The following is a 54,989-nucleotide window of genomic DNA, read 5'->3' as shown; positions in this document are numbered from 1 at the left end:
CTGCTTGGCCGCAGCCGCGAGCTTGAGCATCTCCTCGGCGTGCGCCACCGAGAGTTTGGTGACCTCTTCGCCGGCCAGCATCCGCGCGATCTCCTGCACCCGCCCGGCGTGGTCCAGCTTAGTCACGCTGGTGGTCGTCCGCCCAGCCGCCACGCGCTTTTGAATCAGAAACTCGTGGTCGGATATCGCGGCGACCTGCGGCAAGTGGCTGATGCACAGCACCTGGGAGTGCCGGGCGATCGCCGAGATCTTGTTGGCGATGGCCTGAGCGACCCGCCCGGAGACGCCGGTGTCGACTTCATCGAAGATAATGGCGGTCACGCCGTCGGTTTCGGCAAAAATCGTCTTCAGCGCCAGCATGATCCGCGACAACTCGCCGCCACTGGCGATCTTCGCGAGCGGCTTGGCCGCCTCGCCGGGATTGGTCTGAATGTAGAACTCGACGCTGTCGATACCGTCTGGCCGCAGCGTCTCCGCCGGCAGCTGGCTGAAGCGCACCGAGAACACCGTTTTCTCCATATAAAGCGCCTTGAGCTGGCCATGGATTGCGTCCACCAGCTGCCCTGCCGCGTGCTTGCGCGCCGTGCGCAGCTGGGCGCCCAGCTTGAGCAGCGCCTGATGCTCGGTGGCCACGCGCTTTTCTAGGCCCTCCTCGTCGGCGTCGGTGGCGGTCATCGAATCCAGCTCGGCTTCGGCCTTGGCCCCGTAGGCAATGACGGCGGGCAGGTCGACGCCGTACTTGCGCTCAAGCTGGGAGATCAACTCCAGGCGCTTTTCGACTTCGTCCAGGCGGCCGTCGTCGTATTCGAGCAGGTCCACTTGCCGGGACAGGTCGCCCTGAACGTCCTGCAGGCCGTAGTAGACGGACTGGATCGCATCGGCCAGCTTGGTGTAGGCCGGATCCAGGTCCGCAATGCTTTGCAGGTTACCCATGATCTCACCGATCTGATCCAGCGGACTGACCTCGGATTCGGTCAGCAGCTCGTAGCTTTGCGTCAAGGCGTCGGAGATCCGCTGAAAATTCGCCAGGCGGTCGCGCTCGGCGATCAGCTCGTCTTCTTCCGTCGGCTTGAGCTGGGCCGTTTGGATCTCGTTGACCTGAAACTTGAGCATGTCAAGGCGCTGCGCCCATTCCCGCTCGTTTTGGTGCTTTTTGGCCAGTGCCGTTTGGTCCTTTTGAAAGGCCGCGTACTGCGTCTGGTAAGCGGCAAGCACGGTCTGCACCTTCGCCCCGGCAAACTGGTCAAGCAGGCCCAGGTGCGTTTCGGGGTGCACCAGCTGCTGGTGCTCGTTTTGGCCGTGAATATCGACCAGCGTCTCGCCGATCTCGCGCAGCGTCGCCGTGTTGACCAGCACCCCGTTGACGCGGCAGAGGTTGCGGCCCGTGGCGTAAAGCTCGCGCTGAAGCAGCACCATCCCGTCGTCCGGGGCCAGGCCGAACTTGGCCATGACCGCCGGCGTGCGCGGGTTGGACGTCGCGTCAAACAGGCCTTGCAGCGTCGCTTTCGTCGCGCCGGTGCGCACGAAATCCGCAGAGCCGCGGCTGCCGGCAAGCAGGCCGACCGCGTCGATGATGATCGACTTGCCGGCCCCGGTCTCCCCGGTTAGCGTGGTCATCCCGGCCGCAAAGCTCAGCTCCAGGTCTTCAATGATGGCAAAATCATGAATCACTAATTCTTGCAGCATTTGCTCACACCATTTCATCCAGCATTTTAAGGACGGCCTTCGCCTCCGCCCCACCGCGGCAAACCAGGAGGATCGACGCATCGCCGGCGATCGTCGCAAAAATGCGCGGATCCATCAGCTGCTCGATCAGGTTGCCGACCGCTGGCGCAGTGCCGGGCGACATCACGAGGTAAACAAACTGATCCATGACATCCCCGCGCAGGTAGGCCGCCTGAAGCGTGCGGCGCAGTTTGTCCAGGGGGGCAAGCTGCCGTTCTGGGGGCAGCGAGTACCGATAATGCCCATTGGTCATTGGCACCTTGACCAGCTGCATATCCTTGATGTCCCGCGAGATCGTGGCCTGCGTCACCGCAATGCCGCGCGCGGCCAGGGCCGCCACGAAGTCGCCTTGCCGCTCAATCGGCGTGCTTTCGACTAACGCCCGGATCTGAGCTTGACGTTCACTTTTTTGCATCTGCTCACCCGCTTTCGCCCTCAATTATAGAGCATCATGCATAAAGTGTGCAAACAAATGAATAGATATTCACTAATGGCCGGGCCGCAGCTCAGTATAGGCCGCGGCCAGGGTCTGGGCCACGTCGACGTCTGGTGCCTTCGTGCCCGGCGCCGCGGCGTTTTGTAAGTGGATCAAAAATTCGATGTTGCCTTCCCCACCGGTGATGGGGCTGAAGTCTAGCCCCAGCACGTTGTAGCCGGCCGCAAGTGCAAAATCGACAATGGTCTGCAGCACCGCCTGGTGGACCGCCGGGTCGCGGACGATGCCCTTCTTGCCGACATGCTCGCGGCCCGCCTCAAACTGCGGCTTGATCAGGGCGACGGCGTGTGCGCCCGGCTGCAGGATCGCGTGCAGCGGCGGCAGGATCAGCTTGAGCGAAATGAACGACACGTCGGTCATGGCAAACTCGACGGCGCCCTGCGTGAAGTCTTCCGGCTTGCTGTAGCGGAAATTGGTCTGCTCCATCACGACCACCCGCGGGTCCTCGCGAATCTTCCAGGCCAGCTGGTTGGTGCCCACGTCCAGCGCGTACACCAGCTTGGCGCCGTTGTGCAGCGCCACGTCGGTGAAGCCGCCGGTGGACGAACCGATGTCAAGCGCCGTGAGCCCGTTCAGGTCCAGGTCAAAAACCTTCAGCGCCTTGGCCAGCTTCAGCCCGCCGCGGCTGACGTAGGGCATTTTCTTGCCCTTCACACGCAGCACGGAATCGCTGGGGATCTTAACGCCCGGCTTGTCCTGGCGCTCATTGTTTTGGTCAAACACCTCACCGGCCATCACGGCCCGCTTGGCCTGCTCGCGGGACTCAAACAGCCCCTGCGAAACTAGCAGCACATCCACTCGCTCTTTGCTCATTTGCTCTCCCTAAAATAATCTAACAGTGCCAGCAGCTGCGGCGCCGGCACACTGACCTTCGCCACGGCCTGGCGCGCCGAATTGACCGCGGCGCGCAGGGCTTCTTGCGCGCCTGCCAGCCCCAGCAAGCTTGGGTAGGTCGCTTTGCCTTCCGCCACGTCCTTATTCGGGGTCTTGCCAAGCTGGGCGGCGGTTTCCGTCACGTCGTTGATGTCGTCTTGGATCTGAAAGGCCCGGCCGAACGCCGCGGCAAAGTCGTGCACCGCACGTGCGTCTGCAGGCATGGCCCCTGCAAGCTGAGCGCCCATATCGGCGGCCGCCGTCAGCAGCGCCCCGGTCTTCCCCGCCTGCAGCTGCTGCAGCTGCGGCAAAGTGAGCGGCTTTCCCTGGGCGTCCATGTCCATCACCTGCCCTGCCACCATCCCGAATGGCCCAATCGCCCGGGCGAACAACTGGACTAGCGTGACCAGAGTGGCCGGCGGCGTCTGGGTTTGGGCCAGCAGCTCAAAGCCCGCGCTTTGCAAGGCGTCGCCGGCGAGGATCGCCGTAGCCTCATCGAACTGCTTGTGGCTGGTGGGCTTGCCGCGCCGCAGGTCATCGTTGTCCATCGCCGGCAGGTCGTCGTGGATCAGGGAATACGTGTGGACCAGCTCCAGCGCCGCGGCCGCCGGCAGGGCCCGCTCACCGTCGCCGCCAAAGGTCGTCACGGTCGCCAGCAGCAGCAGCGGCCGCAGCCGCTTGCCCCCGGCGTCGACCGAATAGGTCATCGCGGCGCGCAGGTGCGCATTTTCAACCGTGGCCAAATACCGGTCCAGCGTGTGCTGCACCGGCTCTAACCACCGCGCCGTCTCTTCAAGCATGTGCGTTCGCCTTGGGGTCAAAGTCGGCGACGGTGCCGTCGGCTTTGACCATCTGCGTCACCGTCTGCTCGGCGTTCTTCAGGGTCGCCTCCAGCTCGGAGGAGAGCTTAATGCCCGCCTTGTACTGCTTCAGCGCCTCTTCAAGCGGCACTTGGCCCTGCTCGAGCTGGCTGACGATGGTTTCCAGCTGCTGGAGTTTCTCTTCAAAAGTTGGTTCACTTGCTTCCGCCATTGGAATGCTTCCTTTCTTCTACGACTACCGGCACGATGCCGTCTTCAACGTGGATCAGCGCCTTGGCCCCGGGAGTGAAATCCTTCACCCGCGTGAGCGCCTTGCCGCGCGGCCCGGTGACGTAGCTGTACCCGCGGCCGAGGATCTGATCGGGCCCCAGGTGATCCAGCGCCTCATTGGCCAGCGTGAACGCCTGGCGCTTGGCCGCCACGACCGCGGCCGCGGCCCTTTGCAGGCGCCTTAAGTCATTGGCCACCGTCTGCTGGGTGTTGGCCAGCCGCACGGCCAGCTGGCGCGGGTTCAAGCTGGTCTGCGCCAGTTTGACTCGCTGGTGCAGCGCGATGATCTGCGTCTGCGCCGCGCCTTGCAGCCGCGTCGTTAGCTGGTCGACCTGCTGCAGGTACTGGTCGTACAGCCGCGTCGGCTGGGTCAAGACGACGCTGTTGGTTGCGCGCGCCAGCCGGTCTTGAGCCGCCTGGATGCGGGTGATCATCGCCTGCCGGATCCGCAGCTGGTCCTCCTGGATCCGGGTGATGCCATCCGTCAGCGGCACGGGCGTCACCAGTTCGGCCGCCGCGGTCGGCGTGGCCGCGCGCTGATCGGCGACGAAATCAGTGATCGTCGTGTCGGTTTCATGGCCGACCGAGCTGACGATCGGCATCGGCATGTCGGCCAACGCGCGCGCGACGCTTTCCTCGTTGAACGGCCACAGGTCTTCGATCGAGCCGCCGCCGCGGCCGATGATCAACGCATCAAAGTCGCCCATTGCTTTGACCCGGCGCAGCTGCGTGACGATCGTCGCCGCGGCCTGGTCGCCTTGGACCTGCGCGGGAAACAGCACGATCTGTAGGATCGGGTAGCGGCGGGCCACGGTGGTCATGATGTCCTGGATCACCGCCCCGCTGGGGCTGGTGATGACGGCGACGCGCTTGGGAAACTGCCGCAGCGGCCGCTGGTTCTTGGCGAACAAGCCCTCGGCCGCCAGCTTAGCTTTGAGCTGCTCGTAGGCCAAGTACAGCTCGCCGACCCCTTCAGGCGCCATCTGCTCGATGACGATCTGGTACTGACCGCTTGCCGGGTACAGCGTGACGCGGCCGGTCACATGGACCTTGTCGCCTTCCTTTGGCTCAAACTTCAGCCGGGCAAAGGCGCTTTTAAACATCACCACGTTGATCTTCGCGTGCTCATCTTTCAAAGAAAAGTACTGATGGCCAGGGCGTTTGCGGAAGTTCGTGATTTCGCCAGCCAAATAGACCTTGCTCAGGTACGGATCAAGGTCAAATTTCCGGCGTAAATACTCGGTCAGCAAACTGACCGTCAGGTACTCAGGTTCAGCCATTGTGATGCCTCTTTGCTAATTCTACCGTCTGGATCATCAGCGCGGCGATGGTCATTGGCCCAACGCCGCCGGGCACCGGCGTGATCGCCGAGGCCACTTTTGCCACACTGTCAAAGTCCACGTCGCCAACCAGTTTGCCGGCCGCGTTGCGGTCCATCCCCACGTCGATCACGACGGCCCCGGGCTTCACGGCCTCCGCCGTGACAAACTGGGCGCGGCCGATCGCCACGACCAGGAGGTCCGCCTCGCGCGTGACCGCAAACAGGTCCGGCGTCTTGCTGTGGGTCATCGTCACCGTCGCGTCCGCGTTCAGCAGCAGCGCCGCCATGGGCCGGCCGACAATGTTGGAGCGGCCGATGATCACCGCCCGCTTGCCGGCAACGGTGATGCCGTAGTGCTTGAGCAGCGCCATGATCCCGTACGGCGTTGACGCGACCACCCCGGGGTTGTTCTCCCACAGCCGGCCGACGTTGTTCGCGTGAAAGCCGTCGACATCCTTGCTTGGCGCGATCGCCGCGATCACGGCGTCGGGATCGACCTGCTCTGGCAGCGGCAACTGCACCAGGATGCCATCGATGGTGTCATCGTGGTTCAGCGCCTCGACCACGGCGAGCACTTCGGCCTGGGTCGCGCTGCTTGGCAGCCGGCGCAGCACCGAGGTGATCCCCAGCTCCTGCGCTCGGCGCTGCTTGTTACGGACGTAAATGGCACTGGCCGGGTCATCGCCGACGAGCACCACCGCCAGCCCCGGCGTGATGCCGCGCGTCTTCATCGCGGCAACTTCAGTCTTCAGGTCTGCCATCAAGGAATTTGCGGTTTGCTTGCCATCAAGAATCATTGTCATGGTCGTTCCCCCTTGTTTGGTTGCACCGAGGCGCATACTTAACGTTCACCATTCTACCTAGATTACGCAAGGGCCGTCCATGATTCTCATTGATTTACTAAAAAAGCCACCGCAAAAGCGGCAGCCAGCCTAGCGTTAGGCCTGCACAAAATGACCCAAGATCCCGTTGATAAACTTCGCGTCCGCATCACTGCTGTACGTCTTCGCCAGCTCAAGTGCTTCGTTGACCGCGACCTTGTCCGGCACGTCAGCCACGTGCTGGATCTCAAACAGGCCCAGCCGCAGCAGGATCAGATCCGGCTTGCTCAGCCGCTGCAGGGTCCAGCCCTTCTTGAGCTTCTCGGTGATCTGCGCGTCAAGCGCGCCCTGATTGGCCAGTACGCCATCGACCAGGGTGGTCAGGTACACCGGTGCTTCTTCGCCCTTCGGCAGGGCCTCTTCGTACACGTCGGCGCGGTCGGCGTCGGGATTGCTCGCTAAAGCGAACAGCGCCTTAAAGGCCGCTGCCCGGGTATCGTGTCTGTCTAGCATTAGTTGTTGTCCTCTGGGCTTTCGTCGTCCTGGTCATCGGCAAATAAATTGTTGGGATCGATCTTTGGGGCCTTTTCCGGGACCACGCCGACCACGTGAACGTTCACTTCGTCCAGCGTCAGGTCGGTCATGTACAGCAGCTGTTCACGCAGCGTTGACTGCATGGCCATGGCCACTTTCGGCACCGAGACGCCGTAGTCAAGGTACACGTAGACGTCAGCGGTCAACCGCTTGCCGTCGACGGTCAGGCTCACGCCCTTGCCGTGATTGGCGCGGCCGAACCAAGAATTGATCGTGCTGGCCATCGTGCCGCGCATTTGATAGACGCCATCCACCGCTACCGCCGCGATTCCTAAGATCACTTCGAGCACCTCGGGTACGATCTCGATCGTGCCTTGCGCGTCCGTTCGGTTTGCCAGAATGATGTTCGCTTCTTCAGCCATGGAATGCCTCCTCAAGATTACGCGCGGGAAATGTAACTCCCGTCCTGCGTGTTGATCGTCAATACGTCGCCTTCGTTAATGAAAAACGGCACCTGAACCACCAGGCCGGTTTCGAGCGTCGCCGGCTTGGAACCGCCAGAACTGGTGTTGCCCCGCACGCCGGGTTCGGTGGCGGTGACCTTCAGATCCACGGTGTTCGGCACTTCAACGCCCAGCGTTTCGTTGCCGTGCATCATGATCTTCACTTCCATGTTTTCCTTCATGTACTTCAGCGCGTCCTGCAGCTCTTCGGCCGGCAAGGTCAGCTGTTCATACGTGGTCGTGTCCATAAAGACGTACGAGTCCCCGTCCGCATACAGGTACTGCATGGTTTTCGTGTCGATCTGGGCCTTCTCAACTTTTTCGGTTGAACGGAAGGTCTTCTCCTGAACGGCACCGGTGCGCAGGTTCTTCAGCGTCGACCGCACAAACGCGGAGCCCTTGCCCGGCTTAACGTGCTGGAACTCAACGATGCGCCAAAGGTCACCGTCAACCTCGATCGTCAGACCGTTTTTAAAATCGTTAACAGAAATCATGTTTATTCTCCACCTATCCTCTTTCGCTAACCTTAACTATATCAATCGCCAAAAGCCCTTGCAAGGAAAAGGCGGGTGCGCCCGCTCGCTTGAAGTAACTAGGCGGTGGCCCGCCTGCCGGTCAGGCGGCCCTGCCGCCGGGGCGCAAGCCCGCCGCAAAGTTTAGGCGAAGCTACTGGCGGACCGGCACGACCAGCAGCGCGCTTGGCGCTGGCGTGGTCAAGTACTTGGCCCCCGTGGCGGTGATCAGCAGGTCGTCTTCGACCCGCACGCCGCCGAGGTCCGGGATGTAGATGCCGGGCTCGTCCGTTTCAACGTTGCCCTCTGCTTGTGGGGTGTCCGCATATGGACCCCACGCGCCAGGTCCTTCGTGAATCGACAGACCAATGCCGTGGCCGGTGCCGTGGCCGAAGTACTGGCCATAGCCGCGGTCTTCAATGAATTGGTGGGCGAACCCGTTGATGGTTTTGCCCAGCACGCCTGGGGCCATCATGGCCGCAGTCGCCTTGTTGCAGTCGTAGACGACCTTGTAAACGGCCTTGAGCTTCTCATCCGGCTCACCGACGGCAAAGGTGCGGGTGATGTCCGAGACGTAGCCCTGATAAACGCAGCCCCAGTCCAGCGTGATCACGTCGCCGACTTCGATCCGCTTCGTCGTGGCCGCCCCGTGCGGCATTGCGGCGCGCTTGCCGGAAGCCACGATGGTCTCAAACGAGGTGCCAGATGCGCCGAGTTTGCGCATGTAAAAGTCCAAATCCGTGGCCACCTGCAGCTCCGTCATGCCGGGCTGAATAGTGTCCAGGACGTGCTGGTAGCCGGCCTCGGCGATCTGGATCGCCTTTTCGATCAGCTTCAGCTCGCCGTTGTCTTTGACCTCACGCAGCGCCGGCACCACGTTGGTCGTCGCCTGCCACGTCGTTTCTGCCGGCAGCGTCTGAAAGGCCGCGTAGGTCATGACATCAGCTTCAAAGCCGACCGTCTTGAGCCCGTGGGCCTTTGCCAAGGCGCCGGCTTCGCCAAGCAAGCCGTGCGTGTGCAGCACCAGCTCGGCATTTTTGACCTGCTCCTTGACCTGCTCGGTGAAACGCGAATCGGTGATGAACCAAGCATGGTCCGTCGCCACCAAAAGCGCGCTTTCATCACCGGTGAAGCCGGTCAAATAAGTAACGTTGACCGGGTCGGTGACCAGCAGTGCGTCGACGTGCAGCGCAGGCAGCGCGGCCTGCAAATTCTCTAAACGAGACATGTGAGATGACCTCCTTGGGAATGCAATAACTTTGATTAAGAGCAAGAATTGGATGGCGAGTGCCCAGTTGGGCCAAGCCTTGCGCGTAATCGGGCTACGGGTTCGCAACGGGGGAACATCTAGCTACGCCTGATGCATCGCCGCTACAAACCAGCGGTAATGCTTCAGGCTACGCTAGCTGTCCCCCTAAGTGCGCGAACCCTGCGCACCTTGCACGTAATCGGGCTACGGGTTCGCAACGGGGGAGCATCCAGCTACGGCCAAGGCCTCGCCGGCAAAGAACGCCGGCAATGCCTTGGGATATGCTCAGCCTGTAGCCATTTATGGCGTACAGGCTGACATGCGTAGCGGCTGGCTGTCCCCCTAGGTGCGCGAACCCTGCGCACCTTGCATAATCAGGCGCCGACGGACAACGCGGGAGTGGCCAGCTACGCTCTCGGCCTCGCCGCTGAAAAACGCGGCAATGCCGAGAACTAGGCTAGCCATCCCGCTAAGTTCGTCCGTCTCTGCACCTTGCATAATCGTGTTCGGAGCGGCAACGCCCGAGCGTCTAGCTACGCCTGATGCATCGCCGCCAAAGTTCAGCGGCAATGCATCAGGCTAGGCTAGCCGTCGGGCTAAGTGCGCCGCTCCGAACAACATACAAAAAAGCGCTCCGTCACCGGAGCGCTCCTGGATTATTCAGCTTTTGCTTCTGCTGGATAAACGGATACTTGCTTCTTGTCGCGGCCAAGGCGTTCGAACTTAACGACGCCATCAGCAGTAGCAAAGAGCGTATCGTCGCCGCCACGGCCAACGTTTACACCTGGGTGGATCTTAGTGCCGCGCTGGCGGTACAAGATGTTCCCAGCCAAAACGAATTGGCCATCAGCGCGCTTGCTGCCAAGGCGCCGACCTGCGGAGTTACGGCCGTTAGAAGTCGAGCCGCCCCCCTTATGGTGAGAGAAGAACTGAAGATTCATTTTCAACATTGTGTACACCTCCGAGTATTGAATTAGGCTGTTTGCGTTGATATCGTGAGGTAATCGCCGTAACTTTCTTCGATGCTTTGCAAGGACAGCAGCAGGTTCTCCAAGAGGATCTGCGCGATGTGCGCCTGCTCTGCATCCACGGGCTGGTCCAGCGTCAGTTCCAAGTGGCCGCCGTTGACCTCATCCGCCTTGACGCTGGGTTCAAACCCCGCCAAGGCTTCGATGCCGTTGACTGCACCAATCGCAACTGCCGAAACCGCCGCACAGACAATGTCATGGCCATACTCCCCTGAATCGGCGTGGCCGCTCAGGTTAAAATGGCTGATGTCGCCATGCTCGTCCCGCTGAAAGCGTGCTTTGATCATGATTTCACCTCATTAGGCGTTGATCGCGTCGATAACAACTTTCGTGTATGGCTGACGGTGACCCTTTTTCTGGTGTTGGTGTTTCTTAGGCTTGTACTTGAAGGTCACGACCTTCTTTTCACGCCCTTGCTTTTCAACCTTACCAGTGACGGTCGCACCGTCGATCGTTGGCGTGCCGATCTTGGCATCGCCTTCGCCGCCGACCAGGATCACCTGGTCAAACGTTACAGTCTGGCCTTCTTCAACATCGAGCTTTTCGACGTAGATTGCTTCCCCGACTTCGGCTTTGTACTGCTTGCCGCCGGTTTTGATAATTGCGTACATCTTGTGCACCTCCTGTTGCCCGTAGGCTTTTTCCCCTGAAGACTCGCCAAGCCAGGTGCTGTGCTTTGAAACCTGACGTTGTGCGGTTGCAGTTGAGGGGTGACAAATACAACGTTACGAGTTTATCAGATTTAACCCGCGAACGCAAGCGCAATCTGCCCGCCCGCGCGGGCAAAAACCTGACCAAAGTTGCCCGCTAGTAATTGTTGCGTGCCGGCCGCTCCGCTATACTGAAGCCAAGGGAGTGAGCGACTTGACAATCGTCCTAAACATCTTGATTTTTCTGATCACCGGCGGCCTGATCGCGACGACCACGGCGCGGCTCAATCGTCCGCTCAACTTCGGCGTGACCGGCCTCGTCTTCATCGTCCTGGCGACCCTCGCCTTCAAACTTTACGGCTTGGGCTGGTTCAGCGTCCTTTATGTGCTTTGGATGGCCGGCGTGTTTGGCGGCCTCTTTTGGCTGCGCGGCTATCTGCGCGGTGAGAAAAAGGCCCGCTAAACTGCGCGGACCTTGCCCCTGCCAAGGAACTATAGTATAGCAGAAACCCGGCTGAGTTAGGACAACAATCGGCGGGGTGCGAGGCGTTTCTAATCGGGCGGCGGGTTCGCAACGCGGGAGCATCTAACTACGCCGTAAACCTCGCCGCCAAAGTTCGGCGGCAATGCTTACGGCTACGTTAGCTGTCCCACTAAATCCGCGAACCCTCTGCACCTTGCCCAATCGGGCGGCGGGTTCGCAACGCGGGAGCATCTAACTACGCTCAAGGCCTCGCCGGTAAAAATCACCGGCAATGCCTTGAGCTACGTTAGCTGTCCCGCTAAATCCGCGAACCCTCTGCACCTTGCCCAATCGGGCGGCGACTTGGCAACGCGGAAGTGATTAGCTACGGCCGCGACTTCACCTGCTGCGCAGGCAAAGCCGCAACCTAGGCTAATCATTCCGCTAAGTGCGCCAAGTCTCTGCACCATAAAAAAGACCCAAGGCATTCGCCCTAGGCCAAGCATCATTAACGGTTAAGCTGCGCAACGGCTTGTTCGATCGTGGCGCCACGGCCAGTTTTGGCCTGGTCGCTAGGGTCGATCACGATGAACTGCTGCGTGGTGGTATCTAATTGGATCCGATATTTCATATGTATTACCTCCATTCGACTCGCACATGAATGGGTTGTTTCAATTGCGATTGAATCTATCCTACTATATTTTTGTAAGCCTGTCAAGCGCTACCATTTGACAGGTGTCAAAATCAGTCTTAAGTCTGAGGCCAAAATCTTTCACATTGACCGCGCCTGAGTCCCATTGTTGTGCGATGATATAATTATCATAACGAAACCGAGGGACATAATGGAAACGAAACGCACTGACAAGAAATTCGTCGACGTTCGCGGCGCCATCATCACCGGGACGGTGGTACTTATTTTTGGCGTGATGCTGATCATCGCCCACCAACCGGTCTGGGGCATTGCCACACTGCTGATCGGCGGCGGGATCACGTGGCGCATCTTGACCCACACCCCGACCAGCACCCAGCATCCCACCACCCGGGCCGAGATCTCGGCGGCGGAAACCGCCAACCACTTCCAGCCGCTGGACTGGGAGCCGATCAAGACGGCCCAGGACGCCGAGGCGCTGGTCACCAAACAATTCGGCGAGCTGGGCTGGCACACGCAAAGCGGCACCGTTGCCGTCAGCGCCCCCATCCAGTTCGTGGTCGCCGCCGTGGACGGCACGACCAAGACGGTGACGGCTGCCGGCGAGATCCTCGATCAGGACTAGACTGCAGGCAAGCGCCCGCCACAAAACCAAACTGGCCGCCACTTCTGTCAAGTGGCGGCCAGTTTTTTTGCTGCGTCAGCCGGGATTCGAACCCGGGACCGATGGTTTAGAAGACCATTGCTCTATCCAACTGAGCTACTGACGCATGAACCTGTTTATTATACGGATGCGCGATTCGCGATGTCAACGTATTGATTGAAGCGCCGGGCTCGACTACACTGAAGCTACTATGAAAAAGAAATGAGGAATCGCTTTGAAACTTAATCAATTCGGCCGGCTTACGGTCGATCAGGCTACCCAGCTTAAGGAACTCACTGCCATCGGCTTTGCGCCAGACCTCACCCAGCCGCTTGCGGCCGCGGCCGCGGCGGCGTACCCGCTGCTGTTCCCGGAGTCGCACAGCGAAACGGCCAAACAGCAGGCCCTCGCCGCCCTCGCGGTAACGGCTGACCAGGACTTGGCGCAGTTTTTGGCCGCGCAGCCGACGCAGATCAGCCGCCCGGCGTTCTACGCGGTGGCGCTGCAGCTGCTCGGCTTTGAGGCGGGCACCGACTACCAGTTGAACGACAGTCTCGCGTTCATGGCCAAGACCGGGCTGCCGACCGTTGACGGCGACCTCGCGACCACCGCCGACTTCTGGGCGGCACTCTACCTGCTTTTGACCACCCGCACCAAGCATCTGGTCACCCTGATCGATGATTTGGCCGTGCGCGGTTTTTACTGTGATTTTCAAACGGGCAAGGCCGTGCCGGCGCACCTGTTTTTCAACGGCAAGGCGCAGGACGTCTTTGACGCGCGCAACCTTCACCGCGAAGTCGTCTGGGTCGAATCCGACCTCGACACGGATCACGACGGCAAGCGCGACATGCTGGAAACGACCATTTTTCGGCCCAAGGAAACGGATGCCGGCACCAAAATGCCGGTGCTTTTCACCGCTAATCCCTACTTCCACGGCACCAACGACGTCGACTGGATCACCCACAAGCCGGATCCCAAGCTGGCCGTGAAGACCCATTCATACACCAAAGACGAGGTCACGTTCCAGCCGCAGCCGGCGGCTCTGCCGCACCAGCCCGTTAACGGGGAAAGCAAAACTGCCGAGGTCTACGGCGACGAGAACGGCATTTACATGCTGAACGACTACATGCTCGGCCGCGGCTTTGTCACCGTGTACTCCGGCGGCGTGGGCACCCGCGGCTCTGACGGCGTGCGGTCGACTGGCGGCACCGGTGAGACTGACTCGGCCGTCGCCGTCATTGAGTGGCTGACCGGCAAGCGGCGTGCGTTCACCAACCGCACCGACGGCATCGAGATCAAGGCCTGGTGGTGCAATGGCAAGGTCGCGATGACCGGCAAGTCCTACCTCGGCACGCTGTCCATCGCGGCGGCGACCAGCGGCGTGGCCGGCCTCAAGACCGTGATCGCCGAATCCGCCATTTCCAGCTGGTACGACTACTACCGCGAAAACGGCTTGGTCGTTGCCCCTGGCGGCTTCCAGGGCGAGGACGCCGACGTTTTGGCCGTGGACACCTTCTCGCGGCAAAAGCAGGCCGGCGATCTGCTCAAGGTCAAGGCCGAATGGGACAAGGCGCTGGCCGCCATCGGCAAGGCCCAGGACCGCGCGTTCGGCGACTACACGAAGTGGTGGGATGAGCGCAACTACCGCAATCAGCTGAAGAACATCAAGGCCGACGTGGTGATCGAGCACGGGTTAAACGACTGGAACGTGAAACCGGCCAATGCCATCCGCTTCTGGAACGGGATCCAGGCCCTGCCGATCCAAAAGAAGCTGTTCCTGCACCAAGGCCAGCACACCTACCTGGACAACATCGGGTCGCTTGATTTTGCCGATCAGATGAACCTCTGGCTGTCCTACGAGCTGCTCGGCGTCAAGAACGCCGCCCCGGATGTGCTGCCCAACGTCACGGTTCAAGACAACGTCGAGGCCGAGACGTGGCACACGTACAAAAACTTTGGCACCGCAGACGCCGATCACGAGGACCAGGTGTACAACCTGCAAGCCGACCTGACCGGCCCCCGCGCCAGTTTTGCCGACACGGCGACCGCGATTTTCAATGACGCGAAGGAAGACTCCGATGGCTTTGAGGCCGAGATCATCAAGCCGCACTCCAAGTATGACAGCGCCCGCCTCTGGCTCGACCTGCCGCAAGCGGCCAGCGACCAGACCCTCGAAGGCGTGCCGCACCTGCAACTGCGGCTGTGGATCGACCAGCCAACCGCCATTTTGTCCGCCCGGCTGGTCGACGTCGGTGATGCCAAGCGCTTTGCGCCGGTCGCGGGAGTCGTCCAAGGCACCGCGTGGCCGCTGGGCTTTGATTACAAGACGGTCAGCATCCAGGAGTTCAAGCCGGCCAAAGCAACCGCAAGCAAGCTGGTCTCGCTAGGCCACGTCAACGTCCAAAACCAGCAGAACGCCTACGAGAACGTGCCAGTCACCCCGGGCGAGCCGTTCACGGTCGACTTCGACCTGCAGCCGACGCACCTGCACCTGCCGGCCGGCCGCCACTTGGCCCTGATCATCCACGGTGCGGACATGGCCCAGACTCAGCGCACCGAAACGGCGGTCAACTTCCACATCGACCGCGCAGGCAGCACCTTGACCCTGCGCTACCGCAAGTAAGCTGCAGTCAAAGAGGTTGTGACATAAAGCAGTTTTAGCCCAAAGCACAAGCGCCTCCGCTGTGCGATTCGTTTTTAGAATCGTGCTGCGGAGGCGCTTGTCTACGTGGCGTTGCTTTATGGAAGCGACTAGGGCATTTTGTCCTGGTCTCTTTTCTGTCTGCTCCAATGCGGCTTGGGGCGGCAATGAGCGGCCCGCCGCACCAACCAAAAACACCGACCGTCATTGCGACGATCGGTGCCAAGTGGCTTAATACAATTCAAGGTACTGCTCGCGCTCCCATTCGGAAACGCTCTGGCGATAAGCCGCCCACTCCAAGTCTTTGGAATCCTTGAAGCTATGGTACAGGTGATCACCCAGCGCAGCCTTGACCACGGCGTCGTCCTCCAGCGCCTTGATCGCGTTGTGCAGCGTGGAAGGCAGGTCCTGAATGTGGTTGGCCTTGCGCTCGGTGTCCTGCATCTTGTAGATGTTGCGATCGACCGCTTCCTCCGGGTCCAACTGGTTGCGGACCCCATCGAGTCCGGCCTCCAGCACCGCCGCGATCGCCAGGTAAGGGTTAGCCGTGGCATCGACCGAGCGCATTTCCAAGCGCGTCCCAAGCTTGCGGGATTGCGGCACTCGGATCAGCGGGCTGCGGTTCGTGCCCGACCAGGCGATGTAAACCGGTGCTTCAAAGCCTGGCACCAGCCGCTTGTAGGAGTTGACCGTCGGGTTGTTGATGGCGGTCAAGCCGCGCGCGTGGGCCAGCAGGCCGGCCAGGAAGTGCATCGCGGTGCGCGACAGCTGGTCGGCGGTGCCGGCGTCGTAGAACGCATTACCGTCTTTATTGAACAGCGACATGTTGATGTGCATCCCCGACCCGTTGATCCCGTGGATCGGCTTGGGCATGAACGTCGCGTACAGCCCGTGCTTGCGGGCAATGGTCTTCACGACCAGTTTGAAGGTCTGAATGTTATCCGCAGCGTTAACGGCATCAGCGTACTTGAAGTCGATTTCGTGCTGGCCCGGGGCGACCTCGTGGTGAGAGGCTTCAACTTCAAAGTTCATTTTTTCGAGTTCAAGCACAATGTCACGGCGGCAGTTCTCACCCATGTCCAGCGGCGCGAAGTCGAAGTAGGAGCCCTTGTCGTTGAGCTTGAGCGACGGATCGCCGTTCGCGTCCAGCTTGAACAGGAAAAATTCCGGCTCCGGGCCGATGTTGAAGGCCGTGTAGCCAGCCGCATGCGCCTCTTCCATCACGCGGATGAGGTTGTTGCGGGGATCGCCAGGGAACGGCTTGCCGTCCGGGGTGTGAACACTGCAGATCAGGCGGGCAATCTTGCCGCCGTCGTTCTCCCACGGAAACAGCAGCCACGTATCCAAGTCGGGATACAGCAGCATGTCAGACTCCTCGATGCGGACAAAGCCGTCGATCGAGCTGCCGTCGAAGGTGATCTTGTTGGCCAGCACCTTCTCCAGCTGGGAAACGGGCACTTCAACGTTCTTGTTGATGCCGTTGATGTCCGTAAACATGAGCCGTAAAAATTCAACGTTTTGATCTTTGACGCTCTGCCGGATCATGTCGGCAGTGATCGAATCTTTTGCCATGAGCCACTCCTTTGCTGTCCTTTACGGTCGAAACCCAAATCCCTGAGACGGGCTGTCCCCACGCGGATTCAGTCGTCCCTGATTCAACAACTCTGAGCGAAGCGCCGCCCGCACCTCTTCATCCGAAAGCTTGGTCTTCGGCCGCGGCTGCTGCTTGGCCGCCCTGAGCTCAGCCAAGGAAAAGCCGGCCGCAAGCTGACTGTGGATCTCCACCAAGTCATCGACGTCCTGAAGCGAATACAAGCGGTGATTGCCAGGCGTGCGAAGCGGATGAAGCAGCCCCTGCGCCTCGTAATAGCGGATCTGCCGCGCCGTTAGATCGGTGAGCGCGATCACGGTGCTGATCGGCAGTACCGCCCGCGTGCGGATATCACTGAGTTCTGGCACTAGCAGTCCCTCCTTCACGAGTTCAACCATACCAATTCGGAAAAAGGCCGTCAACTCCTGATGTGAGATTACCTGACATTAAGCAATTTATTTCTGTGCGGCGCCGGCACGTCGCCATTTTGCCACCAGGGTCACGGCCGCAGCCAGCCCGGCGGCCGGGTCGGCCACTAGGTCAAGCCAATGCGTCGGCAGCTGGTGGCGAAAGTACGTGAGCTGCCGCTTGGCGTAGTGCCGCGAATTTTGCTGGATCAGGGCGATGGTCGCTTCCCGGCTGGCCTGCCCGGCAAAGTATGGCAGCCATTCCTTGTAGCCGATCGCCTTGAGGGCCTGCGCACCGGGCGAAGTCTCCTCGACGACGCGGCGCACCTCGGCTTCCAGCCCCGCCGCGACTATTTGCAAGACCCGCTGATCGATACGGTGGTACAACGTGGCGCGGTCCGCAGTCAGCCCAATGACCAAGTCATCATACTGCGGCGCCGGCGTCTGCTGCGCCGAAAACAGTTGGCCGGACGTTTCGCTCACTTCCAGCGCCCGGATCACGCGCCGCGTATTCGCCGGGGGAATGGCTGCCGCGGCCGCCGGGTCCAGCCGGTGCAGCTGGGCCCACAGCCACGCCGCGTCGTGCGCCGCCAGCGCGGTTTGCCAGCGCTGCCGCGCCGGGGTGGCCGCCTCCCCGCCCAGGGGCAGCCCCAGGCGCAGCGCACTCAGGTAAAAGCCGGTCCCGCCGACCACGATCGGCAGCTTACCGCGGGCGGTGATGTCCTTGATGGCCGCCTGGGCCAGGGTCTGAAACCGCGCCGCCGAAAATGGCGCGCTTGGGGCCAAGATGTCGATGAGGTGGTGCGGCACGCCCTGCATCTCTGCCGGCGTCACCTTGGCCGTGCCGATCGTCATGTCGCGGTAGATCTGAAAGGCGTCGCCGTTGACCACTTCGCCGTTGAACCGCTTGGCCAGCGCCACGCCCAGCGCACTTTTGCCGGTGGCGGTCGGGCCGCCGATCATGAGGACTTGGGTTTTCAATGGATTATGCTCACTTTCTGTCATGCCTTCTAGTATAATGAAGACAGCACCTAAGTTCGAGAGAGGGAGGGATTTTCATGAAGCACAAATTTCTAAAAGGGTTCTTAGTGGGCGTCATCGCTTCGGCCGGCGCCGTGGCAAGCTCTGTCTTTGCATTCAAGAAGTCTTACATCGAACCGGTCGAAACCAAGGTTGATGAGATCAACGAGAACCGGCGCAAGGCCAACCGCAAGCAGCACGCGGCGCACCAGGGCTAAGCACAGTAAAACCCCTGCCACTCAGCAGGGGTTCTTTTGTTATTCTTCGAAGCGCTTGGCTTTCTTGGTCTTGCCGGACCAGTTATCGTAGCCGCCCTTGAGGAAGTACAGGTGCTGAAACCCGGCCTTCTTCATCCGCCGCGCGGCGCGGACAGACACGGCCCCGGTCAGATCGTACATGTACACCGGCAGGTCCTTGCGCAGCTCGATCATCCGCTGCTTGAGCTGCGTGTATGGCAGGTTGCGCGCGCCGAGAATGTGACCGGCGTCAAAGTCCTTCTTCTCGCGCAGGTCGATGATCTGCGCCTTGCGCATGTTCTCCTCGAACACGTCCGGCGTGATCTCACCGCCGACCGCCTTCAGCCGGGATTTCTGCCACTGCGTCAGCAGCCAACTTGCCGCCCACACCAGCAGCCCCAGTCCAATCAACACCAGAAAAAAGTTCATACCCCAAAACGTCCTTTCAAATCGCCGGTTGCCCGGCGCATATTAGCTTTATTTTATCACAAAAGCCTCAGGTATAGACCCGAGGCTTTTGCTTTATTCTACCAACCGCTTACGGCCGGGCCAAGCTGCCGGCGCCGACGACGCCAGCGGTGTTACCCAGGGTCGCCAGGCGCAGGTGGGTGGTGTTGCGCACGTTCGGGAACGTGAACTGGTCGAAGTACTTCTGGACCCGCGTCAGCAGGAAGTCGCCGGCGGCGGAAACGCCGCCGCCGATCAGCAGGTACTCCGGGTTCAGCAGGTTGCCGACGTTGCCCAGGCCCAGACCCAGGTAGTAGCAGACCTTATCAACGATCATTAAGGCCAGCTTGTCGCCCGCCTGCGCGCAGTCGAAGACGATCTTGGAGGAAATGTCGTCCCCGTCGTCCAGGATCTGCTTCAGCTTGGAATCGCCGGCGTACTCCTCGGCCATGTCGCGGGCCACGTGGACGATCCCGGTTGCCGACGCCACCGTCTCCAGGCAGCCGCGCTTGCCGCAGGTGCACATGTAGCCGTTGGGCTCAACCGTGACGTGGCCGACCTCGCCGGCCGAACCGGCCACGCCGTGCAGCAGCACGCCGTCAGCGACGATGCCGGCGCCGATCCCGGTGCCCAGCGCCACCAGGGTCACGTTATCGGACTTGTCGCCGGCCCCTTTCCACTGCTCACCCATGGCGGCAACGTTGACGTCGTTGTTGATCTTGAAGGGAATACCGGTGGCCGCTTCGATCTCGCGCTTCGGGTACTGCATCGTCTTCCAGTTCAGGTTGTAGGCGCCGATCACGGTGCCAAGCTGAGGGTCAACGGTCCCTGGGGTCCCCATCCCGATCCCCACAAAATCATCCGCCGTCATGTTGTACAGCTTCAGGTGATCTTGAATGGACGCGATAATGTCGGGAATAATGTGGCTCCCCTCATCCAAAATATTGGTGTCGATGCTCCAGCGCTGCTGGATCTCACCGTCTTCGGTCAAGATCGCGAATTTGCAGGTCGTGCCACCAAGGTCGACCCCCATCAATTTTTTGTCAGCCATTACTTTTTCCTCCATCTTCATTAATCAAGGGATGCTTCTCTTCTTGTTCATGCTCGTGGCGCAAAACAATTTTCGCGGTCGCGTACGTCTTATCGTCGATCAGGCGCGCGGCGTGCAGCCGGTCGACTTCCACGGCCGCCAGCTCAATGTCCCACAGTCGTTTACCGACGTGAATGAACGTCCCGTACCGCTCAAGGAGCTGCAAAACGTCATAAAAGGTCTTCATAAGGCACTCCCAAAGGTAAAGATCAGCAGTGCCGCACTGCCGGCCACCAGCGCGAACAAGGAGCCAACGCGCCGCGGCGCCGCGGTCTCGCCGACGTTCGGGGCGCCGAGGGCGTAGGCAATCAAAAAGCCACCGACAAACCCGCCAACGTGCCCGAAGATGTCCACGCCGGGTATGAACAGGTCAAACACAATGTTCAGCGCCGCCAGCATCACGAACTGCCGGGCCAGCATGCGAATGCCGGGCTCATCGCGAAACCCGTCATAAAGCATCAAGAAGGCACCCATCATGCCAAACAGCGACGTTGACGCCCCGGCGGCCAGGCCGCTGGCGTTGAACGCGGCGCTGGCGAGATTACCCGTAAAGCCGCTCACGAGGTAAAGCAGCGCGAACCGCCAGTGGCCAAAGATCCGCTCGGTCAAACCGCCCAGGTAAAACAACGTGACCCCGTTGACCAGAATGTGCATCAGGCCAATGTGAACAAAGATCGGCGTGATCAGTCGCCACCACTGGCCGGCTTGAATCAGCGGATTCCAGCGCGCCCCGAAGCGCAACAACACATACGTGCTCTCGGAGCCGCCGCCCAGCGTCTCCAGCAGGAAGACGAAAAGCGTGATCTCAAGCAGCAGGTAAGTCACGTACGGCTGATTTTGAATTCGTCTCAGTGAATTTTGCAAACGGCTGGCTCCTTTCCGAGCATCGCATTGAACCCCGACGCTTAAATAATCGCCGCCAGCGGGAGGACCCCGCTGCCGGTCGCCACAAGTGAACTCTGAAAAAACGCTCCCAAGCTCACTAAACAGTTTAGCATTTATCCGGGCTGTTTCCTAGCAAATCAGGCGCCGAGGCGCGGCCATGCGCCGCCCGCTCTGCTAACGGGGCGAGCTGGCCTTCGCGTCGTAGTTCTTCTGGGCCGGCACTTTGTAAAGCGCGTAGTAATCCTGGAAGATCAGCTTGGCGATGTCGTACGCGTAACTGGACATCCGGGCCACGTTCGGCACGACGACCGCAATGGCCACTTGCGGATTGGCTGCCGGCGCGTAGCCGACGAAGCTCTGCGTGATGCCTTCGATCGGCTTGCCGTTGGGATTCGTCGGGTTCGGGGTGAACGTCTGCGCCGTCCCGGTCTTGCCGGCCACCCCGGGGTTAAGCGCCTGAAGCGCCGTCCCGGTCGCGTACCCGGACGTGCCGTGGACGACTTGCCACATGCCCTGCTTCACGAGGTTGATCTGGGCCTGGTTGTTCTTGATCTTCGACAGCACCGTGGGCGTGGTCGTTTCAAGGACCGGCCCCGCGCTCCCGTTGCTCAGCGTTTGGCTCACGTTTTTGACGATGTAAGGCTCCATGCGATAGCCGTTGTTGGCCAGCGTGCTGACGTACTGGATCGCCTGGATCAGCGTGTAGGTATCCAAGTTCCCGTAAGAAAGGTCAAGCGCCGAGCCCGGCTGGAAGATCCCGTCTTCGTTGTACTCTTGGCCTTCCATCCCCGCGATCTCGCCAGGCAGGTCGACGCCGGTTTTTTGCCCGAGGCCAAACTGCCGGAAGTACCCCCGCATCTTGGTGAAGATATCCTTGTTCATCCGCAGGTACGCGTTCGGCGCGTACGCCGCGTTGGCTTCTTTCATGGCCAGGTGCATCATGTACGTGTTAGAGGACACCTCGATCGCCTTGGTGGCCGTCAGGGAGCTAAAGGTGTTGATCCCGTAGTCCGACTTCTTGACCGGCGCCCCCCGGAGGTAAATGGCCGTATCCGCCTGGCTGTTGTTGTCAACCGTGATGACACCGTCCTGGAGTGCCCCCAGGACCATGGCGGGCTTGACGATGGACCCCATCGCAAACGCCCGGTTCAAGACGCCCAGCGAATCATTGGTGATCTGGTGGGTCTTGACGTCCTGGTGCAGGCCGGAAATGGCCAAAATGGCGCCGGTGTGCGGGTTCATCGCCACCGCGTAGGCGCCGTCCGACACCGCGGTCTCACCGGCGGACCGGGCCTGATTGAAGACCTTTTGCACGTCGCGATCGACCCGCTTTTGGAATTCGGAATTGATGGTGAGGTTCAGGTTGGCGCCCTGCTGGCCTTTGAACAGCGTGGTTTGGCTGACAATGTTATTGTTGTTGCCGATGCCGACCTCGGTGCGCGACTTGGCCCCTTTCAGGACGTCCTCGTACTCCTTTTCCAAATACGAGGTGCCGACGCGGTCGTTGCGCGCGTAACCTTTAGCCAGGTACTCGTTCAGTGTCTCGGCCGGCAGCCCGGTCTTCTCTGACGACACCGTGCCGATGATGCTGAGCATGGACTTGCCGTCAGGATAGGCGCGGTCCCAGTCGGTGCCGAGGTTGATCCCCGCCATCGCGGTCAGGTGCTCGCCGACCTGGGCGACCTCATCTTGCGTGACGTCCCGGTCCTTGAGGTACACCGTCGTCAGCTGGCTGGCGGCGTTCATCTTCTTATAGAAGGTGGCCGCCGCCTTTTCCCGGTCCGAGTAATCCGGCAGGTGCCTCTGCGCATAGGCGATCTCCGCGCGGTACTGCTTGGCGGTGTCCTTGGTGGTTTGCAGCGCCTTCGGCAGTTTGGCGATCACGGCCTGCTCGGTGGCCTTGTCCGCCAGAAAATAGTCGGCGTAGTCGCGCTTGCGCATGCCGTCCTGGTCGATGGCGACGTACTTGGCCAGCTCGTCGGCGGTCTTGCGCATCGTCGCCGCCGACACGCCGACGCTCTTGGTGTACACGATGGCGCTGTTGGCGGAATTAGCGACCAGCAGGCGGCCCTCGGCGTCATAGATCTGGCCCCGCGGCACGGCGCCGGTGACCACTGCGGAATCGGTCGAGTCGACATCGGCGCGGAACTTGGCCCCGTTCATGATCTGCAAGTACGCTAACTGCGCCACCAGCGCGGCCAGCAGCAGGAACACGAAGAAAAATAGAATGTTGAGCCGCACCGGAATGTGCGATCGCTCGCGTTTTGGTTTGGGGGTACGAATATATTTCAAGTGCTCTCTCCTTTGATAACCCTCTAAGTGTAGCAAAAACCACCGGCCTCCGCCACGACTTGCTGGCTTTCATGTTACTATGAAAAGAGCAAATTCGTGCGCTTCAAGGTGACCTTTTACCCTTTTGTAAGCGCGCCGGAAGGAGGCCGCCATGCGCGCCTGGCGTTGGTTTCACAAACATCCCCTGCTTTTAGCGGCCGCCGTGCCGGCCCTCATCATGGCAGGCTACTTCATTGCAGCCAGGGTGTGGCCGTTTGGCAATAACTCGGTCATGACCGTTGACATGGGGCAGCAGTACATCGATTTTTACAGCTACTACCGCACGACTTGGTTCGGCCACCCCGGGCAGTTCTTCTTCGCCTTCAGCAAGGACCTGGGCGGCGACGCCCTTGGCACCTGGGCGTACTACCTGATGAGTCCGTTCAACCTGCTGCTCCTGCTGTTCCCCCAAGGGGCGCTTGACCTCGCCATCACCGTCATGACACTGGCCAAGTACGCGGCCGCCGGGCTGACCATGGGCCTGTACATCAAGCGCCACGGCGGCAGCCTGCCGTGGATCGTCGGCTTTGGCACCGCGTTTTCGCTCTCCGGGTGGATGCTGGCCAACCAGCTGAACCTCATGTGGCTGGACGCCGCCGTCTTCCTGCCGCTGATCGCGCTGGGCGTCGACACGCTGATCACGCGCCGGCGGCCGTGGCCGTTTCTCGGCTGGCTGACCGTCGCCATCATCAGCAACTACTACATGGGCTACATGATCGTGCTGTTCATCATCGGCTACTTCGGGCTCCGCCTGGTCGAGGCGCGCCTGCCGTGGCGCCAGACCCTGCGCGCCTGCGGCCGGTTTGCCGGCGCCGGGCTGCTGGCCGGCGGGCTTTCCGCCTGGCTCCTGCTGCCCACCTTATTTCAGCTCGGCCAAAGCAAGGGCACGTACACCGAGACCCACATTCGCTGGCTGCATTTTGAAACCACCCCGCTCAAGCAGCTCGGCAAGTTCTTCGCCGGCGCTTTTTCCTACGGCCAGATGCCGACCGGCCAGGCCAACATTTTTGTCGGCAGCGTCGCCTTGATCGGCTTCGTGCTTTACTTTTTCACCCGCGCGATCCCGTGGCGCGAAAAGCTCTACGCCCTGGGCTACAGCGGCTTCTTAGCGCTGTCCATCAGCTGGGCGCCGCTTGATCTGCTTTGGCACGGCATGCAGTACCCGGTGTGGTACCCGTACCGGTTCTCCTTTGTCATTTGCTTCTGGCTGCTGGTGCTGGCCTGGCGGGCGCTGGCCCTGCGGCCAAACGGGATCACCGCGCCGCAGCTGATCGTGGCGTTGATCGTCTTCGCGGGCGTGGACGCGGCCGTCCTCTTGAACCGCGCCCAGTACGCCTACCTGACGCCCAGCGCGCTATGGCTGACGATCGGCCTGGACGTGCTGGCCCTGGTCGGGTTAGCCTTGCTTTCCGACCGCCAGCCGGCCATCTTGCTCGGCGTCTGCTTCCTGATGGTGGTCGACGCCGGCAGCAACGCCGTGTTGACGCTGAACCAGCTGTCTTACATCACCCACTCCGACTACCACACCTACACCGAGGCCCTGCGCGGCGGGATCACTGCCGCCCAGCGGCAGGTCGGCTTAAATGACCGCATCGGCAAAACGACCCTGCGCTCCAAAAACGATGCCATGCAGGTCAACTACCTCGGCACGGATCATTTCACGTCCATGATGGAACCCGCCACGCCGCGCTTTTTTGGGGCGCTGGGCCAAAGCGCCGGTGACGGCTTCGTCGCCTACACCGCCGGCACGGTGATCACCGACGCCCTGCTTGACCTCAAGGGATTCATCACCCCGCGGCTGGACGCCTCACCGACCATTTTCCTGCCGCAGGTCTCCGCCCGCCCCGACCTGTTTGATTACGACCAGAAGAGCCAAACCAGCACCTTCACCGTCTACGAGAACCCCTATGCCCTGGGGCTGGGATTCGTCGCCGCCGATCAGATCCTGACCACCAAGCTGATGGCCGGCGCACCCGCCCTCAATCAAGAGCGCATCATGGCGGGGCTGACGGGCGCGAAGACCCCCCCGCTGCTCTTCACGACGGCGGCGCTGAGCCCGATGACGGTCAAAGGCGGCAACGTCTCCATGAGTAACGTGACCAAGAAACCGCTGGCCAAGACGACCACCGTGACTTACACCTTCACGGCCCGGACCACCGATCCGTACTACCTGCAGATCGGCGCCAACTTCACCGACAACCTGGTCAGCCTGACGCAAAACGGCCGCAGCGTGCCGATCTACGACACGTTCCGCGACCGCGAACTGCTCAACGTCACCCCCAGCGCACCGGGCAAGAAGCAGACGCTGATCTTTACGTTGAACAAGGATGCCGCCGACTTCGGTGACGTTCGCCTGCTCACGCTGGACATGTCGCAGACAACGGTCCTGCTCAACCGGCTCAAGGCCGGCAGCTGGCACCTGGTGCAGCGCGGCGATCGCAGCCTGCAGGCCACCGCCACCGCCAGCCAGGATCATCAGGTCCTGATGACGTCGCTGCCGGTTGCCCCGGGCTGGCACGTCAAGGTGGATGGCCACCCTGCCAAGGTGCACAAGGTGCTGGGTGAGCTGATGGCGCTGCGGCTAAGCAAGGGGACGCACACCATTGAGCTGACCTACACCCCGCCTTATTTCTGGGCTGGCATCGTGGTCAGCCTGCTGGCCCTGCTGCTGACGGGCGTTTGGTTCCGGTTCCCGCCGCGGGGCAAGCCGATCGCCCCGGGCCGCTTACGGTCGCGCCGCTAAGCCGCTGCTCATTGGAGTAGCGGTTTTTTGGTGCCGCCGCAGCCCGGGCCCCCCCAGCGGCATTGAAAAAGGCCGCCAATCTGGCAGCCTTGACCCTCACTGGTTTTCCTGACCGTCTTGCTTGACCAGCCCGTGCTTGAAGGCGTAAATCGCGGCCTGGGTGCGGTCCTCGACTTCCAGCTTGGCCAGGATGTTCGAGACGTGGGTCTTCACCGTCTTCAGGGTGATGAACAGCTCGTCGGCGATCTCCTGGTTCGACTTGCCCTGCGCGATCAGCATCAGCACCTCGCGCTCCCGGTTGGTCAGCTCGTCTGCCAGCTCAGGCTGGGCCTTTTTGGTCAGCCGGTTCATCATCTTGGTGGTGACCTGCGGATCTAAGGCGGAATCGCCCGCCGCGGTCTTGCGGATCGCCGCGGCAATTTCCTCGGCCGTCGCCGTCTTGAGGATGTAACTGGCGGCACCGGCCTCGATCGCCGGGTAGACCTTCTCGTCGTCGATGAACGAGGTCAAAATGATGATCCGCGCCTCTGGCCACGCCGCCATGATGCGCTTCGTGGACTCGATGCCGTCCATGTTCGGCATCACCAGGTCCATCAAAATAACGTCCGGCCGCAGCGCCAGGGCCTTATCTAGCCCTTCCTGGCCGTCCGCCGCCTCGCCCACCACTTGCAGGTCGGGCTGCACGCCGAGGTATGTCGAGACCCCCAGGCGCACCATTTCGTGATCATCGACGATCAATACTTTAATCATGAGCTTCTTCCTTTGTTAACGGCACGCGGATCTCAACGCTCGTCCCCTGCTTGGGGAAGCTGATCACCTTGGCAGTGCCGCCAATGGCCGCTGCCCGTTCCGTGATGTTCGACAGCCCGTAGCTGCCGGTAGTATTTTCCGTTTTGGGGTCAAACCCCACGCCATCATCCACCACGCGCAGGATCACCGTGGCCTCAACGCGCTTCAGGTAGACTTCCAGGTGCTTGGCCTTGGCGTGGCGCAGCGTGTTGGACAGGAGCTCCTGCACAATGCGAAACAGGTTGTCCTCGCTGCCCCGCGACAGGTGAATGTCTTGCAGGTCCCAGGAAATCGCGATCTTGATCTTGGTCTGGAGCTCCTGGAGCAGGCTGATAATGCCTTCCTTCAGGGACTTGCCCTCAAGGTTGGTCGGGCGCAGGTGCAGCAGCAAGGCGCGCATTTCGGCCTGGGCCTCGTTGATCACGCCTTCAATGGTTTCGATCTGCTTGGCCTCCGGCGCGTCCGGCCGGTCGCGGTCGACCACGCTGCGCAGGGCCGACAGCATCATCATCGCCGCAAACAGCTGCTGCGAAACGGAATCGTGCAGCTCTCGGGCCAGGCGGTGGCGCTCCTCGGTCAGGATCTGTTCCTTGGACTGCCCATCAAGCACCAGCGGCGCGTTGGAGTAGCGGTCGATCTCCTGCTGCAAGCGGATCATTTTTTGCCGCAGCGCTTCAAGCTCGCTCGCCACATCCTGCCCCAGCGCTTCCTTGGCTTGGCTTTGGCGCGCCAGCACCGCTGCCCCGGTCTGCCCCGCCACCAGCTGGGTCAGCCGCCGGGTCAACTGCCGGTGCTGATACTGGTCAAAGACGGAGATCAGGGTGGCGGCGATCAGGCCGATCAGCGCCGCGCCGGTCACGAGGTATGTCAGCAGCGGCATCCCCAGCACCTGGACCATCAGCAGCACCAGGAACTGCCGCTTTGAAGCCACGCTGGCCAAAAAGACCAACCCCAGCTCCAGCGCCCCGGTGGCAAACGTCACAACGGCAAACGTCCATACCGTATGCTTCAGCTTCATACTGACAGCACCTCCAGGTCACCGACCAGCACGTTGGTGAGGATGTGCAGGCGGCGGCTCGCGGTGTCGTAATCATCACTGTACTGGCGCACGGTTTGGTTGTGCAGCCCGCTTTCCTTTCCGTCCACCGATAGGGTTCCGGCAAGCGCCGAATGGTCGACCATCACCCCGACGCCGACTGGCACCAGCACCCGCGTTTTGCCGAGCCCTTTGCGGATGACGATCGTCGAGTCGCCCTGCGGCAACAGCGTGTTGCCCAGGTCGATAATCGTATCGCCGGCGGCCACGATGAGGTTGATGTCGTCCCACTCGTAGGTGTCCTTGCCGATCGTCTCATCGCCAAACCACGGATGCCGCTGGCGCGTGCCGGCCTTGGCGGTGGCCGCCGCCACGTGGACGGCCATGTAGTGCTTCTGCTGCCAAGGCAGCCGGGCGCCGTGCTTGCCGGACAGGGCAAGCAGTGCCCCCACCAGGCCGACAAACAGAATGATCCAGACGGTCGGATTGATGAACAACCCCACCGCGACCAGGATCGCGCCGAGCGTCAGCCAGAAGGTGCGCCAAAAGTGGCCCTTAACGCCGATCAGCAGCGCCAGCAAGCCGCTGAGCATGCTGATCCAGCTGCCGGGATTCGTCACGATCTGATAGCCCAAGACCATGGTCAAAGCGATCTCAAGGATCCAAAACAACTGCCATCGCCGCTTCACACTGCCGCCCCCTTCCGTTTCTCTTTAGTATACCCATTATTGCCGGCCGGTCAGTCGGACCCGAGGCGGATTTTTACAAAAACCCAGGGGCTGGCTGGGTAGTCCAGGCAGGGGGCGGGGATGGATCCGGCGTAATCGGGCGCCGAGTTCGCAACGCGGGAGCATGTAGCTACGCTCAAGGCCTCGTCGGCAAAGTTCGCCGACAATGCCTTGAGCTAGGCTACATGTCCCGCTAAAAGCGTCCGCCGGCGCACCTTGATTAATCGGGCGCCGGGTCGACAACGCCCGAGCGTCTAGCTACGCCCCAAGCCTCGCCGCCAAAGTACAGCGGCAATGCTTGGAGCTAGGCTAGCCGTCGGGCTAAGAACGTCGACCCTCTGCACCTTGCCTAATCGGGCGCCGAGGCGACAACGCCCGAGCATCTAGCTACGCTCCAGGCCTCGCCGGCAAAAAACGCCGGCAATGCCCCGAGCTAGGCTAGCTGTCGGGCTAAGTGCGCGAACTCGGCGCACCTTCCTAATCGGGCGCCGGGTCGACAACGCCCGAGCGTCTAGCTACGCCCCAAGCCTCGCCGCCAAAGTACAGCGGCAATGCTTGGAGCTAGGCTAGCCGTCGGGCTAAGAACGTCGACCCTCTGCACCTTGATACAAAAAAAGTGCGTTTCCGCACGATTTATGTCTAGCCTTCGACCTTGACGATCTTCACGTTCATCGAGCCGCCCGGCGTGCTGATGGTGACCTTTTCGCCGACCTTCTTGCCGATCAAGCCCTGCGCGATCGGGCTGTCGTTTGAGATCTTGCCGTTGAAGGCGTCGGCCTCAGCCGCACCCACGATTTCGTAAGTCTCTTCCTCGTCGTCGCCGTCCTCAACGAAGGTCACCTTCTTGCCCAGGGACACCTCGTCTTGTGGCACCTCGTTGGCGTCGATGATCTGGGCGTAGTGCAACATGGTCTGCACCTGCAGGATCCGGGTCTCCAGCGTCGCCTGTTCGTCCTTGGCGGCACTGTACTCCGAGTTTTCCGACAAGTCGCCAAAGCCGCGCGCGACCTTGATGCGTTCAACCACCTTTGGCCGTTCCACGGTCTTCAACCGTTCGAGTTCGGCTTCTAGTTTTTGCTTGCCCTCTGCAGTCATGGGGTATGTTTTATCTGGCATATTTTTTCCTCAATTCTTTTGTCTATTGCTGATACTAACGGATTTAACGAAAATGTCAATTTAGTCGACGAGGCCGCGCTCGGCCAGGATCGCCCGGATCTTGGTCGTCAGCAGATCGATCGCCACGGTGTTGTGGCCACCTTCCGGCACAATGATGTCGGCGTAACGCTTGGTGGGCTCGATGAACTGGTGATAGGACGGCTTGACCGTCTGCAAGTACTGGCCGATGATGTCATCCAGCGACCGCCCGCGCTCGCGCATATCGCGGCGGATGCGGCGGATCACGCGAATGTCGTCGTCCGTATCCACGTACACCTTGATGTCCATGAGCTTACGCAACTCCTCGTCGGCGAGGATCAAGATGCCCTCGACAATGATCACGTCCTTGGGCGCCATGTGTACGACCTCTGCCGACCGGTTATGGATCGTGTAGTCGTACACCGGCCGGTCGATGGCCCGCCCGGCGATCAGGCTCTCGAGCTGGTCGTGCAGCAGCGGTGTGTCGAAGGCCAGCGGATTATCGTAGTTGATCTTCCGGCGCTCCTCGAACGGGAGGTCGCTTTTCTTATAGTAGGCGTCCTGCGCCAGCAGCAGCAGCGAGTGCCCCGAGAACTGGTCAAAAATGGCGCGCGAGACGCTGGTTTTACCGCTTGCTGAACCCCCGGTGACGCCGATGACGATCGGCTTTTGCCTCATCACTTTGCTGCCTCCTTGCTGTCCGCCGCAAAGGCTGCGGTGTTCGCATTCTGCTCTGCCAACGTGTGGGCGTAGCGGATCTCGCCCGTCTTCAGGTTAGCCACGAAGTACAGGTAACCCGCATCGCGCTCAAGCGGGTTCAGCACCGCCTTGATCGACGCCTCAGACGGCGAGTTGAACGGTCCGGGGCCAAAGCCCTTATTGCGGTACAAGTTGTACGGCGAGTCGATGCTGGTGTCCTTGTTGGTCAGGTGCGTCTTGTGCTTGCCAAGCGCGTACATCACCGCGACGTCGGACTGCAGCGGCATCCCCGCGTCCAGGCGGTTAAACAGCACCCCGGCGATCTTGCCGCGGTCGGTGTCGGTCACGCCTTCGCGTTCGACCAGACTGGCGAGCGTCAGCGTCTCTTGGACCGTCATCTTCTTTTGCTTGATGCTGGCCAGGTAAGGGGTCATCACCGCGTTAGTCTTTGCCACCATCTGGGCGATCAGCGCCTCCGCCGATTGGTTCTCGGTGACGGTGTAGGTCGCCGGGAATAAGTAGCCTTCCAGCCGGTAGCGGACGTTCTTGGCCTTCGCCGCGCTGCCTAGCAGCTGCGGGTACGCCTGGTGGAGCCGCTTGAAAAAGGCCTGGTCCTTCAGCGCGGCAATGAAGTTGGCCCGCGTCAGCTTGGGATCTTTTTTGTGCAGCTTGGCCGCTGCGGTCGCCACAGCCGCGGCATCGCCGCCCTCAGGCACCAGGACGGTCCCAATGCCGGTCGTACTGCTGCCACCGCGCAGGGTGTCGAGCATTTCTTCCATGGTGTTGGCCTTGGTGAAGCTGTACTGGCCTGCCTCGTAGCTGGGGACGTTGTGGAACTTCACGTAGAACTTAAAAATCATGGCCGACTTGATCAGCCCCTTGGCCTGAAGGGCGCTGCCGATCTCGTCGGTCGATTCCCCACTTTTGACCGTGACGAGGATCGGGGTCTTGGCGGTCTTGTCTGCCGGCTCAAGCGCCGAATGTACGAACACCGCTACCATGAGGGCGCCAATGACGAGGACGGTCAGCCCGACCCCCAGTACCCAGCGCACGATGTGGCTTGATGCGGCCTCGATCTGCTGGTCGCGGTGTCTTCTTCGGTTGGAACTTGGCTGTTGATCCACGTTTCTCCTCCTATCCAAGCGAGCGGCTAAACAAAAACAGCCCGAAGCGGGCTGCTTCTGGATCCGGCTCTCGCCCGAAAACCTAGGTGAATTATACAAAAGCCTGCCGCAAAATGCGACAGGTTTTCGCTTCGTTCACGTGATTGTAACCGGGATTTAACGAATCACAGCCCCGAGTTCCGCTTTCAGGGCCTCTTCGACCTTGGAGAAGGCCTTCGTGACCTCTTCTTCGGTCAGGGTGGCATCCCCGCGGCGGTAGGTCAGCGTGTAGGCCAGACTCTTCAGCCCTGGCGCCAGCTTCTTGCCGCTGTAGACATCAAACAGGTGCGCGTCCTGCAGGAACTTGCCGCCGTTTTTCGCGATCACGGCCTGGATCTCCGCGTTGGTCACAGTTTGCGGGACCTGCACCGCGATGTCGCGGGTGACGGACGGGAACTTCGGTGCCGGCACGGCCGTCATTTCGGTGCGCGCGGCCGCCAGCAGTGCGTCTAAGTTCAGCTCAAACACATACGTCTCGTTGATGCTGTGGTCGCGCTCAAACTGCGGGTGCAGGCGGCCGATCAGCCCAATGACCTCGCCGTCAAGCATGATCTTGGCACTTTGGCCGGGGTGCATCGCCGGATCGTCCACCAGCGCCTCGTAGGCCACGGGCTGCGCCAGGCGGTAGTCCGCCAGCAGCGTCTCCACAATGCCCTTCACGTAGTAGTAATCGACGGGCTGTTTAGCCTGGTGCCAGCCGGCTTGGATCACGTTTCCACTGAGCGCCCCGGCAATGTACTCGACCTCTTGCGGCCGGGAATGGCCAGCGCTGCGCGGGAAGATGCGGCCCTGCTCGTAAAGTGCGATGTCCGTCTGCTTGCGCGCCACGTTGTAGGCCAGCGCGTCGATCAGGCCTGAGATCAGATTGCGGCGCAGGGTCTGATGGTCCTCCGTCATCGGAAAGGCCACGTGCGTCTCCTCGCTTGGTGCAAGGGCAAAGGCCGAAGCCTTGTCCGGGCTGAGCAGTGCGTAGGAGATGATCTGCGTCAAGCCCAGGCCCTCCAAGAGCTTGCGGCTGCGCTTGCGCCGCGCCTGACTCGGGGTGAACTCCCCAATGGTCATCGTGGTCGTCGGCAGCGTGCTCGGTAAATTATCGAAGCCGTAGAGCCGCGCGACCTCTTCGATCAGGTCGGCCTCAATGTGAATGTCCCAGCGCCTGGTCGGGACCATGACGGCAAACAAGCCGTCTTCCTCCTTGACCCCAAAGCCCAGGCGGTCGAACAGCCCAGCCACCATTTGGGCATCCAGCGCGGTGCCCAGAATGTGGTTGATCCGGTCCAGGGAAATATCCACTTCCACCGGGGTCGCGGCGACGTGGCTGGCGTCGAGCGTGCCGGTGGCAACGACCCCGTCGCCAAGCGCGGCCATCAGCCGGGCCGCCTCGTCAAGCGCCTTGTTGATGCTGCCGACGTCGATGCCCTTTTCAAACCGGGCCGAGGCCTGCGAGCGCAGGTTGTAGCGCAAGGCGGTCTTGCGGATCGGCGTGCGGGCGAACATCGCGGCTTCGATGGCCACGGTGTGCGTGCCGGCAGTGATCTCGGAATCCAGGCCGCCCATCACTCCGGCCAGCGCGATCGGCTGCTTGCCGTTGGTGATCACGATGTCGTCTTCAGTCAGCTCGTGCGCATTGCCGTCGAGGGTGGTCAAAGGCTCACCGGCAGTCGCGCGGCGCACGACGATTTCCTTGCTGCCCAATTTATTGTAGTCAAACGCGTGAAGCGGCTGACCGTAGCCGAGCATGATCAGGTTGGTCACGTCAACGATGTTGTTGATGGGCCGAATACCAGCATTCCACAGCCGCCGCTGCAGCCACAGCGGGCTGTCCTTGATCGTGATGTTGTCAACGACGCGCATCTGGTAAGCTGGCGCGTCCGTCTGGTCCGTGACGCGGGCGGTCAGGTAGTCGGCGACTGGCTTGCCCGTTTCCACCACCGGCTGGTCGTTGAAGTGCGGCTTATTGCCATAAGTGGCCCCGACTTCCCAGGCGACGCCGCGCATGCCCAGCGCGTCGGCCCGGTTCGGGGTGATCTCAAAGTCCAGGACGGCGTCTTCCATGCCCAGCGCCGCCAGCGCATCACTGCCCGGCTTGAGTGCTTCATCAAAAACGTAGATGCCGGCGTCGTAAGCCTTGGGCGCAATGTCATTAGCGAAGCCGAGCTCCTGAAGCGCACAGATCATGCCGTCTGATTCCACCCCGCGCATTTTGCCGCGCTTGATCTTGACGTTGTCACCAATGCGGGCCCCAGGCAGCGCCACGATCACCGTCTGGCCTTCCTTGATGTTCGGCGCACCGCAGACGATCTGGCGCAGCTCGCCTTCGCCGGTGTCAACCATGGCGACGTGCAGGTGGTCGGAGTCCGGGTGCATCTTCAGGCTCTCGACGCGGCCCACGACGACTTTTTTCAGGCCATCCGCCATCCGCGACACAGAATCAACTTCGATGCCCGTGCGCGAGACCTTGTCCATCAGCTCTTCGGGAGTGGCCGGCACGTCGACCAGTTCTTTCAACCAATCATATGAGACGTTCATCGTTTAACCCTCCTCCTTGAACTGCGCCAGGAACCGGACATCGCCTTGATAAAAGCTGCGAATGTCGTCAACCCCGTACTTCAGCATGGCAAACCGGTCCGGCCCCAGCCCGAAGGCAAAGCCGCCGTAAACGTCAGCGTCGACGCCGGCGTTGGTCAGCACGTTCGGGTGCACCATGCCGGCCCCCAGCACTTCAATCCAGCCGCTGTACTTGCAGATCGCGCAGCCCTTGCCGTTGCACCGGAAGCAGGACACGTCCACTTCGACGCTGGGCTCGGTGAACGGGAAATAGCTCGGCCGCAGCCGAATCTTGCGGTCCGCGCCGAAGACGTGCTGCGCCAAGGCCAGCAAGGTCCCCTTCAGGTCGGCCATCGTGATGCGCTTATCGATGACGAGGCCTTCGATCTGGTGGAACTGATGGCTGTGCGTTGCATCGTCGGTGTCGCGGCGGTAAACGCGGCCGGGGCTGATCATTTTCAGCGGTCCTTGGCTAAAGTCGTGCTTCTCCAGCGTCCGCGCCTGGACAGGACTGGTCTGCGAGCGCATCAGCAGCTGGTCATCAATGTAGAAGGTGTCCTGCATGTCACGCGCCGGGTGGTCCTTGGGAATGTTCATCATCTCAAAGTTGTAGTGATCTTCCTCGACTTCGGGGCCGTCAACGACCTGATAGCCCTGGCCGATGAAGAATTCTTCAATGTCGTCCATGATCTGGTCGATAATGTGCGGCGTCCCCACGGGCACTTGATCGCCCGGCAAGGTGACGTCGATCGTTTCGGTGGCCAGTTTGGCCTGCAGGGCCGCCTGCTCAAGCGCATCCTTGCGCTTTTGCAGGTTTTCCTGCAGATCGGCCTTGATCTGGTTGGCAAAGGCGCCCACCTTCGGCCGCTCTTCAGGGGTCAGGTCTTTCATCCCCCGCAGCACCTCGGTGATGGGGCCCTTTTTGCCTAAAAGATTCACGCGGATCTGGTTCAGGACGTCCAGGTCCTCAGTTTCCTTGATGCGTTTTTGGTTCTCTTCCCGAAGCTGTTCCAGCTTGGTTTTTAGATCCATGATGATCCTCCTTTGACACGACGAAACAGTTTGATTCGAAATAATAGCGTGACGCGAGGCAGGCGTTTTAGCGGCAGGGCGCTGCCGGCAGCGCCGCTTGCGCCCACAAAAAAAGCCTCGCCCCCTAAAAAGGGACGAAGCGTCGCGGTACCACCCTTGTTCACGCCAAATAGGCATGCACTCAACTTCATAACGGCAGGACCGGAGCAGCCTTTCGACTGTCTACTCGAGAAGTGAAAACCAACCATTGGCCGCCGCGGTGTCTTTCAGTCTGGGACACCTTTCCTGACCGGGCCGCCGGTTCGCGCTTCCGTCACAGTATTTCGCACTATTAGGTGACTTCAGTGTATCAAAAAACCGCGATTCGTCAAGGTGCCCCGAACATCGCGGTCGCAAAATTACTGCTGGCACTCGGCGTCTGTGATCCAGGTGTCGCCCCAAGTGTGGGCGGCCGCCATGACCGGCGCCAGGGCCGCGCCCTTGGCCGTCAAAGCATACTCGATCAGGCTCGAATCCGTGTGCGCGATCCGGTCAACCAGCCCCTGGCCTTCAAGCTCCTTCAGCCGCTCGACCAGCACCCGGTCGGAGCACTTCTTGATCGTGCCTGCGATCACTTTGAACCGCGAAGGCCCGTGCTCAAGCAAAGTCTCCAGAATCAGCCCGTTCCACTTCTTACCCAAAATCACGAAAGTCTGAGTAAACTTCGGACACAATGATAATTCCGCTTTACTCGGTTCTTTCACCGCTACCTGCTCAACCATGCGATCACCTCATGTATTTTTTACGCTTACAAATTGATAGTACAAGTATACCCCATCTGGCGGTAATTACAAGTTTTCACCCTGAAATATAAATAATCGGATAAGGCCGGGCGCGGAGACGGGAGGCGGAACTGCATTGCCAAGGCCCAGTCGGGACCGAAATGGCAGTGAAATAGTGCGGGAGGTGGGCCGCGGAATCGGGCTGCGGGGCCGCAACGCGGGAGCATCTAACTACGCCGCAAGCCTCGCCGCCAAAAACCAGGCGGCAATGCTTGCGGCTATGATCACCCTGTAGCCATTTTTGGCGTACAGGCTGACATGCGGAGCGGTTAGCTGTCCCGCTAAGTGCGCGAACCTGGCGCACCTTACCAAATCGGGCTGCGGGGCCGCAACGGGGAAGTGGTTAGCTACGCCTAGGGCCTCGCCGCCAAAGTTCGGCGGCAATGCCCTAGGCTAGGCTACCCATTTCCCTAAGTGCGCGGCCCCTTCGCACCTTACCAAATCGGGCTGCGACTTGGCAACGCGGGAGTGACTAGCTACGCCCACGGCCTCGCCGCCAAAGTACGGCGGCAATGCCGCGAGCTAGGCTAGCCATCCCGCTAAAACCGCCAAGTCTTCGCACCTTACTAAAAAGAGACCCGAACCATGTCCGGGTCTCCCTACTAATGTGCGTGTTCTAATCGCTGAAGCGGGTGCCTAAACTTCTGCAGCTGAGGCAGCAGGTACTCATCCACCGCGGCGTAATCATCGACTAACGACACCACCACTGTTTCTTTGTACTTCGGCATGCCGAGGGTCGCCCCCCACATGTGCTTCACGATGATGTCCTTCTCCATTGCGGATAAGTCGGTGATCTTCTCTGCGTTACGCAAAGCGATCCGCGGGTGCACGTAGGCATGCGTGCCTAGTGAGAATTTCGTCACCCGCCAGTCGTAATAGAACAAGTCGTGCAACAGACCAGCCCGCGCTAAGGCGCGAACATTCAGATGCCATTTCTTACCCAGCAGATAGCTGTGGTAAGAAACACTGATGCTGTGGTCAAGCCGCGTGGAGTGGTGATGCTGCGTGTAATTGGCAAGGCGCTGCACCGCCGGCTGGGCCAAGAGATCTTGGACATAGCTCATGTACTCCGCGTCGTCTGACCATTTCTGATGACTCATTCAATGGCCCCTTTTCGCTCGCATTCTTGTGTTGTTGTCCAGCACATCTTCATTATATCAGGTTGCGGGAAAAGCGGGGCTGAGTTAAGCCATTCTTAAGCGGTCAGGTGAAAAAGGATCACGGCGGCGGCGATCGCAACGTTCAGCGATTCAGCGCGGCCCTTGATCGGAATGTACAGGTTCTGGTCGGTGGCCGCAAGCAGGTCCTGGCTCATGCCGTTGCCTTCGTTGCCGACGATCAGGGCAAACTGGTCTGTGGGCGTAACGTCGCGATACGGCTTGGCCGCGTCGTTCAGCTCAGAGCCGTAAACCGGAATGGCCGCCTTCTTCAAGTTGGCCACCAGGCGCGGCAACGGGGCCGCCACAATGCGGACGTGGAACTGACTGCCCTGCATTGCCCGCAGCACTTTCGGGTTGTACGCATCGGCGGTCCCGCCGCCAAAGACGACGGTCTTCACGCCGGCGGCATCCGCCGTGCGCACCAGGGTGCCGACGTTGCCGGGATCCTGAATCGCGTCCAGCAGCAGGTACGAGCCGGCAAGCGGCTCCGCGAGCTTCTCCTCCGCAAGCGGCAGCACCGCAAAGATACCCTGAGGCGTCTCGGTTTCTGCCAAGTGCTTGGCAACGTCTGGAGAAATCTCAGTGGTCTGTTCGTAAAACGGCTTTAATTCCCGCTCGTTCAGAAACTTCTCCGTCGCGTAAATGCGCCGCGGCGTCTGACCGGCATTGATCGCCTCTTGCACAAGGTGCCACCCTTCCAGCAGGTAGGCCCCGGCTTGTTTTTGGTATTTTTTGACCGTCAGTTTCTTGGCGGCTTTAATATGGTCGTTTTTTGCAGATGAAATGTATTCCATGATCATCCTCCTCGGGCTTAAGTCTAACATATCCGGCGCTGCTTTTATGCTAAACTAATATAGATATCGTATTTTGCGGAGGGGATAGGATGGACAAAATTGCCAAAGGTATCACGGTCAACGGCCGCGTTCAGGGCGTCGGCTTTCGCTGGATGACCCAAATGGTCGCTCAGCAGCTGCACATTGTTGGCAAAGTGGAGAATAATTCTGACGGGTCGGTGTACATTGAGGCGGTCGGCACGCCCGCTGACATGGCCCGCTTCACTGCCGCCGTCAAAGCCAGTCCGACCCCGAGCGGCAAGGTCACGCAATACGAGGAACACCTGCTGGATCCGATCCCGGCGTATGACAGGTTCCGCGTTACCGGTTGAAACCTGGCGGCCAGTCAAGTAAGATGTTCGTCAGTAAACTCAGGAAGGAATTCACCCATGTCCAAAATGAAACGGTGGCTCGCAGTTAGCGGTGTCGCCTTAATCCCGTTATTTCTCGCTGCCTGCAAACGCCAGGCCACCACGCAGATGAAACCGCCGACCGGCTTTTTTGGGGCGTTCTATAACGTTATCGGCAAGCCCCTGCAAGGCCTGATGACCTGGATCGCCGGCTTCTTCGGCGGCACCGCCGGCTCCGGCTTCGGCATTGCGATCATCCTGATCACGCTGGCGGTCCGCCTGGTCCTCCTGCCGCTGATGCTGAACCAGCAGAAGAACATGACGCAGTCACAGGAAAAGCAGCGCGTCTTGAAGCCGCAGCTGGACATCATCCAAAAGCAGATGAAAAAGCCCGGCATCACCCAGGCGGAGCAGCTGCACCTGAACGCGTTGATGCAGGACGTCTACAAGAAGAATGGCACGTCAATGATTCCTTCAATGGGGTGCCTGACGATGCTGATCCAGCTGCCGGTGTTCTCTGGACTTTACCAGGCCGTTGCCTACTCGCCGGAGATTTCCAGCGCCAAATTCTTTGGCATCGCCCTTGGGGAATCCAGCATGGTGATCACCATTGTCGCCACGCTCCTGTACGTGGTCCAAAGCTGGATGATGCTGCAGACCTACCCGCCGGAGCAGCGCAAGCAAATGCAGACGTCCGTGATGCTTTCGCCTTTGATGACCTTCTTCTTCTGTATGTTCTATAACGCCGGCTTAGGGCTTTACTTCCTGGCAGGCGGGATCATCATCCTGATCCAGCAGGTCATTGTCACTTACATCATCACGCCCAACATCCGCAAGCGGATGGATGCCGAGCTGGCCGAAAACCCACCGGTGATCGTGGTCGATGAACACACATTCGATGCCCCTGCTGCCGAAGTTGCCACCAGCACGGCCGCCGCGGCCAGCGACCCAGCGGCAGCGAAGAAACACAACCGCAACGCCGGGAAACAACACCGCCGGCGCGAAGAATAATGACCTGCCGGCAGCTGAACGCTCAGCTGCCGGCTTTTTTCTGGTCTCGTGGCCCTGGCGCGGCCTGCGCCGGATGCACAAAGAAAACCCCTGCGTGATTACGCGAGGGTTCTTTGTGCAGGATCGCTACTTAGCGGCCCGATCATTTTGAATGACTTCTTCGCTGACCCGCCGCATGATCCGCAGCAGCTCCTTTGTGTCCTTTTCCCCGATGATCTTGACCCAGCCGTAGAAGCGCTGGCTGATCGCCTCGTTGATGGCCATCGTCACCTTGCGGCCCTGCGGCGTGAGGTCCAGGTACTGCCGCCGCCGGTCCTTGGGGTCTGGCGTCTGGACAATGTAGCCTTCCTCCAGCAGTGTTTTGAGCTGCCTAGAAATGGCCGCCCGCGTCACGCCGCGGTGTTTGGCGACCTCAGACAGCGACAGGCGCTGCCCACTTTCGACGTCCCGCATGATCAGAAACTGCTCGAAGGACAAATGATACGTCATCGTTGGCACTGAAACCAGCTCGCTGATGTACTTGAATCCAGAAAGATAAACGTCAATGTAGTCATCCAGCATATCGCGCTCCGCCATGACGACCCCTCCTCTACTAATGTGGTACCTTTACTCTACCACATTTGAGGCCTGCTCAGCGCGGCGAGGTAACCCCAGCAGGGCCCCGAATACTGCGGCAAAGAGGAGCAGTGCCAGCCAGTCGAAGAAGCGCCCGGTTTGCAGCCCATTCAGGCTCTGGTTCAGAAGGTCGAGCAAGTAGGTGCCTGGAACCAAGTGCGCCAGGGCCTGGTAGAAGCCAGACAGCATCGCGTTTGGCAAAAGGCCGCCGGAAACGATCAGCTGAATGAACAGGATCGCCAGCGTGGCCAGCACGCCAAGCGTCCCCAACCAGCGGTCAAAAGCAAAAATGATCGTGGTGAAGACCGCGCCAGACGCCAACAGCGTCAGGATCAACACCAGCGGACTGGCGATGGTAACGCCAAGCCAGGCGGTCACCAGCGTGATGCCTAAGGCCTGAAGCGCCACGGTGAGCCCTACCAGGCCGATACGCACGGCCCGCTTTTGGCCGGCAAACTGGTGCGAGTAGCGGCCAAAACCAAGCTCGGTCAAAAGCGAGGCAATAAAGCTCACCATCAGCAGCACCAGTGGCGCCAAGAGGTTCGCAAGCGGCATTGCCAACGGATCACTGGCGGTTTGGGCGGCAACCGGTGACACAAACTGCGCTACGTTGGCCTTGCCCGTGTTCAAGGCGACGACCTTCGCTGCCCCACTGCCCAGCTTCACGTTGAGCTGGCTCATCCCGGCGGCGACCTTCTCGTTGCCGGTAGCCAACTTGGCTGCCCCGGCGGTGTACTGCGTGATCCCGGCAATCAGCCCGGGGGTGGTCGCCGTGCCCTGCAGGCCGGTGTAGACCTGAGTCAGTCCTGAATGAACCTGATCCAGGCCACTTTGGACCTGTCCGGCGCCGTTTGCCAGCTGCCCTGCGCCCTGGACCGCGCCCATCGTATTCGGCGTGCTCCCGGTCCGCGTTAGCCCGGCCTGGACGGTCGTCAGGCCGCCTTGCAGCGTCTTGATCGCCTGCCGGACGCCGGCACTAAGCGCTGGGGCCCCCTGGCGGCGGTCGGCGAGCTGATTGACCCCTTTCTTCAGGTCATTCATCTTCCCGTTCAGCGTCTTTAGGTCGGCGCCGAGTTTCGGCAAGGTGGCGCCGGTGTCGGCCAGGGCGAGCTTCAACTTGGTGGCGGACCCGCCGCCTGCCGTCAAGGCGGTGCCCGCGCTCTTCAGGGCCGTTCCGCCGTTGGTCATGCTTTGCTGGATCGTCAGCAGCAGCTTCAGCAGTTCGGGGTGTTTCGCTGCCAGCGCGAGCACTGCCGGCTCCTTCATCAGCTGCCCCTGCAGCTGCTTCAGCGCATCCCCAGCGGTGGTGAAGGACGTACCCGCCACCGCCAGCTGACTGGCGGTCGATTGCTTGGCGTGCTGATCAAAGAGCTGGGTATTCATCGCGACCAGCGCGGCCTGCATCGTCTTGGCATCACTGCCGAGTTTACCGGCATTGGTCGTGATGTTCTGATTCAGCGTGGTCATCGCCGGATCGTTCACCCCGGCGGCCAACTGCTGGACCCCGCCGGTCAGGGTGGTGAGGGCCTGATCCAGGCGGGCGAGGTCTGGCGCCCCTGCGTTAAGCTGCTGGCCGATCTCGGCAGCCGCGGCGGCAAGCCGGGCCTTCAGGGCACCGGCACCGCTGACGACCTGCCGGTTGCCCGCCAATAGTTTCTGATTCCCCACCACGAGCTGGCTGATCGCCCCTTGGACCTTGCTGGCGCCGCTGGTGAGTTTGGCGTTATTGGCCGTCAACGCGATCAAGCCGTCCTGCACTTGATCGGTCCCGTCGGCGAGCTGCGCCGTGGCCGAATGGGCCTGACTGACCCCGCTGCCCAACGTATTCAGTGCCGTGAGCGCCGCGCTGTCATAGGCCTGCTGAACGTTCTGCACGACCTGGGCCTGCAGCTTCGCCGCCACCGTGGTGTTGATCAGGTGCGAGGCAAAATTGTTATGCGGCGACAGCGCGACCTTCAAGGTGCTGTGTTTAGGCGTTTTGCTGAGCGCCGTGGTCACGTTTTGGGAGAAATCCTGCGGCAAAGTCACGGCCATCAGGTACGTCCCCTTGGCCAGCCCGGCCTTAGCGGTACCCGCCGAGACGAACTGCCAGTCCACGTCGTCGTTTTGTCTCAGCTTGGCCAGGACATCCTGGCCGGCATGGACCGGGGTCCCCTGAAAGGTCGCCGCGCGGTCCTGGTTCACCACCGCCACCTGAATGTGCTTCGTGGTGTTGGCCTGCTGATAACGGACGAAATGCAGTGCAATAAACAGTAAGAGTAACGGCAGCACCACAATGAGACTGATCAAGGTCATCATGCGGGCTGATATTTTCAAAGATTGCACAGAGAGCCACTTCCCCAAATTAAGTTTTATGTTAATGCTATATACGGTTAATATCATTAACATATTGGCGATTATCCCCGATATGAAATTTAAAGTCAACCGGCATGCACCAAAAATATCGTCGCAGGCTTCAGCGCACTGGGCGCACCAACGCAAAAACGCCCCTGCCTCGCGATTTCGAGAATCACGAGGCAAAGGCGCTTGCCACTTACAGGTTGCTTTTAATTTCAGGCGCGGGCTCATTGGCACTTTGCAGTGCCGTTTCCTGGGCCTGCAGCCGACTGGCGGTCTCGGCCGTGATCGTCGGCAGCTGAATGCGAAAGACCGAGCCCGACCCCAGCGCGGAGTCGACGGAAATAGCACCGTGGTAGCTCTCGATCAGCTGTTGCGCGATCGAAAGGCCCAGCCCGTTGCCGCCTTTCTCCCGGCTGCGCGCCTTATCGACGCGGTAGAAACGGTTGAACACGCGCTCGCGGTCCTTAGGTGCAATGCCTTCACCGAAATCCTGCACCGCCAGCGCGACCCCGTCGGAATCCAGCGCCGCAGACACGTGAAGCTCCTTGCGTTTGGTCGAGTACTTGACGCCATTATCCAGCAGGATGATCAGGATCTGCTCCAAGTGGTTGCGGTACATGCGCACAAAGACCGGGCCTTCCAGATCATTGTCCAGGGTGAAGACAAAATCCGGGTGGATCATCCGCATGTCGTTGACGACCTGCTGGATGACCTCGTTGATGTCAACGGTCGCGTTCGGGAACTGAACATCGACGGAATCCGCGCGGGTCAGCTCCAGCATTTCCTGGATCAGACTCTTCATGCGCTTGACCTCCTGCAGGCTGGCGGTCAACGACTCGTTCAGTACTTCCGGGTCGTCCTTTCCCCACCGGTTGAGCAGCTGCAGGTGACCTTCTAGCACCGCGACCGGGGTCCGCAGCTCATGGGACACGTCCTGCACAAACTCCCCTTGCTGGTCAATGAAGCGCTGGATGCGGTCCAGCATCGCGTTGAACTCGTCCACCAGGTCGGACAGCTCGTCATTGCGCCGCAGCGGCGGGATGCGGGCGCTGCTTTGCGGCTCCTCGTTGATCTGATCGATGGTTTTGGTGATCGAGCGGATCGGTTTGAGGAAGCGTGACGCCAGGAAAAAGCCCAGCGCCATTGACACCAGCAGGGCCGCCGCGGCCAAGGCGGCGACGATCCCCCAGAGTTGCCGCATGGTCGCGTAAAAGGTGGCCATGTGGTCGGTGATCTGCGCGTAGCCGATCCGCTTGCCGTTTTGGCTCGAAATCACCGGTGCCCGGGCGATCATGCCCTTGAAGCGGCCGTTGTTCGTCATTTTAATGACCGTGTGCGCCACCTGAACCAGCGGCTCATCCGAATCGCGCGAGGTGAACAACTTATGGCCGGCGCGGTCGTAAACCGCCAGCGACATATCGGCCCGCGAGATCTTCTGGACGACCGAATCATCGAACACGCTGTTGGCGGGTTGCCCGGCGGCAGTGGTGCCAGACAGCGCTGCGGTGTTGTCGGCATTGATGCGGGGTAAGACCGCCTGCGCCGTCAAGTTCTTTGCGGCTGGGGCCAGCCGCGACTGGACGGCACTCATCGTTTCCGCCACCGCATCGCGCTCCTGGTTGATCAACACCTGCCGCATCAGCGCCAGGAGGATCAAGGAGAGCACGATGAAGGTGGAAAAAATGCCGGCTGCAACAACGGCCGTCCACTTGAACCCAAGGGGCAGCCGTTTGTTTGGTTTGGGCTCGCTAAGGCGCGACATTACGACCGCATCACGTAGCCGGTGCCCCGAACCGTCTGAATGTAACTCGGCTCACCGGGCCGATCGATCTTGTTGCGAATGTAGCGGACGTAGACGTCCACAACGTTGGTCTCGACGTCTGAATTGTAGCCCCACACCTTCGACAGCAGCACATCGCGGGCCAGCACGACGTTGATGTTCTCCATGAGGGTGAGCAGCAGCTCGTATTCGCGCTTAGTCAGCTCGATGATGTCATCGCCGCGGCGCACGACCCGGTTCTCCTTTTCGATCGTCAGGTCCCGGTACGTGATCGTGGTCTGCTTGGCGGCGTTGTGTTCACCTTCGATCGAGATGCGCCGGAGCAACGCACGCAGCCGCGCCAGCAGCTCCTCAATGGCAAACGGCTTAACGATGTAATCGTCGGCGCCGTGATCCAGCCCGGAGACGCGGTCGATCACGGAGTCGCGGGCCGTCATCATGATGATCGGCGTGTTTTTGACCTGGCGCACGCGGCGGCAGACTTCCAGCCCGTTCAGCTCTGGCAGCATCAAATCAAGCAGGATGGCATCCCAGTCCTCGCTCAGCGCCGCCTCAAGCCCGGTCCGCCCATTAAAGTGGACGGCGGTCTCGTAACCTTCGTGCTTCAGTTCCAATTCAACGAAGCGCGCGAGGTTTTTCTCATCTTCAATAATTAAAATTCGGCTCATTGCTCTACTCCTTATCGGTGATCCATCAGCCGCGCGAATTCTAATTTAGTGCGGCTGCCAGCGCTCATTTTCTCATTTCAATTTCTATGCTGTGATTGTAGCACATCAACCCCCGAAAAACTATCACAGAAAGCTTTAACTTTGGATCAGAGAATGAAAGGAGAGCCGCCAATCGCTTTCTCATTGGTCTATACCAACTTAGATATAATAATTGTTTTAGGAATATTTATTTACCAGGTATATGCCAATATCTTGACCCCGGATCGGCCAGCCGGGGGCCTTGGCCGAATTGGGCTACGGGTCGACAACACCCGAGCGCCCAACTAAGCCGTAAGCCTCGCCGCCAAAGTTTAGCGGCAATGCTTACGGCTATGATCGCCTTGTAGCCATTTATGGCGTACAGGGCGACATGCGAAGCGGTTGGCCTTCGGGCTAAGACCGGCGACTCTCCGCACCTTGTCGTAATCGGGCTTCGGGTCGCCAACGCCCGAACGGCTAGCTACGCCTGAGGCCTCGCCGGCAAAGAACGCCGGCAAGGCCTCAAGCTAGGCTATCCGTCGGGCTAAGGGCGTCGACCCTGCGCACCTTGTCGTAATCGGGCTTCGGGTCGCCAACGCCCGAACGGCTAGCTACGCCTGAGGCCTCGCCGGCAAAGAACGCCGGCAAGGCCTCAAGCTAGGCTATCCGTCGGGCTAAGGGCGTCGACCCTGCGCACCTTGTCGTAATCGGGCTTCGGGTCGCCAACGCCCGAACGGCTAGCTACGCCTGAGGCCTCGCCGGCAAAGAACGCCGGCAAGGCCTCAAGCTAGGCTATCCGTCGGGCTAAGACCGGCGACTCTCCGCACCTTCATATAAAAAACCCCGCCACTGCTGACGGGGAAAAGCTGAGCGACTTTTATTGTTCGGTGTACCAGGTGTAGTGGAACGTGCCTTCGCGATCCGTGCGCTGGTAGGTGTGTGCACCGAAGTAGTCGCGCTGCGCCTGAATGATGTTAGCTGGCAACACCGCGCTGCGGTAAGAGTCGTAGTAGGAAATGGCGGCCATGAACCCAGGGACCGGCACGCCGGACTTGGTGGCAAAGCCGACCAAGTCGCGAACGGCTTCCTGGTAGTTCTTGGCGATGTCCTTGAAGTAGTCGTCCAGCAGCAGGTTCTTCAGCTCAGGCTGCTTGGTGTAGGCATCCGTGATGTTCTGCAGGAACTTGGCGCGGATAATGCAGCCTGCCCGCCAGATCTGAGCCAGCTCGCCGTACTGAAGGTGCCAGTCGTAGTGCTCAGAAGCGACCCGCATCTGTTCAAAGCCCTGCGCGTAGCTCATCAGCTTGGAGAAGTACAGCGCCTTGCGGATCAGCTCAACGGCCTCGGCGCGGTTGTCAAACTTCACGTTGCCGACCGGCTTTGGCAGCACCTTGCTGGCTGCCACGCGTTCGTCCTTCATCGCACTGATGTAGCGGGCGTACAGGGACTCGGTGATGACACTTTGCGGCACGCCGAGTTCGGCGGCGCTTTGTGAGGACCACTTACCCGTCCCCTTGTTGCCGGCAGCGTCGAGGATCACATCAACGATCGGCTTGCCGGAATCCAGGTCGTCCTTACGCGTCAAAATATCCGCGGTGATGTCGATCAGGTACGAGGACAGCTCGCCTTCGCTCCAGGACTTGAACACTGTGGCGATCTCGTCGACGGACATGCCCAGCATGTTGCGCATCACGTTGTAAGACTCGGCGATCAGTTCCATGTCGCCGTATTCGATCCCGTTGTGGACCATCTTGACGTAGTGCCCCGCACCGTTTGGCCCGATGTAGGTCACACATGGCTTACCGTCCTCGTCGGCCTTGGCCGCGATCTGCTCAAGAATTGGCGCGACTAGGTCGTAGGCCTCTTTTTGGCCGCCGGGCATCAAGGATGGTCCCTGCAAGGCGCCCAGTTCACCACCGGACACGCCCATGCCGATGAAGTTGATGCCGGACTTGTCGAGCTCGGCGTTGCGGCGCATGGTGTCTTCGAAGAAGGTGTTACCCCCGTCGATCAGCACGTCGCCCTTGTCCAGCAGCGGCAGCAGTTCCGCGATGACCGCGTCCGTGCCGGCGCCGGCCTTGACCATCATGATGATCTGCCGCGGCTTTTCAAGCGAGGCGACGAAGTCTTCGACAGTGTAGCTGGGCACCAGCTTCTTGTCCGGGTGATCCTCAACTACCTTTTTGGTCTTGGAGCCAGTCCGGTTATAAATGGCGACCGTATAGCCGCGACTTTCAATGTTCAGGGCCAGGTTCTTGCCCATCACGGCCATCCCAATGACGCCAATTGTTGGTGTTTCCATGTTGTTACCTCCCAAACGAACGGGTCACCCCGCCGCTTATTTATATCGCAAAACAATACACGCTAATACTAGCAAAAAAGGCCCACGAATTAAAGCCGGGCCCGTCAGTGCTTGTCCTCGTCGTCCGGGAACAGGTCTTTCAGTTTGGCAAACGCCGGATTGGGCTTCTCGTCCGTTTCCTGCGCCTTTTGGTACGCCTCTTCGCCCATCACGGTCCAGTCGGTACCGTGCGGCATCTCACCGGCCTCGGCCTCTTCCGGGGTCAGCACCTGCATCGGCACCGCCAGCAGAATATGATCCTCGATGGCCGCCTGAATGTCCACGCTGTCGCCCTCAAGGATCAACACCAGCTGGCCCTCTTCGTATTTGTCCTCGTGGGCCGGATCAGTCAGGTAGACCTCACTGAACGTGAAATCAAGCGGCAGGTCAACAGGCTTCAAACTGCGGGTCGAAGGGACCACCATGGTGCCCTTGAGGGTCACCGAAGCGAGCACATCCCCATCGTCGAAGCTGATGTAACCCTCCGCTGTAATTGGGGTGACGTCCAGGATCTCGGGGTCGCGGGCGATCAGATCCGCCTTCAGCGCCAGGGTCTCCGAGAAGTGGAGCGGCGTGGTGCGGTACTTGGCCAGTTCGGCAAGCGTCCATTTAAGCATCAATCATTCTCCTTTCGCATCAGCGGCACCCGGCCAAAATTCTGGGCGGTGCCGGTCAACGTTTCGATCAGCTGATCGCAGCGGTGCTGCCAGTACATGAGGCCGCCCGGCGCCAGCATGGCGGAGGAGACCTTCGTGATCAGCGGCAAGGTCGCCGTTTTCTTCACCTGGTGGAGGTAGCGCCGGCCAGTTTGGTTAAACCCCAGCACGTGCAGGAAGCGCTTCGCCGCGGCCGCCTGCACCGCTGCCTGCGTCAGGTTCAATACCACGTACAGGCACAGCCGCCGCATGCGGGCATATGTGTAACGCTTGGACTTGATGCGTTGTAGAAAATCCGCAAAGTCCGCCGCCCCCGGCAGCTGCTCGGTCAGCCGAAACTCCAGGCCTTCTGACATCGTGTATACCGCCCGCAGTGCAGCCAAGTCAGCCGTCTGCAGCCGGTAGCGCAGCAGTGGGAACAAGTCATCCCAGCTTTGCCGCCGGGCCTGCGCCAGCCCCGCGGCCATCGGCTGGGGCATGAACCCCGAGACGTCCTGCCCTGCGGCCACCGCCGCGCGCAAGGCGCTAGCGCTGGCCGTTTGCGCCGTCATTTCGGGTGCGTCATGCGCGGCCCCCTGCCGCGCAAACGGCAAAAGGGTCAGCGGTGCCTTCAGCGCACGGTTGGCCTGCGCATAACTCAGCCCCAACAGCAGGTTGGGCGCATCGAGGCTGACCCCGGCGGTCTGCTGGTAATACTGGTTCAGCTGCGTGGCGTACGTCTCGCGGTGATCCGCAAACAGGCTCGCTTGCGGCGGGGCCGCGGCGACGCGCGCCGCCAGGGCGGCGTAGTCTAAGCCCGGCGCCTCCGTGCCAAACGCCAGACTCTGCACGTGCAGCGCAGAAAGCAGCGCGAGGCTCCCCGCGGCAAAGCCATCGGCCGCTTGAACGGCATCGGTGGTCGGCAGTTCAACCACCAAGTCCGCCCCGGCGGCCAACGCGGCGTTGGCGCGATGCCACTTATCGACGATCGCCGGCTCGCCGCGCTGCACGAAATTGCCGGCCATCAGCACCACCACCGCATCGGCCCCGCTAAGGCGGCGGGCCGCTTGCAGGGCGAACACATGCCCGTTGTGCAGGGGATTAAACTCGGCGATCATGCCCACGGCTTGCATATTACGCCTTCTTTGCGTGGAAAAACCAGCGCGTGCTGTCCGGCTGGACCGGCCCGCGGCCAAAGTCGGCCGTCACCTCAACGTCCGTAAAGCCCGCCGCAACCAGCGCCCGCTTGAAGTCGGCCAGCGGGTACGTCCGCTCCTTATGCGTCTCGATCAGCGGGTGGTAGGCATCCAGCTTTTCGTCGTAGACAAAAAAGGTCAGGTCGTGCTCGACTGAATGCGGGAACGCGCCTTCATAGCTGTGCCACAAAAACGCGTAGTCCTCCGTTTGGTAGTTGTACATGTACCCTGGAAAGACCGAATCCATCTGGTAAAGCGAGTGCGCATCGAAGAAAAAGTCGCCCCCGGGCGTCAGCACGCTGGCCACCTGCTCAAAGACCTGCCCCACGGCCTGAAGGTCTTTCATGTAACAAATGGAGTCGTCAAAGCACGTGACGATCGGGCACTGCGGCAGGCCGGACAAATCCTGCATGTCGCCTTGGATCAGCGGCAGTGCGATCCCTGCCTTCTCGGCTTTGGCCTCGGCCAACGCCAGCATCTCGCTCGACAGGTCGAACACGGCCACGTCAAAGCCGGCCTGCTTCAACAGCAGGGCCAGACTGCCGGACCCCCCGGCCAGCTCCAGCAGCAGCTGGCCGGTCGGCTTAACTTGGGCAAGCACGTAATCGCGCCACTTGGCGTAAAGCGACTCGTCCATCAGGGTGTCGTAGACTTCGGCGAAGGTCGAGTAGATCATTCCTGGACCCAGTCTTTCACGTCGACCAGCGGCGCGTCCTGCCACAGCTTCTCCAGGTTGTAGAATTGGCGCTCTTCCGGTGTGAAGACGTCGACCACGACGTCCCCGTAGTCCATCAGCAGCCACTTGGAGTCCTTGTTGCCTTCGATGCGCGGCTCCGGGCCGCCGGCAGCCTTGGTCTTCTCCTCAATGGCATCGGCAATGGCCTGGACCTGGCGCGTCGTGCCGCCGCTGACGATCAGGAAGTAATCGGCCAGCAGTGAGACCTGCGTCATGTCCAGGGCAACAATGTCTTCTGCGCGCTTATCATCGGCAGCGCGAACCGCGGTTTCTAGTAAATCTTTCGAGTTCAGAACTATCCCTCCTTGGGAATAAAAGCGTTAAAGGTCAAAAGCGTCTTTGGATATACGATCTTGTTATTGGCGATCAGGTACTGCAGCGTGTTTTTCAGCTCGATGAACGTGGCCTGCCGCATGTCGGTCAAGGCAGCGGCCCGCGCGGCCACCTCCGCGTCTAAGGTCCGGGCCGGTTCGATAAAATCGGCCACAAAAATGATCTGATCCAGCAGGGTCATCGCCGGGTCCCCGGTGGTGTGCCGTTCAATGGCCTGGAGCACCAATCGGTCGGTCAAGCCGACCTCGGTTTGAATGAACCAGGTGCCCACCATGCCGTGCCACACCCCGCGGCCGTACTGCAGCAGCGCCGGGTCAAAGCCGTCCTCCATGATCACCCGCTTGTAGTCCGCAATCGGGACCTGCTTGGCGTAATCGTGAAACAGGCCGGCCAGCCCCGCCCGGTCGACATCGGCGTGAAACCTGGTCGCCAGCTGCCGGGCGGCCTCTTCGACGCGCAGGCAGTGCTGAAAGCGGGCGTCGTCCAGCCGGTTTTGGAGGTGGTTCAGCAGCTCCTCACGGCTGAGATCATGGGTCAACGCTGCCGGGTATTCGTAATCAGTCACGGTACAAGCCCTCTTTCTCAATGTAGGCGCGGACGCATTCCGGCACCAAGTAGCGAATGCTCTGGCCGGTTTGCACGCGCTGGCGGATCTCACTGGACGACACGTCGATCAACGGCGCGTCCACCCAGGTGATCGGATAAGGCGACGCGGGCGCAAACCCGCGCCGCTTGACCCCGACAAAGTGGACCAACTTCATGAGCTGGTCCACGTCCTTCCACTTCGGCAGGTAGGCCACCATGTCGGCGCCGATGATGAAGTAGTAGTCGGTGTCCGGGTGGGCCGCCGTCAGCGCCTTCATCGTGTCGATGGTGTAGCTGACCCCGCCGCGTTTGACCTCGGTCAGTTCCAGATCAAACAGCGGGTTGTCGTGGATCGCGGCCTGCAGCATGGTCACACGCTGGCCGACCGGGATCGCCCCTTTGTGATCGACGTGGGGCGGCTTGTTATCGGGCATGAAGAAGACCTTCGCAAGGCCCAGCGTCGTGCCCACCGCCTCGGCCATGATCAGGTGGCCGATGTGCACGGGATTGAACGTTCCGCCCAAAAGGCCAACCTGTTTGCGCCGCGGGCCCAGAATTTGCGCTGAGACCTCTTCGGTGATCACCGGCTGCGTCAGCGTGGTTTTACTCGTGATCCCCATGGTCTTACTTCCCCAGCTTGGCCACTTCAACGGAAAGCTTGCGGTGTTCCTCAAGGCCGGCCCGCCGGTACACCAGCACAGTGCGGCCCATGGTCTGAACCACCTGCGCCCCGGGGAGGGTCCGGCTGATAAAGGCGCCGACTGCGGCGGGGGTCTCTTCGGCCGTCTGCAGCAAGGAGAGCTTGACTAATTCGTGCACCTCCAGCGCCTTCGCCACGCCGTCCACGAACTGATCGGACAGGCCGTTTTTGCCCAGCGTCGCGATCGGGCGCAGGCGGTTGGCCGCCGCGCGTAAATACCGTTTCTGTTTTCCTGTTAGCATGCTCATTCTCCTAAATCAAAGCCTTCCGCAACAACACATCGACGCCCTCAGGGGCCCAGCCGGCCACCGTCGCCCCGGCAGGCACCACGACCCAGCCCAGACCAGCGATCACGAGGTCGGACTCTTCCTTCGGGGTGAACTCAAAGCGCACCAGCTTCGGGAACGTCGCCAGGTCCTCTGGGCGCGGGGGCGCTAACAGGTCGCCGCGGTGCTTTTCGTACAAGGCGTCCGCGTTCTCCAGCTTGGTCCGATGCAGCAGCAGCTGGTTATCCGCATAAATGGTGAAGCCCGCCTTGGGCCCGCGCAGGTAGTCAAAGCGCGCCAGGCCGGCAAAAAATACCGTCTGGCCGGCGTTCAGCTGGTACACCGTCGGCCGGATCGGCTTGCTCGGCGACACTAGCTTGAGGTCCTTGGGGTTCAGGAAGTGGGCCATCTGCCGCCGGTGAATGATGCCTGGCGTGTCGATCAGAAAATGGCCGTCGTCCAGCGGGATCTGGATCCGGTCAAGCGTGGTGCCGGGGAACCGCGAGGTGGTGATCAGATCGGCCATGCCGTTTTCGCCCTTGATGATGCGGTTGATCAACGTCGACTTCCCGGTGTTGGTCACGCCGACCACGTACACGTCGCGGTGCTCACGGTACTGCTCGATCAAAGCCAGGAGCTCGTCGAGGTTACTGCCCTTTTTGGCGGAGGTGAGCACGGTCGCCACGGGCCGCAGCCCTTGGGCGTGCGCCGCCTGCGTCAGCCAGTTGGTCACCTTCCGCGGGTTGATCGACTTAGGCAGCACGTCGGCCTTGTTGCCGACCAGGATCACGGGATTGCTGCCCACAAAGCGGTGCAGCCCCGGGATCACACTGCCATTAAAGTCGAAAATGTCGACTACGTTGACGATCAACGCGTCGCTTTCGCCCAAGGCGTTCAGCAGGCGCAAAAAATCGTCGTCGGTCAAAGACACCGGCGCGACTTCATTGTAGTGGCGCAGGCGAAAACAGCGCTGGCAATAAACTTCCTCGCCGGCCTGGGCCTTATCAAGTGAGCTTGCCGGCAGAAACCCTGCCGCTTTGGGGTCCGTGCTTTGCAAGCGGGCCCCGCAGCCGATACAATACAGCGGCTCATCAGTGTTTGTCATTCAATTCCTCCGTAAAATTAAGTTGGTTATTCTTCTTCATCTTGTGCAACACGAACCCTTCAAAGAAGCGGTTGATCCGCGTGTTCCACGCGTCCGTCTCGACCAGGGGCTTCACGAGGACCGTGCGCACCTTCGCGGCGTTGCCCGCGGCAATATCCGTCAGGAGCTGATCGCCGACCATCACCACGGCCCGTTTGTCGAGGCCCAACCGGCGAACGGCCCGGTCGATGCCAAGCGGCAAGGGCTTCACCGCCCGGGCGACAAACGGCAGGTCCAACTTGGCCAGGGCCCGCCCGATGCGGTCCTTGTTGTTGTTGGACACCACCATCACGGCGATGCCGGCATTTTTCATTTCCTGCAGCCAGTCGCGCAGCTGCTGGGTGCCATCCGGATTGTTCCAGGCGATCAGCGTGTTGTCCAAATCGGTCAGCACGGCGGCGATCCCCTGACGTTTCAGTTGGCTCGGCGTCAGATTATAGATGGCGTTGACCAGCCAGGTCGGTTCAAAAACTGCCACAAGCGGCCTCCTCTTTTTCTCATTCTTTTCATTATAACACGCCCCTGCCAAGCGGCGAACGCGGGCGGTCAAGTCGATGCAGGCCTAAATGATTATTCTCGGATGAGCGGCTAAAGTCAAGTCAAAGCGAGGGGAATCATTCGCGCTGCCGCCGCCAACGCGGTAAGCTGACCACAGAGCGGTTGCTTGTTTTCCCCGGCCAGTTATACTGGTCATAAAATAGTCAGCGGGAGGCAATGAGACTGTGCATGACGAATTTGTGGATGGCGACCGCGCGCTGGCGCCGCTGCTCCTGCTTCACGGCGACGGCGGTGCCGCGCGTGACCTGATGCCGATCGCCCGCTTCCTCGCCCCCGGCGCCCCGCAGCTGGCCATTGCCGGCCGTGAGCGCGCGGTCGGCCGGACTAGCTTTTTCCGCCACGACCCAGGCGGCACGCCGACCACCGCCAGCCTAACGCAAGCGGCGGCGGGGCTGCTGGCGCGTGTTCGTGAGTTAGCCGCGCATTACCAGCTGCCGCTGGCGCGCATGGTCGTGATCGGCTACTCCAACGGCGGCAGCCTTGCCGCGTGGGCCATGATGAAGCGGCCCCTGCCGTTTCGCACGGCGCTGCTGTTTCACCCCCAGGCGCTGACGCCGATTGCCGCCCCCGCGCTTGCGCCAAGCACGTTAGTCTGGGCGTCGTACGGGACGCAAGACCCCATCGTGGCCGCGCACCGCTTCACCGCGCTCGGCCAGCAGATCCGCACCGCCGGCGGCCAACTGACCGTTTACACCCATGACCAGCAGCACAATCTCACCATGGCCGAGCTGCAACGCGCCAAGGCGTGGCTCCTGCAGTCCGGCCGGCTTAAGGAGGAATCACGATGAAACGTTTTGGCTTTGATCACTACGGCGACCCCACGGTTTTCACCACCATCGAGGCGCCAGTGCCGGTGCCCAAACCCGGCCAGGTCCAGCTTCACGTGCTGGGCTTTGGCCTTAACCCCTACGACGCCTCGCTGCGCCGCGGGGAGCAAGCGGCGTTTCGCAAGCTCGCCTTCCCCATCGTGCCGGGCACCGACGTGGTGGGACAAGTCACCGCGCTGGGCGAAGGCGTCTCCGCCTTTGCGCGCGGGGATGTGGTCATCAACTACCGGCCCATTGGCGGCTACAGTGAATTTGTCGTTGCCAGTGTCGGCAAGCTGATCAAAAAACCGGCCGCCATGCCGCTGGCTGCGGCAGCCGGCCTGCCCCAGGTCGGCCTATCCGCCTACAGCATCCTGCAGGTGCTCGCCCTGGCGCCCGGCCAGACCCTGGCCGTCGAAGGCGCGAGCGGCGGCGTCGGGGCGCTGGTCGTCCAGCTTGCCAAACTGCAACACCTGCACGTCATCGCCACGGCCAGCGCGCGCAACGCCGACTACGTACGCCGCCTTGGCGCCGACGAGGTTGCAGCCTACGACGAAGTGGCCGTGGCGGCGCGTTTTGGCGACCAGGCGGACGCGACCGTCAACGCCGTCAGCGGCGGCCAAGACGGCGGTGCCGGCGTCGCGATCACCCGGCCCGGCGGCACGCTGCTGACCACGGCCGACGCCGCGCCCACGCTGAACGGTAAGGCGCTTGACCCCATCCAGCTGGGCGAAGGCAAGCCCGCCAAGCCAGAATCGGCTTTTCCGGCCTTGATCCAGGCCTTCAACGAAGCGCGGCTGAACGTGCGCGTTGCCAAGCAGCTGCCCTTTACGGCACTCGGCGTCCAGGAAGGCCACCGGCTGCTTGAATCCCACCATCCGGCGGGCAAGCTGGTCGTCATGCACGAGCCAGCCTAACCATCTTAATCACGACCAAAACGTGGCTGAGACATAAATCGAAGCTGCAAAAAAAGACCGACCGTTCTACCAGAATATTTCTGGATAGTTCGGTCGGTT

57 protein-coding genes, 1 tRNA gene and 1 other annotated feature (1 of these 59 running past the window's edge) are annotated in these 54,989 nt (G+C 60.9%); of the genes, 9 read left to right on the top strand and 49 right to left on the bottom strand.

Translation table 11 applies throughout. The features are described 5' to 3' along the window. The 14 genes from recN to rplU all read right to left on the bottom strand — a co-directional run. Positions 1-1,686, bottom strand: partial view of a DNA repair protein RecN gene (gene recN, locus EKM85_RS07090; protein WP_125585574.1) — the 5' portion only. The gene continues 6 nt to the left of window position 1, outside the view; only the first 1,686 of its 1,692 coding nucleotides appear in the window; the start codon lies at positions 1,684-1,686; the stop codon falls past the left edge of the window. Between the two features lie 4 nt (positions 1,687-1,690). Continuing rightward, a complete protein-coding gene (locus tag EKM85_RS07085) occupies positions 1,691-2,140 on the bottom strand; it encodes an arginine repressor (RefSeq protein WP_125585573.1) in 450 nt (149 codons plus the stop codon). Positions 2,141-2,212: 72 nt separating this feature from the next. Continuing rightward, positions 2,213-3,034 (bottom strand): TlyA family RNA methyltransferase, encoded by an 822-nt coding sequence (locus EKM85_RS07080; protein ID WP_125585572.1) that lies wholly within the window; start codon positions 3,032-3,034, stop codon positions 2,213-2,215. Further along, positions 3,031-3,894, bottom strand: coding sequence for a polyprenyl synthetase family protein (locus tag EKM85_RS07075; RefSeq protein ID WP_125585571.1), 864 nt, complete (start codon positions 3,892-3,894; stop codon positions 3,031-3,033). The genes EKM85_RS07080 and EKM85_RS07075 overlap by 4 nt, the downstream gene beginning before the upstream one ends. Further along, the gene (locus EKM85_RS07070) at positions 3,887-4,126 is read right to left on the bottom strand and encodes an exodeoxyribonuclease VII small subunit (protein WP_125585570.1); all 240 of its coding nucleotides are present in this window, start codon (positions 4,124-4,126) and stop codon (positions 3,887-3,889) included. The genes EKM85_RS07075 and EKM85_RS07070 overlap by 8 nt, the downstream gene beginning before the upstream one ends. After that, positions 4,110-5,465 carry an exodeoxyribonuclease VII large subunit gene (gene xseA / locus EKM85_RS07065; RefSeq protein WP_125585569.1) on the bottom strand — a complete coding sequence of 452 codons (1,356 nt, stop codon included), beginning with the start codon at positions 5,463-5,465 and terminating at the stop codon, positions 4,110-4,112. The genes EKM85_RS07070 and xseA overlap by 17 nt, the downstream gene beginning before the upstream one ends. Beyond that, positions 5,458-6,309, bottom strand: coding sequence for a bifunctional methylenetetrahydrofolate dehydrogenase/methenyltetrahydrofolate cyclohydrolase FolD (gene folD / locus EKM85_RS07060; RefSeq protein WP_125585568.1), 852 nt, complete (start codon positions 6,307-6,309; stop codon positions 5,458-5,460). Before folD ends, xseA begins: the two co-directional genes overlap by 8 nt. A 135-nt stretch (positions 6,310-6,444) precedes the next feature. Then, entirely contained in the window at positions 6,445-6,840 is a 396-nt protein-coding gene (gene nusB / locus EKM85_RS07055; protein WP_125585567.1) for a transcription antitermination factor NusB, read from the bottom strand. Next, on the bottom strand, positions 6,840-7,283 hold the full coding sequence (locus EKM85_RS07050) for an Asp23/Gls24 family envelope stress response protein (RefSeq protein WP_125585566.1): 444 nt from the start codon (positions 7,281-7,283) through the stop codon (positions 6,840-6,842). The genes nusB and EKM85_RS07050 overlap by 1 nt, the downstream gene beginning before the upstream one ends. Before the next feature lie 17 nt (positions 7,284-7,300). Then, entirely contained in the window at positions 7,301-7,858 is a 558-nt protein-coding gene (gene efp / locus EKM85_RS07045; protein WP_125585565.1) for an elongation factor P, read from the bottom strand. 172 nt (positions 7,859-8,030) lie between these two features. Next, positions 8,031-9,104 (bottom strand): M24 family metallopeptidase, encoded by a 1,074-nt coding sequence (locus tag EKM85_RS07040; RefSeq protein WP_125585564.1) that lies wholly within the window; start codon positions 9,102-9,104, stop codon positions 8,031-8,033. 677 nt (positions 9,105-9,781) lie between these two features. Further along, positions 9,782-10,075, bottom strand: a complete 294-nt coding sequence (gene rpmA, locus EKM85_RS07035) for a 50S ribosomal protein L27 (protein ID WP_054663471.1) — start codon at positions 10,073-10,075, stop codon at positions 9,782-9,784. A 23-nt stretch (positions 10,076-10,098) separates the two neighbouring features. Beyond that, positions 10,099-10,440, bottom strand: a complete 342-nt coding sequence (locus EKM85_RS07030) for a ribosomal-processing cysteine protease Prp (protein ID WP_125585563.1) — start codon at positions 10,438-10,440, stop codon at positions 10,099-10,101. A gap of 12 nt (positions 10,441-10,452) precedes the next feature. Next, a complete protein-coding gene (gene rplU / locus EKM85_RS07025; RefSeq protein WP_125585562.1) occupies positions 10,453-10,764 on the bottom strand; it encodes a 50S ribosomal protein L21 in 312 nt (103 codons plus the stop codon). A 29-nt stretch (positions 10,765-10,793) separates the two neighbouring features. Next, positions 10,794-10,862 (bottom strand) — a sequence feature (ribosomal protein L21 leader region). A 155-nt stretch (positions 10,863-11,017) separates the two neighbouring features. Here rplU and EKM85_RS07020 point away from each other — a divergent pair. Beyond that, the gene (locus EKM85_RS07020; RefSeq protein WP_125585561.1) at positions 11,018-11,266 is read left to right on the top strand and encodes a hypothetical protein; all 249 of its coding nucleotides are present in this window, start codon (positions 11,018-11,020) and stop codon (positions 11,264-11,266) included. A gap of 508 nt (positions 11,267-11,774) precedes the next feature. Here the strand turns inward: EKM85_RS07020 and EKM85_RS11650 are convergent. Further along, the gene (locus tag EKM85_RS11650) at positions 11,775-11,897 is read right to left on the bottom strand and encodes a hypothetical protein (protein WP_263853298.1); all 123 of its coding nucleotides are present in this window, start codon (positions 11,895-11,897) and stop codon (positions 11,775-11,777) included. Between the two features lie 211 nt (positions 11,898-12,108). Here EKM85_RS11650 and EKM85_RS07015 point away from each other — a divergent pair, with 211 nt between their 5' ends. After that, positions 12,109-12,540, top strand: a complete 432-nt coding sequence (locus EKM85_RS07015) for a hypothetical protein (protein WP_125585560.1) — start codon at positions 12,109-12,111, stop codon at positions 12,538-12,540. Positions 12,541-12,611: 71 nt separating this feature from the next. Here the strand turns inward: EKM85_RS07015 and EKM85_RS07010 are convergent. Then, positions 12,612-12,685 (bottom strand) — tRNA-Arg (locus tag EKM85_RS07010). A 108-nt stretch (positions 12,686-12,793) separates the two neighbouring features. On the opposite strand from EKM85_RS07010, the gene EKM85_RS07005 reads away from it, so the two are divergent. Further along, positions 12,794-15,181: a Xaa-Pro dipeptidyl-peptidase gene (locus tag EKM85_RS07005; RefSeq protein WP_125585559.1), complete on the top strand. Its 2,388-nt coding sequence runs from the start codon at positions 12,794-12,796 to the stop codon at positions 15,179-15,181. A gap of 249 nt (positions 15,182-15,430) precedes the next feature. On the opposite strand, the gene EKM85_RS07000 is transcribed toward EKM85_RS07005, so the two are convergent. The 3 genes from EKM85_RS07000 to miaA form a co-directional block, all read right to left on the bottom strand. Next, complete coding sequence (locus EKM85_RS07000) at positions 15,431-16,771, bottom strand: glutamine synthetase family protein (protein ID WP_125585558.1); 1,341 nt, start codon at positions 16,769-16,771, stop codon at positions 15,431-15,433. 21 nt (positions 16,772-16,792) lie between these two features. Beyond that, positions 16,793-17,158 carry a MerR family transcriptional regulator gene (locus tag EKM85_RS06995; RefSeq protein WP_164510702.1) on the bottom strand — a complete coding sequence of 122 codons (366 nt, stop codon included), beginning with the start codon at positions 17,156-17,158 and terminating at the stop codon, positions 16,793-16,795. An 87-nt stretch (positions 17,159-17,245) separates the two neighbouring features. After that, positions 17,246-18,202 (bottom strand): tRNA (adenosine(37)-N6)-dimethylallyltransferase MiaA, encoded by a 957-nt coding sequence (gene miaA, locus EKM85_RS06990; protein ID WP_125585556.1) that lies wholly within the window; start codon positions 18,200-18,202, stop codon positions 17,246-17,248. 53 nt (positions 18,203-18,255) lie between these two features. Here miaA and EKM85_RS06985 point away from each other — a divergent pair, with 53 nt between their 5' ends. Then, positions 18,256-18,435 carry a DUF3042 family protein gene (locus EKM85_RS06985; protein ID WP_125585555.1) on the top strand — a complete coding sequence of 60 codons (180 nt, stop codon included), beginning with the start codon at positions 18,256-18,258 and terminating at the stop codon, positions 18,433-18,435. Positions 18,436-18,474: 39 nt separating this feature from the next. Here the strand turns inward: EKM85_RS06985 and EKM85_RS06980 are convergent, their stop codons facing one another. The 5 genes from EKM85_RS06980 to EKM85_RS06960 form a co-directional block, all read right to left on the bottom strand. Further along, positions 18,475-18,882 (bottom strand): rhodanese-like domain-containing protein, encoded by a 408-nt coding sequence (locus EKM85_RS06980; RefSeq protein ID WP_125585554.1) that lies wholly within the window; start codon positions 18,880-18,882, stop codon positions 18,475-18,477. Positions 18,883-18,991: 109 nt separating this feature from the next. Next, positions 18,992-19,951 carry an ROK family glucokinase gene (locus tag EKM85_RS06975; RefSeq protein WP_125585553.1) on the bottom strand — a complete coding sequence of 320 codons (960 nt, stop codon included), beginning with the start codon at positions 19,949-19,951 and terminating at the stop codon, positions 18,992-18,994. Then, the gene (locus EKM85_RS06970) at positions 19,944-20,177 is read right to left on the bottom strand and encodes a YqgQ family protein (protein ID WP_125585552.1); all 234 of its coding nucleotides are present in this window, start codon (positions 20,175-20,177) and stop codon (positions 19,944-19,946) included. The genes EKM85_RS06975 and EKM85_RS06970 overlap by 8 nt, the downstream gene beginning before the upstream one ends. Then, positions 20,174-20,854: a rhomboid family intramembrane serine protease gene (locus EKM85_RS06965; protein WP_125585551.1), complete on the bottom strand. Its 681-nt coding sequence runs from the start codon at positions 20,852-20,854 to the stop codon at positions 20,174-20,176. Before EKM85_RS06965 ends, EKM85_RS06970 begins: the two co-directional genes overlap by 4 nt. A 195-nt stretch (positions 20,855-21,049) precedes the next feature. Beyond that, positions 21,050-23,167: a peptidoglycan D,D-transpeptidase FtsI family protein gene (locus tag EKM85_RS06960; RefSeq protein WP_125585550.1), complete on the bottom strand. Its 2,118-nt coding sequence runs from the start codon at positions 23,165-23,167 to the stop codon at positions 21,050-21,052. A 151-nt stretch (positions 23,168-23,318) separates the two neighbouring features. On the opposite strand from EKM85_RS06960, the gene EKM85_RS06955 reads away from it, so the two are divergent. Further along, on the top strand, positions 23,319-25,949 hold the full coding sequence (locus tag EKM85_RS06955; RefSeq protein WP_125585549.1) for a YfhO family protein: 2,631 nt from the start codon (positions 23,319-23,321) through the stop codon (positions 25,947-25,949). Between the two features lie 96 nt (positions 25,950-26,045). On the opposite strand, the gene EKM85_RS06950 is transcribed toward EKM85_RS06955, so the two are convergent. The 11 genes from EKM85_RS06950 to EKM85_RS06900 all read right to left on the bottom strand — a co-directional run bounded on the left by EKM85_RS06950 (position 26,046) and on the right by EKM85_RS06900 (position 37,852). Next, a complete protein-coding gene (locus EKM85_RS06950) occupies positions 26,046-26,699 on the bottom strand; it encodes a response regulator (protein ID WP_125585548.1) in 654 nt (217 codons plus the stop codon). Then, the gene (locus EKM85_RS06945) at positions 26,692-27,756 is read right to left on the bottom strand and encodes a sensor histidine kinase (protein WP_125585547.1); all 1,065 of its coding nucleotides are present in this window, start codon (positions 27,754-27,756) and stop codon (positions 26,692-26,694) included. The genes EKM85_RS06950 and EKM85_RS06945 overlap by 8 nt, the downstream gene beginning before the upstream one ends. Beyond that, positions 27,753-28,463, bottom strand: a complete 711-nt coding sequence (gene liaF / locus EKM85_RS06940) for a cell wall-active antibiotics response protein LiaF (RefSeq protein ID WP_225418951.1) — start codon at positions 28,461-28,463, stop codon at positions 27,753-27,755. Before liaF ends, EKM85_RS06945 begins: the two co-directional genes overlap by 4 nt. Before the next feature lie 678 nt (positions 28,464-29,141). Further along, positions 29,142-29,618: a transcription elongation factor GreA gene (greA, locus tag EKM85_RS06935; RefSeq protein ID WP_125585546.1), complete on the bottom strand. Its 477-nt coding sequence runs from the start codon at positions 29,616-29,618 to the stop codon at positions 29,142-29,144. Positions 29,619-29,678: 60 nt separating this feature from the next. Next, a complete protein-coding gene (udk, locus tag EKM85_RS06930; protein ID WP_125585545.1) occupies positions 29,679-30,317 on the bottom strand; it encodes a uridine kinase in 639 nt (212 codons plus the stop codon). Continuing rightward, positions 30,314-31,477 carry an endolytic transglycosylase MltG gene (mltG, locus tag EKM85_RS06925; protein WP_125585544.1) on the bottom strand — a complete coding sequence of 388 codons (1,164 nt, stop codon included), beginning with the start codon at positions 31,475-31,477 and terminating at the stop codon, positions 30,314-30,316. Before mltG ends, udk begins: the two co-directional genes overlap by 4 nt. 138 nt (positions 31,478-31,615) lie before the next feature. Then, complete coding sequence (gene pheT / locus EKM85_RS06920) at positions 31,616-34,027, bottom strand: phenylalanine--tRNA ligase subunit beta (protein WP_125585543.1); 2,412 nt, start codon at positions 34,025-34,027, stop codon at positions 31,616-31,618. A gap of 3 nt (positions 34,028-34,030) precedes the next feature. Beyond that, entirely contained in the window at positions 34,031-35,077 is a 1,047-nt protein-coding gene (pheS, locus tag EKM85_RS06915; protein WP_125585542.1) for a phenylalanine--tRNA ligase subunit alpha, read from the bottom strand. Positions 35,078-35,475: 398 nt separating this feature from the next. Next, entirely contained in the window at positions 35,476-35,838 is a 363-nt protein-coding gene (locus EKM85_RS06910) for a winged helix-turn-helix transcriptional regulator (RefSeq protein ID WP_125585541.1), read from the bottom strand. A gap of 662 nt (positions 35,839-36,500) precedes the next feature. After that, positions 36,501-36,998: an HD domain-containing protein gene (locus EKM85_RS06905; RefSeq protein ID WP_125585540.1), complete on the bottom strand. Its 498-nt coding sequence runs from the start codon at positions 36,996-36,998 to the stop codon at positions 36,501-36,503. A gap of 95 nt (positions 36,999-37,093) precedes the next feature. Next, complete coding sequence (locus EKM85_RS06900) at positions 37,094-37,852, bottom strand: TrmH family RNA methyltransferase (RefSeq protein ID WP_125585539.1); 759 nt, start codon at positions 37,850-37,852, stop codon at positions 37,094-37,096. An 89-nt stretch (positions 37,853-37,941) separates the two neighbouring features. Between EKM85_RS06900 and EKM85_RS06895 the strand changes: the two genes are divergently transcribed. Together EKM85_RS06895 and yidC are read left to right on the top strand one after the other, a co-directional pair. After that, on the top strand, positions 37,942-38,223 hold the full coding sequence (locus EKM85_RS06895; RefSeq protein ID WP_125585538.1) for an acylphosphatase: 282 nt from the start codon (positions 37,942-37,944) through the stop codon (positions 38,221-38,223). 57 nt (positions 38,224-38,280) lie between these two features. Then, entirely contained in the window at positions 38,281-39,252 is a 972-nt protein-coding gene (yidC, locus tag EKM85_RS06890; RefSeq protein ID WP_125585537.1) for a membrane protein insertase YidC, read from the top strand. Positions 39,253-39,378: 126 nt separating this feature from the next. Here yidC and EKM85_RS06885 read toward each other — a convergent pair whose 3' ends face one another. The 14 genes from EKM85_RS06885 to EKM85_RS06820 all read right to left on the bottom strand — a co-directional run bounded on the left by EKM85_RS06885 (position 39,379) and on the right by EKM85_RS06820 (position 53,087). Continuing rightward, a complete protein-coding gene (locus EKM85_RS06885) occupies positions 39,379-39,828 on the bottom strand; it encodes a MarR family winged helix-turn-helix transcriptional regulator (RefSeq protein ID WP_225418949.1) in 450 nt (149 codons plus the stop codon). A gap of 30 nt (positions 39,829-39,858) precedes the next feature. Then, the gene (locus EKM85_RS06880; RefSeq protein ID WP_164510701.1) at positions 39,859-42,192 is read right to left on the bottom strand and encodes a YhgE/Pip family protein; all 2,334 of its coding nucleotides are present in this window, start codon (positions 42,190-42,192) and stop codon (positions 39,859-39,861) included. A gap of 208 nt (positions 42,193-42,400) precedes the next feature. Next, complete coding sequence (locus EKM85_RS06875) at positions 42,401-43,969, bottom strand: HAMP domain-containing sensor histidine kinase (protein WP_125585535.1); 1,569 nt, start codon at positions 43,967-43,969, stop codon at positions 42,401-42,403. Continuing rightward, entirely contained in the window at positions 43,969-44,655 is a 687-nt protein-coding gene (locus EKM85_RS06870; RefSeq protein WP_125579537.1) for a response regulator transcription factor, read from the bottom strand. Before EKM85_RS06870 ends, EKM85_RS06875 begins: the two co-directional genes overlap by 1 nt. A gap of 895 nt (positions 44,656-45,550) precedes the next feature. Then, positions 45,551-46,975: an NADP-dependent phosphogluconate dehydrogenase gene (gene gndA, locus EKM85_RS06865; protein ID WP_125585534.1), complete on the bottom strand. Its 1,425-nt coding sequence runs from the start codon at positions 46,973-46,975 to the stop codon at positions 45,551-45,553. 104 nt (positions 46,976-47,079) lie between these two features. Next, complete coding sequence (locus EKM85_RS06860) at positions 47,080-47,631, bottom strand: YceD family protein (RefSeq protein WP_125585533.1); 552 nt, start codon at positions 47,629-47,631, stop codon at positions 47,080-47,082. After that, positions 47,631-48,782, bottom strand: coding sequence for a nucleotidyltransferase (locus EKM85_RS06855; RefSeq protein WP_125585532.1), 1,152 nt, complete (start codon positions 48,780-48,782; stop codon positions 47,631-47,633). Before EKM85_RS06855 ends, EKM85_RS06860 begins: the two co-directional genes overlap by 1 nt. A 1-nt stretch (position 48,783) precedes the next feature. Further along, positions 48,784-49,521: a class I SAM-dependent DNA methyltransferase gene (locus tag EKM85_RS06850; protein WP_125585531.1), complete on the bottom strand. Its 738-nt coding sequence runs from the start codon at positions 49,519-49,521 to the stop codon at positions 48,784-48,786. Further along, complete coding sequence (rsfS, locus tag EKM85_RS06845) at positions 49,518-49,874, bottom strand: ribosome silencing factor (protein ID WP_125585530.1); 357 nt, start codon at positions 49,872-49,874, stop codon at positions 49,518-49,520. The genes EKM85_RS06850 and rsfS overlap by 4 nt, the downstream gene beginning before the upstream one ends. Before the next feature lie 2 nt (positions 49,875-49,876). After that, positions 49,877-50,479, bottom strand: a complete 603-nt coding sequence (gene yqeK, locus EKM85_RS06840; RefSeq protein ID WP_125585529.1) for a bis(5'-nucleosyl)-tetraphosphatase (symmetrical) YqeK — start codon at positions 50,477-50,479, stop codon at positions 49,877-49,879. Beyond that, positions 50,472-51,119, bottom strand: a complete 648-nt coding sequence (locus tag EKM85_RS06835; RefSeq protein WP_125585528.1) for a nicotinate-nucleotide adenylyltransferase — start codon at positions 51,117-51,119, stop codon at positions 50,472-50,474. Before EKM85_RS06835 ends, yqeK begins: the two co-directional genes overlap by 8 nt. Positions 51,120-51,123: 4 nt before the next feature. After that, positions 51,124-51,441 carry a YhbY family RNA-binding protein gene (locus EKM85_RS06830; protein ID WP_125585527.1) on the bottom strand — a complete coding sequence of 106 codons (318 nt, stop codon included), beginning with the start codon at positions 51,439-51,441 and terminating at the stop codon, positions 51,124-51,126. A 10-nt stretch (positions 51,442-51,451) separates the two neighbouring features. After that, positions 51,452-52,570 (bottom strand): ribosome biogenesis GTPase YqeH, encoded by a 1,119-nt coding sequence (gene yqeH / locus EKM85_RS06825; protein WP_125585526.1) that lies wholly within the window; start codon positions 52,568-52,570, stop codon positions 51,452-51,454. After that, positions 52,557-53,087: a YqeG family HAD IIIA-type phosphatase gene (locus tag EKM85_RS06820; RefSeq protein ID WP_125585525.1), complete on the bottom strand. Its 531-nt coding sequence runs from the start codon at positions 53,085-53,087 to the stop codon at positions 52,557-52,559. Before EKM85_RS06820 ends, yqeH begins: the two co-directional genes overlap by 14 nt. 244 nt (positions 53,088-53,331) lie before the next feature. Between EKM85_RS06820 and EKM85_RS06815 the strand changes: the two genes are divergently transcribed. Together EKM85_RS06815 and EKM85_RS06810 are read left to right on the top strand one after the other, a co-directional pair. After that, positions 53,332-53,955: an alpha/beta hydrolase gene (locus tag EKM85_RS06815; RefSeq protein ID WP_125585524.1), complete on the top strand. Its 624-nt coding sequence runs from the start codon at positions 53,332-53,334 to the stop codon at positions 53,953-53,955. After that, the gene (locus EKM85_RS06810; protein ID WP_125585523.1) at positions 53,952-54,890 is read left to right on the top strand and encodes an NADP-dependent oxidoreductase; all 939 of its coding nucleotides are present in this window, start codon (positions 53,952-53,954) and stop codon (positions 54,888-54,890) included. Before EKM85_RS06815 ends, EKM85_RS06810 begins: the two co-directional genes overlap by 4 nt. Positions 54,891-54,989: the final 99 nt, after the last annotated feature.

The organism is Lacticaseibacillus jixianensis (assembly GCF_003946485.1).
In the GTDB taxonomy this organism is placed as follows: Bacteria; Bacillota; Bacilli; order Lactobacillales; family Lactobacillaceae; genus Lacticaseibacillus; species Lacticaseibacillus jixianensis.
Note: the sequence above shows the minus strand (reverse complement) of the source record. Positions and strands in the feature narration are given on the sequence as shown.

What these genes read in the sequence shown, in the direction of transcription:
- nusB (WP_125585567.1), bottom strand. Translation starts at nt 6,840, where the DNA reads ATGCTAGACAGACACGATACCCGGGCAGCGGCCTTTAAGGCGCTGTTC.
- EKM85_RS07085 (WP_125585573.1), bottom strand. Translation starts at nt 2,140, where the DNA reads ATGCAAAAAAGTGAACGTCAAGCTCAGATCCGGGCGTTAGTCGAAAGC.
- greA (WP_125585546.1), bottom strand. Translation starts at nt 29,618, where the DNA reads ATGCCAGATAAAACATACCCCATGACTGCAGAGGGCAAGCAAAAACTA.
- yidC (WP_125585537.1), top strand. Translation starts at nt 38,281, where the DNA reads ATGTCCAAAATGAAACGGTGGCTCGCAGTTAGCGGTGTCGCCTTAATC.
- pheT (WP_125585543.1), bottom strand. Translation starts at nt 34,027, where the DNA reads ATGAACGTCTCATATGATTGGTTGAAAGAACTGGTCGACGTGCCGGCC.
- gndA (WP_125585534.1), bottom strand. Translation starts at nt 46,975, where the DNA reads ATGGAAACACCAACAATTGGCGTCATTGGGATGGCCGTGATGGGCAAG.
- folD (WP_125585568.1), bottom strand. Translation starts at nt 6,309, where the DNA reads ATGACAATGATTCTTGATGGCAAGCAAACCGCAAATTCCTTGATGGCA.
- EKM85_RS07000 (WP_125585558.1), bottom strand. Translation starts at nt 16,771, where the DNA reads ATGGCAAAAGATTCGATCACTGCCGACATGATCCGGCAGAGCGTCAAA.
- EKM85_RS06885 (WP_225418949.1), bottom strand. Translation starts at nt 39,828, where the DNA reads ATGGCGGAGCGCGATATGCTGGATGACTACATTGACGTTTATCTTTCT.
- rplU (WP_125585562.1), bottom strand. Translation starts at nt 10,764, where the DNA reads ATGTACGCAATTATCAAAACCGGCGGCAAGCAGTACAAAGCCGAAGTC.
- xseA (WP_125585569.1), bottom strand. Translation starts at nt 5,465, where the DNA reads ATGGCTGAACCTGAGTACCTGACGGTCAGTTTGCTGACCGAGTATTTA.
- EKM85_RS06810 (WP_125585523.1), top strand. Translation starts at nt 53,952, where the DNA reads ATGAAACGTTTTGGCTTTGATCACTACGGCGACCCCACGGTTTTCACC.
- EKM85_RS06860 (WP_125585533.1), bottom strand. Translation starts at nt 47,631, where the DNA reads ATGCTTAAATGGACGCTTGCCGAACTGGCCAAGTACCGCACCACGCCG.
- EKM85_RS07080 (WP_125585572.1), bottom strand. Translation starts at nt 3,034, where the DNA reads ATGAGCAAAGAGCGAGTGGATGTGCTGCTAGTTTCGCAGGGGCTGTTT.
- rpmA (WP_054663471.1), bottom strand. Translation starts at nt 10,075, where the DNA reads ATGTTGAAAATGAATCTTCAGTTCTTCTCTCACCATAAGGGGGGCGGC.
- EKM85_RS06955 (WP_125585549.1), top strand. Translation starts at nt 23,319, where the DNA reads ATGCGCGCCTGGCGTTGGTTTCACAAACATCCCCTGCTTTTAGCGGCC.
- EKM85_RS07075 (WP_125585571.1), bottom strand. Translation starts at nt 3,894, where the DNA reads ATGCTTGAAGAGACGGCGCGGTGGTTAGAGCCGGTGCAGCACACGCTG.
- EKM85_RS07030 (WP_125585563.1), bottom strand. Translation starts at nt 10,440, where the DNA reads ATGATCAAAGCACGCTTTCAGCGGGACGAGCATGGCGACATCAGCCAT.
- EKM85_RS07050 (WP_125585566.1), bottom strand. Translation starts at nt 7,283, where the DNA reads ATGGCTGAAGAAGCGAACATCATTCTGGCAAACCGAACGGACGCGCAA.
- EKM85_RS06970 (WP_125585552.1), bottom strand. Translation starts at nt 20,177, where the DNA reads ATGAAGACCTTTTATGACGTTTTGCAGCTCCTTGAGCGGTACGGGACG.
- EKM85_RS06945 (WP_125585547.1), bottom strand. Translation starts at nt 27,756, where the DNA reads ATGAAGCTGAAGCATACGGTATGGACGTTTGCCGTTGTGACGTTTGCC.
- EKM85_RS06975 (WP_125585553.1), bottom strand. Translation starts at nt 19,951, where the DNA reads ATGGCTGACAAAAAATTGATGGGGGTCGACCTTGGTGGCACGACCTGC.
- EKM85_RS07070 (WP_125585570.1), bottom strand. Translation starts at nt 4,126, where the DNA reads ATGGCGGAAGCAAGTGAACCAACTTTTGAAGAGAAACTCCAGCAGCTG.
- EKM85_RS07015 (WP_125585560.1), top strand. Translation starts at nt 12,109, where the DNA reads ATGGAAACGAAACGCACTGACAAGAAATTCGTCGACGTTCGCGGCGCC.
- EKM85_RS06950 (WP_125585548.1), bottom strand. Translation starts at nt 26,699, where the DNA reads ATGATTAAAGTATTGATCGTCGATGATCACGAAATGGTGCGCCTGGGG.
- EKM85_RS06855 (WP_125585532.1), bottom strand. Translation starts at nt 48,782, where the DNA reads ATGCAAGCCGTGGGCATGATCGCCGAGTTTAATCCCCTGCACAACGGG.
- EKM85_RS06870 (WP_125579537.1), bottom strand. Translation starts at nt 44,655, where the DNA reads ATGAGCCGAATTTTAATTATTGAAGATGAGAAAAACCTCGCGCGCTTC.
- EKM85_RS06875 (WP_125585535.1), bottom strand. Translation starts at nt 43,969, where the DNA reads ATGTCGCGCCTTAGCGAGCCCAAACCAAACAAACGGCTGCCCCTTGGG.
- EKM85_RS06835 (WP_125585528.1), bottom strand. Translation starts at nt 51,119, where the DNA reads ATGGGGATCACGAGTAAAACCACGCTGACGCAGCCGGTGATCACCGAA.
- EKM85_RS07040 (WP_125585564.1), bottom strand. Translation starts at nt 9,104, where the DNA reads ATGTCTCGTTTAGAGAATTTGCAGGCCGCGCTGCCTGCGCTGCACGTC.
- EKM85_RS06895 (WP_125585538.1), top strand. Translation starts at nt 37,942, where the DNA reads ATGGACAAAATTGCCAAAGGTATCACGGTCAACGGCCGCGTTCAGGGC.
- EKM85_RS06910 (WP_125585541.1), bottom strand. Translation starts at nt 35,838, where the DNA reads ATGGTTGAGCAGGTAGCGGTGAAAGAACCGAGTAAAGCGGAATTATCA.
- yqeH (WP_125585526.1), bottom strand. Translation starts at nt 52,570, where the DNA reads ATGACAAACACTGATGAGCCGCTGTATTGTATCGGCTGCGGGGCCCGC.
- miaA (WP_125585556.1), bottom strand. Translation starts at nt 18,202, where the DNA reads ATGACAGAAAGTGAGCATAATCCATTGAAAACCCAAGTCCTCATGATC.
- efp (WP_125585565.1), bottom strand. Translation starts at nt 7,858, where the DNA reads ATGATTTCTGTTAACGATTTTAAAAACGGTCTGACGATCGAGGTTGAC.
- pheS (WP_125585542.1), bottom strand. Translation starts at nt 35,077, where the DNA reads ATGGATCTAAAAACCAAGCTGGAACAGCTTCGGGAAGAGAACCAAAAA.
- EKM85_RS06980 (WP_125585554.1), bottom strand. Translation starts at nt 18,882, where the DNA reads ATGAACTTTTTTCTGGTGTTGATTGGACTGGGGCTGCTGGTGTGGGCG.
- EKM85_RS06905 (WP_125585540.1), bottom strand. Translation starts at nt 36,998, where the DNA reads ATGAGTCATCAGAAATGGTCAGACGACGCGGAGTACATGAGCTATGTC.
- EKM85_RS11650 (WP_263853298.1), bottom strand. Translation starts at nt 11,897, where the DNA reads ATGAAATATCGGATCCAATTAGATACCACCACGCAGCAGTTCATCGTG.
- EKM85_RS06900 (WP_125585539.1), bottom strand. Translation starts at nt 37,852, where the DNA reads ATGGAATACATTTCATCTGCAAAAAACGACCATATTAAAGCCGCCAAG.
- EKM85_RS06850 (WP_125585531.1), bottom strand. Translation starts at nt 49,521, where the DNA reads ATGATCTACTCGACCTTCGCCGAAGTCTACGACACCCTGATGGACGAG.
- EKM85_RS06830 (WP_125585527.1), bottom strand. Translation starts at nt 51,441, where the DNA reads ATGCTAACAGGAAAACAGAAACGGTATTTACGCGCGGCGGCCAACCGC.
- EKM85_RS06985 (WP_125585555.1), top strand. Translation starts at nt 18,256, where the DNA reads ATGAAGCACAAATTTCTAAAAGGGTTCTTAGTGGGCGTCATCGCTTCG.